Source organism: Burkholderia sp. AU32262 (assembly GCF_020419985.1).
Classification (GTDB): Bacteria; Pseudomonadota; Gammaproteobacteria; order Burkholderiales; family Burkholderiaceae; genus Burkholderia; species Burkholderia semiarida.
In genome coordinates this window covers 1-57,128 of sequence record NZ_JAIZRS010000013.1, presented here as the reverse complement: position 1 = coordinate 57,128, position 57,128 = coordinate 1, and the positions used below count along the sequence as shown (strand labels likewise).

The following is a 57,128-nucleotide window of genomic DNA, read 5'->3' as shown; positions in this document are numbered from 1 at the left end:
ACGCGAGTTGCGTTATACGAACCGCGCGGCCGATCAGCTGATCGCCGCGGAACCGGCGCTGCGGATCGTGAACGGGCGCTTTGCGCCGGAAGGCTGCGTCGACGATGCGCAATGGCGACATGCGTTCGCGCGCGGCGGGCTGTTGCTGCGGCGCGCGACGGGCGAGCCGCTGCCCCTCGCGCTGATTCCCGTTCCCGAACAGTCGCGCCTCGCGCGTGAACGGCCCGGGGTCGCGGCGCTGATGACGGCCGCCGACCTGCGCTCGCCGGCGGCGCGCGCGCAGCGCTTGCGGGTGTTCTACGGGCTGTCGTCGGCCGAGGCCGATCTCGCCGTGCTGCTGTGCTGCGACGGGCGCTCGCCGCAGGAATGCGCGACGCTGCGCGGCGTATCGATCGGCACGGTCCGCGCGCAGATCAAGTCGATCTACACGAAAACCGACGTGGCCCGCGCCGCGCAACTGACGTCACTGGTCATGCAGACCTGAGCGACCGATGCGCGCCGGCGCGGCCGCGTCGTGCTCTATCCGCCGCCGATTCCCTGCAGTATCTTGCCGGTCCCGCCGCAGACGGTGCACGGCTGGCCCTCCACCCGGCCGGTGCCGCGGCACACGCGGCACATGTCCTCGCCGACGCCCGGCGCGTCCGCCGGGCCTTCGTCGCCGGCGTTCGGCGGGGTAGCCGGGTCGGGTGTCGCTGATGGCTTCGCGGTCGACATCACAGGCTCCTTTCGCGTGGCACGCTGTCCGGGCGAGCATCGCGCGTACCTGCCGGCCGGGTGGCGCGCGACGGCGACGGCTCGCTCGCGTGTCATAGCGCCGCTCCCGCGTGGACCGCGTACGGATTCGGCCGATCCATTCCAGGGAGCCCGACGAGCGCCTCGCTGCCGTAGGCGCGCCGGCCGGATCGATCGAATGCGTCGCGTGATCAGTCATCCTATAACGTGGAGATGCGAAGCGAAAGAAGGCCGTCGGACGCGGGGAGGCTGCGGCGCCAGCGTCCGACCGCCTGCTGATTCGCCCCCGGAAAACGTTTCTCGAAACAATTGAGATACTGGGAATACAGTTCCCCGATTTCTGCAAAAGACCCATGATGGTAAAGGTTATAGGGGTATGCACCGAGTGAGTTAAACGATTAACCGACGTACATTCGCTCAACACATCATACGACGTATGACTCCGCGGTCCGACGAAGCGTCCCGGCGACGCAGGCGCGTGCCGACGGATCGCCGCACAACAACGATCGACCATCAAGGAGACTCACCATGAAGCACCGATTCACCGGCTCCCGTACCGCCCTGGCCGTTGCGCTGATGACCGGCTTCGCGATGTCCGCGCACGCGCGCGTGTTCCGCTCGGCGGACGTGCACGGCGACAACTTCCCGACCAACATGGCCGTGAAGTTCATGGGCGAGGCATTGTCGAAGCAGACGGGCGGCAAGGATTCGATCAAGGTGTTCGGCAACAGCGCGCTCGGTTCGGAGAAGGACACGGTCGACCAGGTGCGGATCGGCGCGATCGACATGGCGCGCGTGAACGGCGCGTCGTTCAACGAGATCGTGCCGGAATCGCTGATCCCGTCGTTTCCGTTCCTGTTCCGCGACGTCGACCATTTCCGCAAGGCGATGTACGGCCCGGCCGGCCAGAAGATCCTCGACGCGTTCACCGCGAAGGGGATGATCGCGCTGACGTTCTACGAGAGCGGCGCGCGCTCGATCTACGCGAAGCGCCCGGTGCGCACGCCGGCCGACATGAAGGGGCTGAAGGTGCGCGTGCAACCGTCCGACCTGATGGTGGACGAGATCAAGGCGATGGGCGGCACGCCGACGCCGATGCCGTTCGCCGAGGTGTACACGGGGCTGAAGACGGGCCTCGTCGACGCGGCGGAAAACAACCTGCCGTCGTACGAGGAAACCAAGCACTACGAAGTGGCGCCCGATTACTCGGAGACTCAGCACGCGATGACGCCCGAAGTGCTCGTGTTCTCGAAGAAAGTCTGGGACACGCTGTCGCCGCAGGAGCAGGCGGCGATCAGGAAGGCGGCGGCCGATTCGGTTCCGTACTACCAGAAGCTTTGGACCGCGCGCGAGGCGTCCGCGCAGCAACTGGTGACGAAAGGCGGCGCGAAGATCGTGCCGGCCGCGCAGGTCGACCGCGCGGCGTTCGTGAAGGCGATGCAGCCGTTGTGGACCAAGTATGAGAAGACGCCGCAGATGAAGCAGATCGTCGACGAGATCGAGGCCACCAAGTGACGCGTCGCACTTCCCTGAACGGCGCGGCGGCCGCGGGCGCGCCGGCTGCCGCCCCGGACGGCGCGGGGCCCGCGCGGCCGCACGCCGCGCCGCTGTTGCGCTGCGTGAACGACGTGCTGTTCCGCGTGCTGGCGGGAATCGCGTCGGCGTGCCTCGCGGTGCTTACGGTGCTGGTGTTCTACGCGGTCGTGATGCGCTACGTGTTCGACAACGCGCCGGATTTCGTCGAACCGATCGCGCTGTTGCTCGTGATCGTGATCGCGATGTTCGGCGCGGCGATGAAGGTGCGCGACGGCGGGCATATCGGCCTCGATTCGCTGGTGCGCCGGCTGTCGGTGAAGGCGCGCACGGTCGTCATCGCGATCCAGCACCTGAGCCTGATCGCGTTCGCGATCATGATCGTGATCGGCTGCGGCAGCATGGCCGCCGAGACGATGGGCGACCGCATCCCGATCATCGGGCTGCCCGAAGGCGTGCGCTATTTGATCACGATGCCCGCGGCGGTTGCGATCATCCTCTTCTCGCTCGAGCACCTGCTCGCGCTTCGTCGTTCTTCGTCGGGACAATAACGCCATGGAACTCGCGATCCTGTCCGTCAGTTTTCTGATTTTTCTCGTCCTCGGCGTGCCCGTGTCGTTCGCGCTCGGCATTGCGTGCGTACTGACCTACATGGTCGAAGGCCTGCCGATCGCGACCGCGATGCAGGCGATGATCTCGGGGATGAACGCGTTCTCGTTCCTCGCGGTGCCGTTCTTCATCTTCTCCGGCGAACTGATGCTGCACGGCGGCATCGCGGACCGGATCCTGCGCTTCGCGCAGGCGACCGTCGGCCACTTCCGCGGCGGCCTCGGGATGGCGAACGTCGTCGCGTGCACGCTGTTCGGCGGCGTGTCGGGCTCGCCGACCGCCGATACGTCGGCGATGGGCGGCGTGGTGATTCCGCTGATGAAGCGCGAAGGCTACAGCGCCGCGTACGCGGTCAACGTGACGACGCATGCGTCGCTCGCCGGCGCGCTGATGCCAACGTCGACCAACATGATCATCTACGCGTTCGCCGCGCAGGGCATCACCGGGATGCTGCACGGCCAGCCGGTGAGCGGCGTGTCGATCGGCGACCTGCTGTTCTCGGGCCTGTTGCCGGTGTTGTGGGTGATGGGCTTCGTGCTCGCCGCCGCATACTGGCAGGCCGTGCGTCACGGCTATCCGCGCCGCGAGGACGGCTCGTCAGCGCTGCCGCGGTTTCCCGGCTGGTATGCGGTGCTGCGCAGCTTCGTCGGCGCGGTGCCCGGGCTGATGGTGATCGCGATCATCCTCGTATGTGTCGCGAAGGGCATCGCCACCGCGACCGAGGCGGCCGCGATCGCCGTCGTGTATTCGCTCGTGCTGACCGCGGTGGTCTACCGCACGCTGACGGCCGAGAAGCTGCGCCGCGCGCTGTCGCATGCGGCGCGCACGACGGGCGTCGTGCTGCTGCTGATCGCGGTGTCCAACATGCTGCGCTTCCAGATGTCGTACCTGGAGATTCCGGATGCGATCGAAGGGCTGCTGAAGCAGTCGACCGCCGCGCCCTGGCTGATGCTGCTGTACATCAACATCATCCAGGTGTTCCTCGGCACGTTCGTCGACATGGCCGCGCACATCCTGATCACGACGCCGCTGTTCCTGCCGATCGCGATGGCGTGCGGGGTCGGGCCGGTGCAGTTCGGCATCATGCTGCTGCTGAACTGCTCGCTCGGCCTCGTGCACCCGCCGATCGGCTCGGTGCAGTTCGTCGGCTGCGCGATCGGCAACGTGTCGATCGGCGAGACGACGAAGATGGCGTGGCCGTACTACCTCGCGATCTTCAGTGCGATCAATATCGTCACGTACATGCCGTTCTTCTCGACGTGGCTGCCGAGCGTGATCAGCGGGCACGCGGTGTTCTGATCGCACGCTTCGCCCGTCGCGGCGCCGGACGACCGAGGGTGTCCGGCGCCGCGGTCGCATCCGCGGTTCACTTTCTTCACTTCACGTCACTTCCATGAAAACGACTCTCCTGCGGCGCGCCGTGGCGGCGGCCGCGTTGACGATGGTGGCTTCGTTGGCACACGCGGCGACGTATGCGTACGTGTCGAACAGCGACAGCCGCGACATCTCGGTGTTCGGCGTCGATACGGCGACCGGTGCGCTGACCGCGATCGAAACCGTGCCGGTCGGCGGCGCCGTGATGCCGATGGCGCTGTCGCCCGATCATCGGCGCCTGTACGCGGCATTGCGTTCGACACCGTATCGCGTCGTCAGCTTCGCGATCAATCCGCTCGACGGGCAGCTGAGCGAGCTGGGCCGCGCGCCGCTCGCGGACAGCATGGCGTACGTGTCGACCGATGCGTCGGGCCGTTACCTATTCTCGGCGTCGTATGGCGGCAACCTGCTCGCGGTGAACCGGATCGGCGCGGACGGCGTGGCCGGCGACGTGCAGCAGACGGTGAAGACCGGCCCGATGGCGCATGCGATCCGCCCGTCGCCGGACGGCCGCTATGCGTTCGCGTCGGTGCTCGGCGCCGACGCGTGGCTGCGCTTGCCGTTCGATGCGTCGACCGGCACGCTGACCGACACGGGCGAGCCTGCGTATCGGCTGCCGGAGAAATCCGGTCCACGCCATTTCGTGTTCTCGTCGAACGGGCGGTTCGCCTACCTGATCGACGAACTCGACGGCAAGCTGCACGTGCTCGCGCTGTCGCACGGCGGCGCCGATGCGCGGGCGATCCAGACCGTGTCGATCCTGCCGCCCGATTTTCACGGCGACAAGCCGTGGGGCGCCGACCTGCATCTGACGCCGGACGGGCGCTTCCTGTACGCATCGGAGCGCACGTCGAGCACGCTCGCCGCGTATCGCGTCGATGCGAAGTCGGGCACGCTCGCGCGGATCGGCACGTTCGCGACCGAACCGCAGCCGCGCGGCTTTGCGATCGATCCGTCGGGCAGGTATCTGCTCGCGGCCGGGCAACTGTCGCCGACGTTGGCCGTGTACCGAATCGATCGCGTTACCGGGCATCTCGACGCAATCGGCAAGTATCCGGTCGGCAAGGGCGCAAACTGGGTCGAGATCGTCACGTACGACGGGACGAACTGATTCGGTGTGCGGCGCAACGGGCGGCATCGATCGCGTGCCGCCCGTTTCGCGAACGGAATGCAACCGCACTCGCGCACTCGCCCGCGCCGCGAACTACCGGTCGATCGACTCAAGTTGGAGCAGCCGCCGTCGTTAACCGATAAGGGATGACTTCGGGAGTCGATTCGCCATGCGTGATCTGAAAGTGAAAAGCAGTCTGCTTGCCGTGCTCGCCGCGTTCGCCGCGATGATCGTCGTCGGCGGCATCGTCGGGATCGTCGCGCTCGGCAGCGCGAACACGAACGCGAAGCGCCTGCACGAAATCGCGACGCAGACGTCGCTCGTCAACGACGCTTACAAGGACAGCACGCGTACCCGCTCGGCGCTCGTCCGTGCGTATTCGGCGCTGAAGGAGCACGACGATCCGGCGCAGCGCGACTCGGCGCTGCAAAGCGCGCAACGCACGTTCGATCTTTCCGCGAAGGAAACGCAGGCGTTCAAGGATGCCGCACCGGTCGGCAACCTCGGCGCGGACCTGAAGCAGGCGCTCGTCGAGTCGTCGACGCATCTCGCGAGCGTGCTCGCGCGTGCGGCCGACGCGCTACGCAACGGCGACACCGCCGCGTATGCGGCGATCAACGACAAGGAGATCACGCTCGCCGGTCAGGTGTATTCGGCGAACGTCGAGAAATTCCAGCGCATGGCCAACCAGCTCGCGCAAGACTCGATCGACGCCGACAACGCCGCCTATACGCGCATCATCGCGATGGTCGGGATCGGCGTCGCGCTGGCGCTCGCGCTGATCGTCACGACGCACTTCGCGCTGCGCGCGATCGTGTCGCGGCCGCTCGCGAACGCGGCCGCGCTGCTCGACCGCATCGCGTCGAACGACCTGACCGTGACGGTGCCCGATGCCGGCCGAAACGAAATCGGCCAGCTGTTCGCGGCGATGAAGCGGATGCAGGCGGGGCTCGCGGCGACCGTCACCGGCATGCGCGACAGCAGCGATGCGATCCATACGGCCGCACGCGAGATCGCGGCCGGCAACCTCGACCTGTCGAGCCGTACCGAGCAGCAGTCGGCGTCGCTCGAGGAAACGGCCGCGAGCATGGAGCAGTTGACGTCGACGGTGCGCCAGAACGCGGACAATGCGCAGCAGGCGAGCACGCTCGCGGCAAGCGCGGCGGACCTCGCGCAGCACGGCGGCGAACTGGTCGGCCGCGCGGTCGACATGATGGGCGTGATCAACGCGAGCTCGCAGAAGATCGCGGAGATCACCGGGATGATCGACGGGATCGCCTTCCAGACCAATATCCTCGCGCTCAACGCGGCGGTCGAATCGGCACGCGCGGGCGAACACGGGCGCGGCTTCGCGGTCGTCGCGGGCGAGGTGCGCACGCTGGCGCAACGCAGCGCGAGCGCCGCGCGGGAGATCCGGCAGTTGATCGGCGCGTCGATCGACGACGTGCGCGACGGCAACGCGCTCGTGACGCAGGCAGGGCGCGCGATGGACGAGATCGTGTCGTCGGTGCGACGCGTGGCGACGATCATGACCGAGATCACGACGGCCACCGTCGAGCAGAGCGCGGGCATCGACCAGGTCGGCCAGGCCGTCACGCAGATGGATCAGATGACGCAGCAGAACGCGGCGCTGGTCGAACAGGCCAGTGCCGCCGCGACGGCGCTTGAGCAGCAGGCCGGGTCGATGCAGGTCGCGATGTCGGTCTTCCGGGTGGCGCGGGCGGGGTGAGCCGCCTGCCGACGCGGCCGTGTTCGGCGCGCTGCGTGAAGCGGTGTGGGTCATCGGCATCGGCGCCGGTAGCAGCAGTTCCGCTTGTATCGACATCGACGACGACCGTGTGCGGCCGCTCGTCACGACCGCACGGAGCGACGCGAACGCTCACCTAACCAGGTGGTGCATCGCGCTCGGCATCGCCGTCCGATGCGTCATCGCCCGACCGATCGTTGCGCCAGTGCGCAAGCTCGCGCCACAGCGCCGGCCGCGCATGGTCACGCGGCGGCAATTCAATGACATACGCGACGCCACGTACGTTGACCACCGCACCCGAGTCGGGCAGCGCGGGAATGCCCGCGGACGACGGATCGTCGTCCGGCTCGGCGGCGACGGTTGGGCAGGGCGGGCATGGCGACATCATGCGAATTCTCCGTGGGGTGTCGAAGCGGTGCATCAGTAACGGACCCGCCCGACCAGGCCGAGCGGATCGATCGCGTGCTGGACGGCGCCGGCGAGTTGCCGTTGCGCGGCCGGCACGTGCTTGCGGTAGTACGCGATATTGACCGGCCCGACGCCATGCTCGGCGCTGAAGCAGCCGCCTGCCTGCATGACGCGGTCGTACAGCGCGCCGCGCAGCGCCACCTGCTGCAGCGGCCCGTAGCGATGCGCGTCCGCATGCGGGATCGACACGACGAGATGGCAGCCGCCGTCGCCGAAATGGCCGAATGCATGACAGCGCAGCGACGGATGCGCGGCGGCGAGCCACCGCTCGGCGTCGGCGACGAATCCGGCCAGCGCGCCGCGCGGAAACGACACGTCGAACGACAGCGGCACGCCGTCCTGCGCGACCGCGGCCGGCAGCGCGTCGCGAATCCGCCAGAACCGTTCCGCCGGCGCGCACGCCGCGTCGAGCACCGCGCGATCGCTTGCGAGCGCGTCGAGCGTCGCGACGGCGCGCTCCTCCAGCAGCGCATCGAGGCCCGGCATGCCGGTCGCGATCTCGACGAGCGCGTAGCAGGCGGCCGTGCCGGCCTCGAACGGCGCGCGCAATGCGGGAAACGCGGCGGCGACGCAACCGACCGCCGTCGCCGACATGAATTCGAACGCCGACAGCATCTCGCCGAATGCGCGTTCGAATGCGAGCAGGCCGGCGAGCGCGGCGTCGTACGACGCGAACGCGACGAACACCGCGCACGACGACCGTTCGAGCGGCGCGAGCGCGAACGACACAGCGGTGACGAGCCCGTTCGCGCCATTCGCGCCGATGAAGCATTGCGCGACGTCGAAGCCCGCGTTGCGCTTGCGCAGCGGCGCGAGCGCGTCGATCACGGTGCCGGCTTCATCCGCCAGCACGACTTCGACGCCGAGCACGTGACGGCGCACGTCGCCGTACTTGATCAGGCGGCTGCCGCCCGCGTTCGCGCCGACGAGGCCGCCGGCCGCCGGATCGCTGCCGAGATCGATCGGCACGCAGAGCCCGGCGTCGCCCGCGACGCGATTGATGTCGGACAGCCGCACGCCGGCCTCGACCGTGATGCTGCGGTTGGCCGGATCGAACGCGCGAACGGCGCGCATCCGCTCGAACGACACCACGCATTGCGTGCCGCTGCGATCGGGCACGGCCGCGCCGACGAGACTCGTGCGCGCACCTTGGGCGACGAGCGCGATCCGGTGCGCGACGGCGGCGCGAACGAGCGCGCACACGTCGGCGGTCGATGCCGGCCGCGCGACGCCGAGCGGCACGCCGCCGTGATGCAGGACGTCGGTCGCATACGGCTCGCATGCGGCGCCTTCGAGCCAGCCGTCGCCGAGCGCCGCGGCGAGCGCGTGCCGCGGCGCGGCGTGTGCCGCGTGTGCGGGCAGCGCGTTCATCGTCAGCCTGCCCGCGCGAGCTGCCTGCGCAGCCGGCCGCGTACGACGACCAGCGCGATCAGCGGCACGACGCCGCCCCACAGCGGGCTGTGGCGCATCGCGATCGACACCGCGAGCGCGACGACGGTGACGGCGAGCAGCACGAGCGACAGCGAACGCGCCCGCGCGCGATCGACGAGCGTGCCGTCGACGAAGCCGCCGTCCGACCACGCGGTATGCACGATGCCGACCACCAGCACGCAGACGAGCATCGCGGCCGGCCCGAGTTCCTCGCCCCACAGACGGCTACCTGTCGGCGAAACCAGCGCGAGCACTGCGCCGATCACGAGGAACAGGTCGACGCCGAGCGCGATGCTGTTGCGCTCCGCGCGGCGCATCAGCCACGCGCCGTGCACGAGCGCGAGCACGCCGCCGATCAGGAACGCGTGGGTCCAGCGCAGGTCCGGCTGTTCGGGGCCGAGCCGGCCGTAGAACAGGAACACGATCGCCGGCAGGAAGTTGCTCGCGTGCAGCAGGTAGCCGGTTATGGGATGGGTCGATTTCATCTGTGTCTCTCCTTCGTCGAAACAGCGGGGCGACGCGTCACGCGTCGTGCCAGCGGAACAGCCGCGCGGCGGCGAACAGGAACAGCGCGGTGCACGCGGTCATGCCGAGCAGTTGCGGCGCGAGCTGCGCGTACGGCGCGCCGTCGACCAGCGCGCCGCGCAGCGCGACCGCGAACTGGTTGGTCGGCAGGAACGCGAGCCCGGCCTTCAGCCACGCGGGCGCGGCGTGCATCGGGATCGTCAGGTCGCTGAAGAACAGCAGCGGGTAGTAGGTGACGTTGCACGCGAGCTCGGCGGCCGCGAGCGAGCGCGTGCGGCTGGCGAGCAGCACGCCGATGCTCAGCACCATCGCCGCGCCGAGCAGCACGATCGGCAACGCGCGCAGCCCGTCCGGCGTCGCGATCGGCAGCGCGATGCCGAACGCGACGCGCGCGACCGTCAGCAGCACGAGCGCCGACAGCGCCATCATCGCCATCCGCGCGACGATCAGCGCGGCGAGGAACACGCCGCGCGACACCGGGAAGCACACGTACAGCTTGAACGTATTGCGCTCGCGCAGCGCGGCGATCGCGGTGGTCGTCGAGTTCAGGCCGATCGCCATGAACGCCATCACCAGGATGCCGGTCGCGAAGAACGCGCCGTAGTCGAACGGGCGGCGCGTGGGCGCCGCGTTCTCGAAGCGCGCCTGCGCGGCCGGCAGCCCAAGCCGCTGCGCGGCGCAGCGCGCGAGCGCGATCTCGACGACTCTCGATGCCGCCTTGACCGCGAGCGAGCCGTTGAAGTCGTAGCGGATCGTCGCCGGCGCGCGCTCGTCGGCGCCGAGCACGACGGTCACGCGCTCGGCCGGCGCGCCGTGGCCGCCGAAGGTTGCCTTCACCGTGTCGCTGTGCGACAGGCTGGCGACGATCTGCGCCTGGCACGCCTGGTTGTACGGCGTCGCGCCGCCGGGCAACTCGAACGCGATGTCGGCCGTGCCGAGCGAACCGGAGCCGCCGAACGCGAACAGCATCACGCTCAGCAGGAACACGGGGAACACGAGCGTCCAGAACAGCGACGAGCGGCTGCGCAGATAGCCGAGCAGCTCGTTGCGCACGAGGATCAGGAACACCTTAGTCATGGCTCGGGCCCTCGGTGCACAGGCGCAGCAGGTCGCCCGGCGTGCTCGGCGCGAGCGCGAGATGCTGGATGCCCCGTTCGCCGACGATCCGGTGCACGTTCGGATGCAGCGTCGCATCGCCGAATGCCTCGACCACGTGCGCGGCCGACACGCGCACGCCGGTCACGCCGGGCAGCGCCGCGAGCCGCTTGCGCAGCGCGCGCGCATCGGCTTCGTCGCGGCAATGCAGGACCGCGCGCGCATCGCCGACGAGCTCGGCGCGCAGCGTGTCCTGGTCGCCCTGGTAGCGCACGCCGCCGTCGCGCACCCACACGAGATCGTCGACCACGCTCAGTTCTTCCTCGGAATGGCAGATCATCGCGATGCTCGTACCGCTTGCGCGGTGGCGCAGCAGATCGATCACGACGCCCGCGTAGCGGCGGTCGAGGCCCGTGAACGGTTCGTCGAGCACGGCCAGCTCGGGCCGATGCGCGAGCGCGACGTAGAGGTCCACGCGCTGGCGCTGCCCCTTCGACAGCGCGCGGCACGGCTTGTCGAGCAGTTCGGCGATGCCGAGCGCGTCGGCGATCGCCGCATCGGTGTGCGCGTACATCGCGCGGTGCAGCGCGACGATCTCCGACACGCGCAGGTGATCGGGATACTCGACCTTCTGCAATTGCGCGCCGATCCGCTGCAGCGAGCGCGAATCGCGCATGAAGCGTTCGGCCGGCACGTCGAGCACGCGCACGTCGCTGCCGCCGCGCCGGAAGCCGAGCAGCGTTTCGAGCAGCGTGGTCTTGCCGGAGCCGTTCGGCCCGACGATCGCGGTGATCGCGCCGAGCCGGAACCGCACGTGGCGCGCGGAGAAGCGGAAATCGCCGGCTGCGACGTCGATCGCGCGCGCGCCGAGCGCCGCGCCCGGCGCATGCGCGTCGGGCAGCGGCGGCGTGCCCGCGCGCCGCGGCCGGTCGAACGCGGCGGGCGGGCCGAACATCGCGCGCACGGACGCAAGAAACGAAACGCTCATCGTCGGCATCCTCAGTCGAACAGCATGACCTGCGTGTCGCGCACGCCGCGGTACGGGTTGCGGCCGTGCGCGACCAGCATGTTGTCGACGACGAGCACGTCGCCGGCCTGCCACGGGAACGCCCGTTCCTCTTCGTCGAGCGCGTCGTAGATCGCCACCAGATCGTCGAACGGCATCGGCGAGCCGTCGCCGTAGCGGATCTCGTACGGAAACGCGGCGCGCGTGCCGTACATGCGCTGCAGGTAGCGATAGCTGAGCGCGCCCATCGAGCGCGGGTTCGGGTGCTGCGCGCTCGCCTGGTTGAACCACACCGTCTCGCCGGTGCGCGGATGCGTGCGCAGCGCGCTGCCGACGTGCGATACGGTCACGCTGCCGTCGTCGAGCCAGCGGCAGCCGACGCCGCGTTCCGCGCACAGCCGTTCGACTTCGTCGCGCGCCGTCGTGCCGAATGCGTCGTCCCACGGCCGGTGGTACGCGGCGAACGGCAGGTTCGGGTTCGCGGCGAGGCCGTCCGCGCGGTCGCCCGGCGCCGCGAAATTGCGCAGGTACATCACGCCGCGTTCCGCAAACCGCGCGCGCAGCGCGGCCGGCACGCGCGCGGTCACGCGGCGCATGTCGCAGATCGGCGTTTCGCCGCCCGCGTCGGCCGGCTGCCGGCAGTAGAACGCGACGAGGCGCGGGAATGCGGGCATGTAGGCCATCTCCTGGTGCAGCCCGATCTTGAACGGCGGCGGCATGCGGGTCGACTCGTAGACCTGGCCGTCGATCTGCCGGCGCGGCGCGGCGCCGGCCGTGTAGCCGTTCGCGTGTGCGGGGTAGAGCGCGCCGAGGCGGCCGAACGCGGCGGTGTCGGGCACCGCGAAGCCGCGCCACAGCAGCGCGCCGCACGCATCGAGCAGCGTGTCGATCGTGTCGAGCCGCGAGCGGTACCACGCGACGAACGTCTCCGGCGACGTCGCGAGTTCGGCGCTGCGCGGGCTCACGCACAGCGGCAGCGTCGCGCCGGGCGCGACCGGCGCGCAGTGCACGTCGTCGGCGCCGAGCCGCACGGCGGCATGTGCGGCGAGGAAGGCGAGATCGGTCATCGCTCAGGCCAGCGCCGGTTTCTTCAGCAGGATTTCGAAGCCGAGCGCGCCGAGCCCCGCGCTCGGGCTGTAGATCGACGCAACCTGCGTCAGACCGGCTTCTGCCACCAGCGCATGCGCCTCGTCGAGCGTGATCTTTTCCTCGACGTGGGTCGGCGGATAGTCGGCGGCCGCGCGCATCTCGGTGAAGCGGTCGAGCAGGTGCTGCGGCGCGTCGCGGCGCATGTCGTGCACGAGCGCGATGCCGCCCGGCTCCAGCACGCGGTACATCTCGGTGAGGCTCAACGCCTTGTCGGGCAGATGGTGCAGCGTCGCGCGGCCGACCGCCATCGTCAGCGTGCCGGCGTCGAACGGCAGCGCGAGCGCGTCGCCGACGCGCATCTCGATCGTGTCGTCGAGCCCGAGTTCGCGAATGCGCGGGCGGCCTTCGTCGAGCATTGCCGGATCGAGGTCGATGCCGACGTAGCGCCAGCCGCGCATCGCCGGATCGGTCGCGAGCCGCACCGGCACGACGCCGGTGGCCGTGCCGATGTCGGCGATCGTGCCGGGCGTCATCCCGCGCGCGAGCTGGCGGATGCGGCTGATGAACAGCAGGTCCCACGGTTCGAGCGTTTCGGTGGCGAAGCGATCGTAGTCGTTCGCCGGGCGCAGGTTCTTGAGCAGCATGACGTTCCTTGTGCGAAAGGGTGAGGGTTCACAGCCAGCCGACCGGCACGGCGGCCAGCAGCCGTCGCGCGGTCGCGCTGTTGACGCCGAACGCCGGGCGGCGGCGCCGTTCCACCGCATGCGCGGCCATCGCCGCGATGCGCGCGCCGAGCCCGACGCCGACGCCCCACGACGGCGCGGCGACGCCGAGTTCGAGCAGCGTCGCGGCGGTCAGGAAATCGATGTTCGGCCGCAGCGCGCGGCGCGCGTCGGCCTGCGCGCAGCACGCGTCGAACAGCGTCACGTAGCCGCCGCCGAAGCCGCAGGCCGCGAACCGGCCGCGCATGTGCGGCGGACGCGGATCGGCGACGAACAGCGGATGGCCGAAGCCGTACAGCGTGCGTTTCGCGTCGAGCGCCGCGTCGATCGCCGCGCGCCCGGCTGCGTCGAGCGCGGCCGACGGTGCGCCGGCGCCGCCGGGCACCGATCGCGCGAGCGCCGCGAGCCACTGCATCGCTTCGAGCGCGGCGCCGACGTGCGACGGCCCGCTCGCGAGGAAGCCGGACGCGATCGCCTGCGTCAGCGTGACGCCGGTGCCGATCGCGACGCGCGGCGCGAGCACGGTCGGCGTGATGTAGCCGAAGCCGGCGTGCCACGCGACGAGCAGCATGTCCATCGCGGCTTGCGCCGGCGCGTCGTGGCGCGTCGCGCCGGTCAGCGCGAGCATGCGTTGCGCTTGCGTCCGCGCGGCATCGAGCGCCGTGGCGCCGCCGGCGCGCGGGCCGGCGGCGAACGGCCGGCCCTCGATCGCCGCGTGCAGCAGGAACGGCGCGGCGGCCGCGCACAGCAGCATCGTGTCGAGATCGGCATCGTCCGGCGCCGGGCCGCGCATGCGTTCGAGCACGTCGTCGAGGCCGCGCAGCAGGCCGGACGCGGCCGCGAACACCGGCGCGACGCCCGCCGCACCGAGGTCGGCCGCGACCGACTGGGCGACCGAGCCCGGCGCCAGCGCGTCGGCGAACGCCGCGAGCCGCGCGGCGATCGCGGCCTCGTGCGCGCGATGGTCGGCGCGGCCGGGCGCGACGTCGAACCACAGATGCGCGAGCGCGCCTTCGAACGTCGTCGCGCCGATCAGCGCGTTCAGGTCGAGATCGCGCACGCGCAGCGCTTCGGGGTCGAGCGTCGCGCCGTCGATGTCGGTGCCGCGATGGCGCGTCGTCGGGCGGCCGAGCAGGTTGCGCGGCGCATCGGCGGTCGGGGCGGCGGGGATGCTGGAATCGAGAGTCGTGTCCATGTCATTCCGCCGCGGCGAGTTCGTCGCTGCTGACGCTGATCGCCGCGTGCGCCATCGCGGCGATCACGGCCGCGTGCTGGTCGACGACGGGCAGCACGTTCGCGAAGTAGTAGCGCGCGCTTTTCAGCTTGCCGCGATAGAACGCGAGCTCGGCCGGCATGTCGGCCGTTTCCGGCGCATCGAGCCGGCGTGCGGCGATCGTCGCCGATTCGAGCAGCACCCACGCCGACGTGACCACGCCGAACATCTCCAGAAAGCGCGTGTAGAACTGGCTGCTGCGATGCGTGTGGCCGTCCTGCACGTCGCGCGCGATGTCGTCGAGCGCGGCGGCGATCCGGTCGGCGCCCGCGCGCAGCGCGTCGAACAGCGGCCGAAGCTCCGCTTGCGTGCCGGCGTGATGCTGCTGGGCGAGGAATGCGTCGAGTTCGTCGCGGTAGTACTGGATCAGCCGCGAATGGCGGCCGAAGCCGAGCTTGTCGCGCACGAGGTCCTGCGCCTGGATGTAGTTCGTGCCTTCCCAGATCGACAGGATCTTCACGTCGCGCGCATTCTGCTCGACGGGGCTCGCGTCGGTATAGCCGAGCCCGCCATGCACCTGGATCGCGGTCTCGCAGATGCGCCATGCCTGGTCTGAGATGAACGCCTTGCAGATCGGCGTCAGCAGCAGTTGCAGCTTGCGGTGGCGCTCGATCTCGGCCGGGTCGGCGTCGGGCGTCGCTTCGAGCATCGCCGCGCGCGTCGCGGTCGCGGCGAGCTTGCCGAGCAGGCCGCGGCAACCGTCGACGCGGCTTTTCATGTCGACCAGCATGCGCTGCACGTCCGCATGCTCGACGATCGCGACGCGCGCGGCGTTCGTGTTCGACGCGCGCTCGATCGGCCGCCCCTGCAGCCGGCGGCCCGCATACTCGACCGCGTGCAGGTACGCGCTCGACGCGACGCCGACGCCGAACATCCCGGTGCTCATCCGCGCCTGGTTCATCAGCGGCATCAACTGCAGCAGGCCGACGTTGCGGCGGCCGCCGAGCAGCCAGCCTTTCGTCGTGCCGTTCGCGCCGAACACGAGATGCGTGTTCGCGCAGCCCTTGAGCCCCATCTTGCGCGGCAGGCCGATGCAGTCGACATGGTTCGGCCGCAGCTCGCCGGTCTCTTCGTCGGGCCAGAAGCGCGGCACGACGAGGCACGACAGCGAAAATGAATCCGGCGATGCGGTATCGATGCGCCCGAGCACGAAATACAGCGTGTTTTCCGTCAGCTCGTGCATGCCGGCCGAGATGTAGACCTTTTCGCCGTCGATCGCGTAGATATCGCGTTCGAGCGGCGTCGCGCGCAGCGCGACCGCGGTGAGGTCGGTGCCGGCCTGCGGTTCGGTCGCGCAGAAGCACGCGTCCCAGCGGTACGCTTCGAGCGGCGCGATCAGCGCCTTCTGATGCGGCGTGCCGTGCATCTGCAGCAGCTTGACCGCGGGGCGCGTGAAGCCGCCGTACGTCATGAACGACGGATTCGCGCCCATGAACATCTCGTAGATCATCTGCGTGACGATCGGCGGTAGCCCGTGCGCGGTGCCGAACAGCGTGTTCGACCACTCGTCGCGAAAACGCGCCCACAGCGCATGGAAATGCGAAGGAATCCGTACCTGGCCGTCGTCGAGCAGCGTGCAGCCCTCGACGTCCGCCTGCTGGTAGCTGCGCCCGAGGTCGAGCGCGAAGTCGCGCGCGCGTTCGAGCAGCGCGTCGACGGACGCACGATCGTGCGCGCTGTACGGTCCGTGTTCGAGAAAGTGCCGATCGGCCTCGAACAGTTCCCACAGAAAGAAGCGCAACTCGCGCAGGCTGACTTTGTATGCGCTCATCATGCGTCTCCTTCGATATCGAGCGCGGCGTCGAGGCCGCCGGCCAGATCGACGACGGCCGCCGCCGCCGCGCCATGCAGCGCCGCGTCCCATACGAGCACCGTGCGGCGTTCGCCTTCGTCGAGCGCGCCCGCGAGCCGGATCAGCGCGGCGGCCGATTCGGCCGACGACAGATGGCCGGCCCCGTCGTGCTGGATGCGCGCGCCCACCGGGATCGATGCGGCGTCGGCCACGCGCGCCGCGAAGCCGGGATCGAAGCCGGGCGGCACGCACCAGTCGATCTGGTTCGCGCGCAGGTTGGCCTGGTCGAGCGCGCGGCGAATCGCGCGGGCGGCGACCGGCGCGAGCGTGTCGCGCAGCGCGGCCGGCGCATCGGCCCACGGATCGGCGACCGATGGCCCGAACTCCATCGCGACGGCGCGCACGCCGCCCCACGCGGCCGGTTCCGGCGCCGGCCCCGCGCGCGATACGAGCAGCGCGGCGGCCGCGTCGCCGTAACCGACCAGATCGCCGAACTGGCGGAAGAACGGGTAGAGCCACTTGTCGCTGAGGATTACGAGCGCCTGGTCGCCTTCGTCGAGCAGCAGCCCGTCGAGCAGCATCAGCGCCGAATACCAGCCGAGCGTGCCGTTCTGGCCGAGCGCGAACGGCGTCACGCGCTGCAGCCCGAGTTCGTACTGCATGCGGCCGACGACCGAGTCGCCGATGCCTTCGTTGAGCGCGCAACTGGCGACGATCAGATGCGTCGTGCGCGCGAGCGCGCCGGAGCCGAGCTGGTCGCGCAGGTCGAGCGCCGCATCGGCGGCGAGATCGGCGAGGCTGCGCCCCGGCGGCGCGACGCGCAGCGCGGGCCGGCCGCCCGGCGCGAGGCGCGTGCCTTCGTCGGGCGTCAGCGCGCCCATGCCGCGCGGCCGCGCAAAGCGCGCCTGCGGCAGCGGCAGGTGCCGGTAGCCGGGATGGCGCTCCTGCGCCTGGATCGCGCTGAACACGACGGCGGGCGGCAGCACCACGACGCCGCCGGACAACGCGAGCGTGCCGGGCGCGGCGACGCGCGGCGCGCCGACACAGGGTTCATCGAGCGTCGACGGGGTCATGCGGCGGTCTCCTCGAGGTTCGGGCGCGCGAACGCGTCGCGATACTGCGCTTTTAGCGCCGGTCGGTCGATCTTGCCGTTCGGGTTGCGCGGCAACGCCGGCAGCGGCTCGACGACGAGCGGGTTCATGTAGGTGGGCAACGCGTCGCGGCACGCGCGGGCGATGTCGATGCGGCACGCGTCGGCATCGAGCGTCGACACGACGCACGCGGCGATCGCCTCGCCGAGCGCCGGATGCGGAACGCTGAATACCGCGGCCTCGCGGATGTGCGGCAGCGCGAACAGCACGTCCTCGACCTCGGTCGGGCTCACGCGATAGCCGGACGTCTTGATCATGTCGTCGCCGCGCGCGACGAAGTACAGGTAGCCGTCCGCGTCGCGCCGCACGATGTCGCCGGACCATACGGCGACGTCCGGGCGCGGAATCTCGCCGTGCCGGCGCGGCAGCGGGCGAAAGCGCTGCGCGGTCAGCTCGGGCCGGTTCCAGTAGCCGAGCGTGACGAATGCGCCGCGATGCACGAGTTCGCCGGGCTCGTCGGCCGCGCATTCGCTGCCGTCCGCGCGCAGCACGAGGATTTCCGCGTTCGGCACGGCCTTGCCGATCGACGTCGGGCGCAGCGCCGCATCCGCGGGCGGCAGGTAGGTCGAGCGGAATGCTTCGGTCAACCCGTACATCAGGTACGGCGACGCGTGCGTGAACAGCGCCTGCAGACGGTGCAGCAGCGGCGTCGCGAGATGGCCGCCGGTGTTCGCGAAGCGGCGGATCCGCGTGCGCGCGGCGTCGCTCCAGCCGGCCGACGCGAGCTGCATCCACAGCGGCGGCACGCCGGTGATCGACGTGACGCCGAACGCGTCGCAATGGCGCGGTACTTCGGCCGGCTGCAGGAAGTCGAGCGGCGTGTAGCACGCGCCGGACGCCAGCGCGGTCGTCAGCTGGCTCAGGCCCGCATCGAAGCTGAGCGGCAGCACGCCGAGCACGACGTCGTCGTCGGCGAGCTGCTGGTACGCGGCGACGCTGAACGCGCCCGACACCAGGTTGCGGTGCGATACGACGACGCCTTTCGGCTTGCCGGTCGAGCCGGACGTGTAGAGCAGCGCGGCCGGATCGTCGTCGACCGGGCGGCCGGCGGGGGCCGCCGCCGACGTCGGCGTGTCGGTGCCGGGCGAATCGATCGCATCGGCCAGTTCCTCGATCAGCAGCGTGCGCGTGCCGACGAGCGCGGCGAGCGCCGGCAGGCGCTTGAGCCGCTGCGCACCGGTCACGAACAGCGCGGCGCCGCTGTCGGCGACGATGTGTTCGATCTGCGCTTCCTTCAATTGCGGGTTGACCGGCACGAAGATCGCGCCCAGCGCGTTGGCCGCGAGCATCGCGACCACGGTTTCGATGCGCTTCGGCGCATAGATCGCGACGCGCTCGCCCGGCTGCACGCCGCGCGCCGCGAGTACGGCGGCGGCGCGCCGGACCGCGTGGGCAAGCTGGTCGTAAGTCAGCGTGCCGCCGCCGTCGGCATAAGCCGGACGATGCGGCCAGCGCGCGGCGCCATGTTCGAGCAGGTCGGCGATGCTGATCAATGCGTTCATGATCGGCTCCTCTGGTTCAGGCAGGCCGCACGTACACGTGCGCGGCTTCGTGGGACAGGAAATGCGCCATCGAGTACGTGCGGTGATACGCGCCGCAGCGGGCGAACACCGCGATGTCGCCGACTTGCGGCGGCGCGCCCGTGTCGTCGCGGCCGATTACGTCCGCGCGGCTGCAGGTGCTGCCGACGTAGAGCGTCGGCACGCCGCGCGACGGCGGCGCGGGCGCGCGGCGCACGAGCGACGGCGCGGCCAGGCGGCGCATCACCGATTCGGTCTGCGCGAGCAGGAACGCATGGGACAGGCCGCCGTCGCAGACGGCGATCGTGCGGTCCTGCCACGCCTTCACCGCGACGACGCGCGTCGCGAACACGCCCGCATCGGCGAAGATCGCGCGGCCGGATTCATGGGCGAGCGAATACTGGCCGGCCAGCGGCGCGAGCGCGGCGGCATAGCGCTCGAACGCGGCATCGCCCGGATGATCGTCGGCGAAGCCGCCGCCGAGACTCAACGAGCCGAGCGGCGCGCCGTTGGCCGGCGCGAGATCGCGGGCGAGCGCCGCGAGCAGTTCGGGCAGCGCGAGCGTGTCGGGCTGCGCCGGGTCCTGGCGGATGAACGAATGCGGGCCGGAGAACACGTGCAGCCCGGCGACGGGCAAGCCGACGGCCGCGAGCGTGCGCACCGCGTCGTGCGCCTCGTTCGGCGTCATCCCGAAGTGGTCGTGCCACTGCGCCCGCGCATGAACGCCGGCCAGCGCGCCGGCGTTCACGCGCAGCAGCACGGCGCCCGGCGTGCTGCCGCCGGCCGCCGCTTCGCGCGCGAGCGGCACGAAACGCGCGACCGCGTCCGGGTTGTCGAGCACGAAATGGCAGCGCGACGCGAGCCCCGCACGCATGAACATCTCGTCCATCGACGGATTGTTCAGGTAGCGCGGCGTCCTGATCCGGCCGATTACCGCATCGAGTTCGCCGCGGCTCGCGAGTTCGACGCCGTCCTCGTACGCATGCGCGCAGCGCGCGAGCATGTCCTGGTTCGGGTTCGCCTTCAGCGACACGATCAGCCGCGTGCCGAGCCGTGCCTTCAGCGACCGGTAGCGGGCGATCGCGACCTCCGGCTCGTACACGTAGCACGGCGTACGCAGGTCGGCGATCCACGCGTGATCGGCGGCGGGCGGAAGCGGGCGCTCAGGCGTCATGGCGGCCCACCGGATGAAGCGTGGCGGCCGCATACGCGCCGCAGTTCGACTGCATCACGCCGAGCACGCGCTTGCCGTGCGCGAGCGCATCGAGCCCGACGTCGGCCAGGTTGATCGGGAAATCCGAACAGCACGCGTGGCCGCGCGCATGGATGTTGTCCGCATAGAGCCGCTCGGCCGGCACGCGCATCGCGCGGCACAGCGCGTTCCAGCCGGGCAGGTCGGCGTTGTGCGGCAGCACGAGGTCGTACGCGTCGAGCGCATGCGGCTCGAGCGCGACGGCCGCGTCGATCGCCCGGCGCGTGTACGGCCACTCCATCATGATCAGGTCGGCCTCGTTCGCGGCGACCGTGTCCGACCCGCGATGCCATTTCGCGTGCGTTTCGATCGCGATGCCGCCGAGCCGGTTCTTCGTGCTGTTGCGCGCGATCAGCATCGCGGCCGCGCCGTCGCACTGCACACCCGTCATCTGCCGCATCCGGTAGTCCTCGCCGTACACGCGATCGGACGACACGACGAGCGCCGCGTCGAGCCGCGGATGGCGGCGCATCAGCGCGCGCACGGTTTCGATGCCGGCCGCGACCGACACGCAGTTCAGTTGCGCGACGGAGCCGAGCCACAGCGGCTCGATGCCGAACTGCGCGGCCACTTCGTGCGGCAGGCTGCGCGGCGCCGGCGGCACGCTGAATTGCTGCGTATGCACGTGCACGATCGCACCGACGTCGGACGGATGCACGCGCGCGGTGTCGAGCAGCCGGCCGACCGCCGCGATCGCGAGATCGGTCTCGCTCGTGTCGAGCGCCATGTGGAAATAGCGGCTGCCCGACTGCGCGATCGCGGCCGCCCGCTGGGCCGGATAGTCGCGCTCGGCGGCCCAGGCCTCGATGTCGACGGGCGGGCCCGGCAGCTCGTAGGCCACCGCGTCGATGCCGATCCAGAAGCCGGCGTCGCGGGATGCGTGGGAAGAGGGCATCGTCATGTCAGTTGAGCGGCATCGCCGCGTAGTCGAGGACGTCGAGCTTTTCGAAGGTCGCCTGCACGGTCGGCGTGAGCAGGCCCATTTCGCGGATCGTCGGCACGAGGCGCCGGAAGATCGAGCGGCGGATCGAGCTCGACACCGGCGATTCGCGCACCATCGCGCTGCATTCGCGCTTGGACAGCCCCATCGGTTCCCAGATGTCGTCCGCGCACAGGTGCTCGTACAGCACGGCCGCGCCTTCGCAGATGAACTCCTCGCGCTCGCGCAGTTCGTGCGAACTCATTTCCGCGTACACGCGGCACAGCGTGATCCGGCCGACCGCGAAGTGGCGCGCTTCGTCGCGCTGGATCCGCAGGAACAAGTCCTTGATGAACGGGTCGGTGCTGTACGCGACGACGCTCTGGAAGATCGACAGCGCGATGCCTTCGACGAGCACCTGCATCCCGAGGTTCGTCATGTCGAGCGCGCTGCTCGTGATCGTGTCGTGCAGCAGCCCCTTCAGCGAGCGGCTCATCTGGTAGCTGACGTCGAGCTTCTCGTTGACGAGCTTCGCGTACGCCTCGACGTGGCGTGCTTCGTCCATCATCTGCGCGGCCGCGCACAGCCGCGCGCTCAGGCCGCTCTCGGCCGACGCGAGCTTCGACGCGCAGATCAGCGCGGCCTGCTCGCCGTGCAGGATCTGCGACAGCAGCCAGCCCTGCGCGTGATGGCGCACCTCGCGCTTGTCGGCGTCGGCGAGCTTGCCCCACAGCTCGGTGCCGTAGATCAGGAGCGTCGGGTCGGGCATGCCGAGCGGGTTGGCCGGATCGAGGTTGTGGCGCCAGTCGACGTCGGTCGCGACGTCCCACTGCGCGGCCTTCGCCTTCTCGTACAGCCGGTTCAGCGCCTCTTCGCGCAGCGCGTAGTCGTTCGACATCAGCGCGTCGACGGGCATCGACCAGCGGATATCGGCCGTGTCCTGCATCACGGTAAGCGTGTCATTCATGTCAGGGTCTCCCCGGCCGCGCGGCGGCGCCGGAATGATGGGCGGAATCGGTGAGCGGGGCGGCGGCGCGCGACGCGCCCGGATGCGGTTCGAGCCGGATCGCGAACGACGGCCACGCGCCGCGCAGTTGCGCGTCGAACGCGTCGGCGAGCCGCGCGGGCCAGATCGCGCAGCACACGCGGTTGTCGCCGGCGAATTCCGCATCGCGCAGAATGCGGTCGCCGATCCATACGACCGGTGCGCCGCGCGCGGCGTCGCGCAACGCTTCGTCGTACAGGTGCACGCCGAGCAGCACGTGCGGCGCGAGCAGTTCGGCCGGCAGCGCGCCGAAATACGGCGCGCACACTTCGATGAACACGCGGGCATCCGGATGCACGGCGTCGCGGATCCGCGCGGTGATTTCCGCGAGGAATCCGAAATACTGCACGTGGTCGAGCAGCACGCGGCGCTCGCCGCCGGCCGCGTCGTACGCATTGCCCGCGTCGTACGCGTCGCCGGCCGCTTCCGCGAGCGCGGCGCGCGCATAGTCGGCCGGCGTGCCGAGCGGCATCCGGTACGCGCTGGCCGCGACCGCGACCGGCTGCCGCGCGTCGCGCTCGATCCGGTAGGTGAAATGAACGGGACGCACCATGTCATGCCTCGCCGTCGAGAGAGAACGTCGCGTCCGGCGCGAACGCGACGTCCGCGATCGCGTAATAGCCGTTCAGCGCGAGCGAGCAGACGGCCGCGCGGCGCGGCGTGTCGCCGTCGCGGTGCGCGAGCAGCACCGACAGCCACGGGTCGCTGCCGAACGCATGCCCGAACACGCCGTGGCCGTCCGGCAGCAGCGGTGTCTTGCCGACCGACGCGAGCAGCGCGCGACGCGACGTGGCCGGGAAGAACGGCAGCGCCGCGTGCAGCCCGGGGCGCGCCGCGCAGAACGTGCGGATGTCGCGGCCGAGCCGCACGACCGCGCTGGCCGGCGGCGCGGCGTCGGCGGTCACCGACTGCGCCGGTTCGCGGCCGACGTCGACGAGCAGCGTGCAGATGCCGAAGCCCGAGCGTCCCCATGCGGGATTGCCGTGCCAGTACGTATAGCCGTGCACGTCGACGTCGACGATCTGCAGCAGCAACGTGCGCGGCCCCGTCTCGGCCGCGGTCGCGAGCGTGCGGCGCAGCACGTAGCCCCAGCCCGCGCATTCGTACGAGCAGGTCATCCAGTCGGGCGTGTAGTCGTTCGCGCCGGCCAGCGCCTGCGCGAACACGCGATGCTGCGGCGAATCGTTCATCAGCAGCATCGACAGGATCGTCGAGCTGACCACGTAGTCGTCCGCGCCGACCGCGCCGCACAGCCGCTCGCGTTCGGCGCACGCGAGCGTGCCGATCGCGCGGGCCGTGTCGTCGAGCGGCGCGGCCACGCCGTCGCGCGACGGCGCGACGCGCCGGTACGCGAGCGCCTGCACGGTCAGCGCAGTGGCCGGGGCCGGCTGGACGGCGGCGGCCGCCATGGGGGCGAGGGGCGCGAGCATCGCCGTGTCAGGCCGCGTGCTGCTGGCTGCGCAATTGCGCGTCGAGCTGCTGCAGCGTCGTGTACTGCGTGATGTTCAGCGCTTCCGGATCGATCGAACCGTAAAGCTGTTCGCAGAACACGATCAGCTCGACGATGTTCAGCGAATCGATGCCGAGTTCGCCGATGCCGGCGTCCGTGTCGACGGTTTCGACGTTGAGGATCTTCGCGACTTCGCGGGACAGGATGTCGAGCGCGTCGGCCGGAACGTTCTGGGTCGTCATGAGAGGAGCTCCTGGAGTTGAGTGGGTTTGATCGGGATCGATCGGCCTGTCGCGTGGGTCAACTGCCGGCTTCGCAGCGCAGGCTCTTGCGAAGCTCGTGATAACAACGGTACGAACTGCCTTCCATCTTCGAAAACGCCAGCAGGTCGCGCTGGTCGTCGAACAGCTGCACCTTGCCGTCGCGCACGAGCGCGGACAGGAACTCGTTCGACAGCAGCTTGATCGCGAGCACGCGCTGCACCTTGCCGAAGCTGTAATGCGCGTCGTCGGTCTGGGCGCGCGCGGCGTCCGCGATGAAGCGGTGCACGGCGCGCGCGTCGGCGTCGAGCTCGATGCGGCCCGTCCGTTCGAGCCAGCCGACGTGCGCCATCAGCGCGCGAACGAAGTACGGCCGCACGACGGTCAGGTATTTGTTGAACACGGTCGGGCCGCCGATGCGCAGGCGATCCTCGGCGGCGACGCGCACCTGGCCGCCAACGTTCGCAAGCTGCAGGTTGCCCGCGAGGAACGGCGCGCCGCAGGTCGTGCGTTTCAGTTTTCGATACTCGTCGGGCCACACGAGATAGGCGGCCGGGAACATCACGCCCGGCACGCGTGCCGCGACGACGGCCATGCAGTCGCGATGCGCCTCGATGCCCCATACCTTGTCGACGGTCAGCGCGAGCCCGTTGTCGTCGCTGCGCACGACCGTGCGCCAGGCAGCCAGGGTCGGGCCGCCGCCATCGCTCATCAGGAACGCGAAGTGGTGGCCGGCGTCGATGCATTCGCATGCGCGGCGATTCTGGTCGTCGGAGAAGAACAGCCCGAACATGATGCGGATGAACGCGCGCATGAACGGCTTGAACAGGTGATGAAATCCTTCGCGGCCGATCTGTTCGAGCAGCGCTTCGGTGAGCGGCGCCTCGTCGTGCCGCAGCGGTGTCGACGCGGACGCATCCGGCAGTACGTCCGGTACGGCGGTGCGCAGCGCGATCACCATCTCGCTGTCGAGCAGCCGCACGGCGGCGGCTTCGACGAGCCGGGCCGCCGCGTGCGGCGGCGTGCCGATCGCGTCGAGGTGGCGCAGCACCGGATACGCGGCCTGGTCGGCCACGCGCAGGCGCAGCGGCGGTGCGATCGGGGTGGGGGCGGAAAGCGTGGACATGGCAGGGTTCCAGTCAGAAACGCACGCGCACGGCGGCGTCGATGCGGGTGCCGAGACCGACCATCCGGTACTCGGAACTGCTGTCGGAAAACGCGTGCGACACGGCGACATCGACACTCGCGCGTTTGTTCACGTCGGCGACGACCTGCGCGATCGCCAGCAGGCCCTTGTCCTGCGGCGAATAGACGCCGCGCAGCGAATACTCGACGCGGCCGATCTTCTTGCCGAGCCGCGCGAACAGGTAGTCGCGCAGGTTGCCGTCGACGCTCACGAAGTTGGCCGTGCCGCCGAGGCCGGCCAGCGCGGCGCCGGGCGCGACGGGCAGCAGCGCGTTGTTCGCCTGCGCCGCGCCGACCATCCGGCGCCACTGGCTTGCGTCGTAACGCGCTTCGTCGTGCGACCACTCGACGATCAGCGACAGGTTGCCGGGCAGCGCGCTCTGCATGCCGAGCGCGCTGCGCCACATGTACTGGCGATCGTTGCGGCGATCGACGGCGTCGTACGCGGCCGCCGAATCGAGCGGCGTACCGTTCGCGATGAAGGCCGGCAGCGGCCGCGTCGTGCCGCGTTCGAGCCACGCGCTCGCATAGACGGTGTTCGAGCGCGCGACGTCGAACGACAGCGTCGCGCCCGCGCCGCCACGGCCCGCGTGATGGCCCGCGAGCAGCGCGGCCGAGCCGCCCGACCAGTTGTAGGCGCCGCGTAGGAGCTGCGTCGCGCCTTCGACGTCGCGGTTGTCGACGTCGTTGCGCAGCGTGCGGTTCTCGCCGGCGATGAACTGCAGCGTGGTTTGCTCGCCCGCCCATTTCGCTTCGACGAGCGGCGTGCCTTCGACGTCGCCGTAGCGATCGTAGATGTCGGCCGTCGCGGCCCGTTTCTGGAAGAAGCCGAGCGGGAAGAACGCCTGCGACGTGTCGAGCGCGTCGATCCGCTTGCCGGCCGTGAGCGTGATGCCGTTGTCGAACGCGTAGCGCACGCCGGCTTCGTTGAAGCGGCTCGCCTGCGCGCCGAGCGAGTGATTGCTGGCGACCACGCGCGCGTTCACGAACAGGTTCTCGCCATCGATGCGCGCGAGCAGCCCGGCTTCCTGCTGGTTGCGCGGCGAGTCGCCGATCAGGCGGCCGAGCAATGCGCGGCCGTCCATGCTGTCGACGGAGCGCGCGTAGCCGATGCCGTTGAGCGTGCCGAGCTGGTCCATCAGCGATTCTCCATGCGCGAGCGTGCAGCCGAGCGCGAGCGGGATCGCGAGCGCGACACCGGGCCAGCCGCGGCGGGCGCGATCGGGTGATGAGCGGAGGCGGTCACGATGAGCATCGGCATCGGCGTCGTACTCACTGGCCATCGGCGAGCGTGTCGGGGTTGAACCAGCCCGACGGGATCTTGCGCGGCTGACCGTCGAGGATGTCGACGACGCTCGCGCGCTGCTTCTCGATCTCGTTGCGATAGGTGATCTTGCGGATCACCTTGCGGCCGTTCGCGTCGACCGGCGCGGAGAAATCGGCGCTGCGAAACAGCAGGCCGCTCGCGAGGAAGAACTGCGCGCGCACCGGCACGTCGGTGTCGGGCGTGACCCACAGCTTGATCGTCGGATAGACGTTGTCGGGATCGGTCGCGCTCAGGTCGAGTTCGGTGGCCGGCTTGCCGGCGATCGTGGTCGTGCCGGGGGCGGCCGTCGCGCGATAGCTGTCCGCCCAGTGCGTGCGCGTGATGTCGCTGATCACGACTTCGCCCTGCAGCCGCTGCATCCCGTTGATGCGCACCGCGCTGCGCGTGTTCGGCACGTAGAACCAGTGCCCGCGCGTCGTCGCGAGGTACTTCTGGCCGTCGTTCTCGCCGCTGCGCGTCAGCGCGAGCGTGTCGCCGTTGCCGCGCGTGTAGACGAGATAGCGCGTCGCGTCGCCGGACTGTCCGCCGACCTCGTTGGTGATCTCGATGTTGGTCTGCGTATCGGCGGCCGTGCTGCGGTACGCGTCGGCACGGGCGAGCATGGTCTGGGCCGTCGGCGTGTCGGCCGCCTGCGCGGCGAGCGGCGCGCACGCGACGAGCGCGGCGAACGTCAGGCGAATGCGATTCATGGGGCGAGTCCTTCGAGGATGTTGCGTTTCGCGAGACCGAGCGTCGCGAGCAGCGTCGCGGCCACGCCGAGCACGACGAACGCGGCTTCGACGGCGGCCACGGCGGCGGGCGACACCGTGAATTCGAGCAGGATCGGCTTCACGCGGCCGGGCGGCGCGGGCAGGTGGATCTGCGCGTGATTGAGCGCGACCATCGTCAGCAGCGCGAGCGCGATGCCGGCGGCCGCGCCGAGCAGGCCGAGCAGCGCGGTTTCCTGGATCAGCACGCCGCGCACCGTCGCGGCCGGCACGCCGAGCGCGCGCAGCGTCGAGATCTCGCGGCGGCGTTCGACGATGCTCATCAAGATCCAGTTGCTCATCGACAGCAGGATCGTCACGCACAGGATCGCGCCGAACACCGAGAACTGGTTCTTGTACAGCGCGACGACCTGGTGATAGAGCGACACGAGCTGGTCCCAGGTCTTCACGTCGAGCGTCGGCAGCGCGGCGCGCAGCGTCGCGGCGGCGGCCGGCGTGCCGGCGGTGTCGTCGAGGAACACCGCGATGCGCGACGCGCGGTCGGTGCGCAGCAGCGCCTGCGCGGCCGTGAACGTCACGTCGACGATCCGTTCGTCGACGTCCTTGTTGCCGGTGCTCATCACGCCGACGATCTGCGCGTCGGTCGCGTTGATGCCGCCGTGCGCGGTCGACGCCATCAACTGCACGACCGAGCCGACGCGCACGCCGAGCTTGCGCGCGAGTTCCGCGCCGACGACGACTTCGGTGCCGGCATTCGTCGGCGACAGATAGCGGCCCGACAGCACCGTGTGATAGTCGAAGAAGCCGGGCGGCTCGCGGTTCGGCTCGATCCCTTCGCCGACGAAGCCGTAGCTGAGGTCGCCGTTCGACACGAGGCCGTCGAAGTCGATGCCGCGCGCGGTCGTCGCGACGCCGCGCAGCTTTGCAATCGCCTGCGTGGCGGCCGCCTGCTCGTCGGCGGTCAGCCCGTACTGCAGCGGCCGCTCGCCGATCAGGTCGAGATAGCCGTGGTGCAGCACCTGCACATGGCCGACGCCGCTGTCGATCGACCCTTCGCGCACCGCGTCGAAGGTCGCGATCACGTAGCCGAGCGCGAGGCTCGACGCGAACGCGGCGACGCCGATCATCGCCATCGTCAGCACGGTGCGGCGCTTGTTGCGCCAGAGGTTACGCCACGCAAACGTCGACCAGTTCACGATTCACTCCCGGTACGCCGTCGCGCATCTCGATGCGGCGCGGCAGGTGCGCACACAGACGATCGTCGTGCGACGCAATCAGAAAGGCGGTGCCCAGCGTGCGGTTGGTGTCGAGGATCAACTCGGCGACCGCCCGCGCGTTGGCGCTGTCGAGGCTCGCGGTCGGCTCGTCCGCGATCACGATCGCCGGCTCCTTGGCGAGCGCGCGGGCCAGCGCGACGCGCTGCTGCTCGCCGCCGGACAGCTCGCCGGGGCGATGCCGTTCGCGCGCGGCGAGCCCCACCGCGTCGAGCATCGCGCGCGCGTTCGCGCCGCGTGCGCGGCGTGCCCCACGCGAAGCAGCCGAGCTCGACGTTCTCGAGCGCCGACATCACCGGAATCAGGTTGAATTGCTGGAACACGAAGCCGATGCGTTCGCGGCGAATCCGTTCGAGCGTGTCCGGCGCGTCGTCGATCCGGCGGCCTTCGAGCCAGCGTTCGCCGCTGCTCGGCACGTCGAGAAAGCCTGCGAGGTTCAGCAGCGTGCTCTTGCCGCTGCCCGACGGGCCGACGAGCGCGACGACGTCGCGCGGAGCGATCGAGATCGTTGCGCCGCGCACCGCGACGACGCGGCCCGCACCTTCGTACACGCGCGTGACGTCGCGTAGTTCGAGCACCGGCGAAAGCGACGCGGGCGTCATGCGAACGCTCCCTGGCCGGCTTCGGCGACGGCGGCCGATGCGGCGATCACGGGCAACGCGCCGTTCGCATAGAGATCGCGGCATTTCAGGCGCTGCAGCTTGCCGCTCGTCGTGCGCGGCAGCGAGCCGGGTTCGACGAAGCACAGATCCTGCGCGGCGAAGCCGATGCGCGACGCGAGCAACTGCTGGCACTCGGTGCGCGTTTGCGGCGTCGCGTCGACGGGCCGTGCCTCGATCGCGACGACCAGCCGCTCGGTGCCGGTTTCGGGGTCGGGCAGGCCGAACGCGATGCACGTGCTCTTGCGCAGCGCGCTGTGCGACGCGAGCGCTTCCTCGATCTCGTGCGGGAAATAGTTGCTGCCGCGGATGATGATGACTTCCTTCTTGCGGCCGAGGATATGCAGCTGGCCGTCCGCGACGTAGCCGATGTCGCCGGTGCGGAACCAGCCGTCGGCCGTCAGCGGCGCGGCGATCGTGCCGTCGTCGGGATTCAGGTAGCCGAGCATCACCGACGTGCCGCGGATCGCGACTTCGCCGACCGCGCGGTTGCCCAGCGCATGGTCGCCGTCGTCGAGGATGCAGAACGCCATCCCGTCGATCGGCGTGCCCATCGCGAGCACCGTTTCGGTCTCCGTCTCGCGCCCGTCGTTCGCGGCGGCCGGCTGCGCGTCGCGGCGCTCGATCAGCGCGCGCCGGTCGAGCGTATCGGTGATCACGTACGGTGCGCCTTCAACCGCGCCTTCGTGCCATGCACGATGCATCGATACCGCGAGCGTCGATTCGGCCATCCCGTAGCACGGCTGCAGCGCCGACGCCGCCAGCCCGTACGGCGCGAACGTCGCGGCGAAATCACGCAGCGTCGCGTCGTCCACGCGTTCGCCGCCGATGAAGATGTTGCGGCACGCGGACAGATCGACGCCGTCCATCGCGGCGGCATTGAAGCGGCGCACGCAGTAGCGCAGCGCGAAGGTCGGCACGGACGTCGTCGTCGCGCGTGCCGATGCGATGCGCTTCAGCCAGCCGAGCGGATTCCGGATGAAGCTGTTCGGCTGCATCATCAGCAGCGGCGCACGGTAATGCAGATTGGACAGCAGCGTGAGCAGCCCCATGTCGTGATAGAGCGGCAGCCACGACGCGGTGCCGTCGCCGGCCGCGATATCGAAGCGCACCGACCCGCCGATGCCGAGCACGTTCGCGATCACGTTCTCGTGGCTCAGCACCGCGGCTTTCGGATGCGACGTCGAACCCGACGTGAGCTGGACATGATGCGGATCGTGGCCGCTCTTCGCGCTGATTGGCGCGCGCGCGCCGGCATTCGCGGCGCTCGACAGCGTCGCGAGATCGACGACGCGCGTGGCGGCCGCCGGAAACGCGTCGTCGCGCCAGGCCGCGGCCTGCGCATCCGAGGCGATGACGAGGCGCGGCCGGTACAGCTCGCACGCGACGTCCGCCACCTGCCGCGCGGCCGTCGGGCGCCGCACGGGAACCGGCACGGTGCAGGGCAGTGCACCCGTCATCACGCAGGCCATCATCGCGGCCGCATGCTCGACCGACGCGGGCAGCGCGAGCATCACCAGATCGTTCTCGCGCACGCCGAGCTCGTGCAGCGCGCCGGCCTGGCGAAACACCTCTTGCGCGAAGTGCCGGTACGTGATGCCCGCTTCGCGACCCGCATCATCGACGAACGTCATGCGATGCGTGGCGCCCGCGACGTCCTCGAGCGATTCGATCAGGCGATGAATGGTGGATGCGTACTTCGTCACGAGGGTTCTCCCCTTGAGGAACACGGCCGCTCGCGCCACGGTGCCGGCGGCGCCGTTCGTCGAGTGAAGAGGATTCTTGCCGGATCGATCGGCGGCGACAAACGGAATCTATGCAGGCTATGCATGAGCGGCACGCATCCACGAGGTGACTGGTCGGTCTCATTCGACCGGTCGTCTAGTTCACGATGTGGTGCGCTCATGCGCGGACGTCATGCAATGCGTTCGGAAAATTCGTTTGTCCGAAACATCGACTCACAGAAGAATGGCAACCCGGCAGCGCGCCAGCGTCGCCGCGTCATCGTGCCGGGCAACCCGGCCCAAGGAGAGCGTCTTGTCCGTCACCTCATCGCTTGTCGCCCGGCCGAAACCGGTTACAGACATGAAGAGCCGCCCGAGCGGCGTGGTCTTCTCGCTGAAGCTGGTTGTATACGTTGCGCTCGTCGCGCACGGGATGATGTTCGCGCTGTCGGCGCTCGTGATCCTGAAGGCGGTCGGCATCCTGCTGATCGGTGCGATGTATGCGCACGGCGTCGAGCTGCAGCACCAGGCGCTGCATTACCAGGGATTCCGCAGCAAGCGCCTGAACATGGTGTTCGGCGTGCTGCTCGGCATGCCGATGCTCGTGTCGTTCCACGCATACCAGGACAGCCACCTGCGCCACCACCGGCTGCTCGGCACGCCGGAGAACAAGGAGTTCTTCGACTACGGCGACCAGTACGGCGCGAGCCCCGTCGTCAATGTCGGGCTGTGGATGTGGCGGCTGTCGATGGCCGCGCACTATATCCAGTTCGCGAGGAACGTCGTGAAGCTCGTCGTGCCGGGTGCGCGCTTCGGCGACAATGCGCTCGTGTCGCGCTCGATCCGCCGCGACTACCTGCTGATGGCGGCCGCGATCGCGCTGCTCGCGGCGCTGTCGTTCGTGCTGCACACGTGGTTCGTCGTCTGGGTGTGGGTCGTCCCGCTCGTGTTCGTCGCGGCGCCCGTGCACGCGCTGGTCGAGATGCCCGAGCACTACCGCTGCGACCTGACGAGCACCGACCCGTTCCGCAACACGCGGACGATCGAGAGCAACGCGTTCATGACGTGGTTCACGAACGGCAACAACTATCACGTCGAGCATCACATGATGCCGAACCTGCCGATCGAGCGGTTGCACGACCTGCATGGCGCGATCGCGCCGCGCATCCGCTATTACCATCGCTCGTATCGGCAGTTCTACCATGCGCTGCTGCGCGGCCGGCTCGCGCCGCGTTCGGTGGACGACGATCGGGACGATCGCGAGCCCGATGCGGAAGCCGCCGCGCCGGCGTCGACGCAGTCGGCATGAGCGCCGGTGCGGATTGCATGGCGACGACGGTGACGACGATGCTCTACCCGGAACTTTTCAGGTCGCTCGAAGCTGTCCGCTGGGACATGGAGAAGGACATTCCGTGGGACAGGTTCGACGCTTCGCTGCTCACCGACGAGCAGGCGAAGACGATCAAGATGAACGCGATCACCGAATGGTCGGCGCTGCCCGCGACGGAAATGTTCCTGCGCGACAACCAGCACGACAGCGACTTTTCCGCGTTCATGAGCGTGTGGTTCTTCGAGGAGCAGAAGCATTCGCTCGTGCTGATGGAATACCTGCGCCGCTTCAAGCCGGAGCTGGTGCCGATGGAGGAGGAACTGCACGCGGTGCGCTTCCAGTTCGATCCTGCGCCGCCGCTCGAGACGCTGATGCTGCACTTCTGCGGCGAGATCCGTTTGAACCACTGGTACCGCTGCGCGGCCGACTGGCACACCGAGCCCGTCATCAAGCAGATCTACGAAACGATTTCGCGCGACGAGGCGCGTCATGGCGGCGCGTATCTGCGCTACATGAAGAAGGCGCTGAACAACAGCGGCGACGTCGCACGTGCGGCCTTCGCGAAGATCGGCGTGCTGATGGCGTCGGCGCGCCGCACCGAGAAGCCGCTGCACCCGACCAACCTGCACGTGAACCAGGCGCTGTTCCCGCGCGACACCGTGCAATCGCGCCTGCCGGATCCGGAATGGCTCGAGCGCTGGCTCGACGAGCAGATCCGCTTCGACGGCGAGTGGGAGAAGAAGGTGGTCGAGCGGATCCTGCACAACCTGTCGATCCTGTTCGAGCGCACGTTCGCGACCGCGCAGGAGCTGAACCGCTATCGCCGCGAAGTGACGGCGCGGGCGAATGGGGTGCCGGGCAACGCGTAGTGAATCGGCCCTCGCGCGGCGCGGCGACCCGCGGCCCCCGGATTCCGGCCGACAGGCGAACCCGATGCACGCTGACCGGCGTTGCCGGCCGGCAGGTTATTCATTTCCGGAAATAATCGGCTCATCAGTTTCTTGAACCCGTATGGCAAGCTTGAATGTCGTGTGTTTAGTATTGTTAAATAAACGTTGAATTCCGGATTTAAAAGGCATTTTGCTTGCCTGTTGCGGGTGGTTTGTTTTTTCGCAATCCGGAAAACATAATGAATAGTCGGCTGATTGAAATTGAATTGTATGCGTCGGATGCCGGCTTTCCCGGTACGAAGCAATCGCCGAGACAGCGGCTGATTTAGCAGATAAATACCTGTTTTGGCGAGAATTTTTCCACTGTTTCCGAGCCCTCAATTCACTTGCATATCGATTTACAAAATCACTACCCGATAATATTTGTGTAAGAAAATACCGATGCAACGAAATTCGATAGATAAATACAAGTGTCACGATTGAAAATAAGAATGGAATGCATCCGTGCTTTCACTATAAAATCGTTTCAGAATCCAAATAGGAGAGACGATTCAGGGAGACGAACGGCAACTTGCCTGTCGGTGGGTGTAACTTTGAGGCGGCGGTATGGCTAATGTGAGATTGGCAAAGAGATTGAGAAGTTTGCCTTCGCTGGATTTCCTGAGAGGCTTCGAATGCGCGGCGCGCCATTTGAGCTTCACGCGTGCGGGGCAGGAACTGAACGTCACGCAGTCGGCCGTGAGCCGCCAGGTCAAGGCGCTCGAGGAGCAGCTCCGGATCGAGCTCTTTCATCGGCACATTCGTTCGCTGACGTTGACCGACAAGGGGCGCGAGTTGTACGACGCGATCTCGTTCGCGTTGTCCGATCTCGAATCCGTGGTCGGCAAGCTGTCGTCGAGTGTCGGCCAGCGCGCCATCTCGTTGTCGACCACCGTCTCGTTTGCCGCGCTGTGGCTGATTCCGCGCCTCGGTTCGTTCCGCGCAAGCTATCCGGACATCGACGTGCGCGTGTCGGCCACGAGCGAAATCGAAGATCTCAAGCGCAAACGTTTGCATCTGGCCGTGCGCTATGCCGGCCCGTATACGTCGACCGACGATACGGACGTGCTGTTTCGCGAGCGTGTCGTGGCCGTATGCAGCCCGAGCCTGATGACGGCGGCGGGCGACGCCGCGTCGATGAAGCCGGCCGACCTCGACAAGCACGTGCTGCTGCATCTCGACGACCCGCGCGGCGAATGGCCGTGGCACGGGTGGAGCCAATTGCTGAAGGAACTCGGCGTGCCGCGGCTGCGGCCGGCCGGCGCGCTGCACTTCAGCCAGTACGATCAACTGATCCAGGCGGCGGTCGACGGACACGGCATCGCGATCGGAAGGCGGCCGCTGGTCGACGGGCTGTTGAAGCAGGGGCGGCTCGTCGAGCTGTTCCCGCATTGCACCGTTGCATCGGGCAGCTATGTGCTCGTGCAGAACCCCGATGCTTGCAACGAATTCGATATCGCGGTGCTGACCAACTGGCTGCTCGAACAAGCGTGCCATCCGCTCGTGTCGGAGCACGACACGGCCGGCAGCAACGTGCTGCCGATGTATCGCGTCGGATAGCGCGGCACGGCGAATGCGCGGTGCGCGGCGTCATGCGCAGCGGCTGCAAATTGTGCGATGATGCGCCGCTTCGCGTTCGTCACAGAACGCCGCCATCGCGGCGCCCGTTTCCGGGCTGCCGCCGAGCCCTGACACTCCGGAGGCAGCATGCCCGCACAGCGCATTCAAGGCAGTACCCTGCATTACCACGATCATGGCACCGGGTTTCCGGTGCTGCTCGGGCACAGCTATCTGTGGGACGCCACGATGTGGGCGCCGCAGATCGATGCGCTGTCGAGCCGGTATCGCGTGATCGTGCCGGACCTGTGGGGGCATGGCGAATCGGGCGCGCTGCCGCAAGGCACGCACACGCTCGACGACCTCGCCGCGCACGCGAGCGCGCTGCTGGACGCGCTGGACATCGAACAGTGCGCGATCGTCGGGCTCAGCGTCGGCGGCATGTGGGGCGCGCGGCTCGCATTGCGCGAGCCGCGACGCGTGCGCTCGCTCGTGATCATGGACGCGTCGCTCGAAGCCGAGCCCGATGCGACGCGCACCCGCTATTTCGCGATGCTCGATGCGATCGAGGCCGCGGGCTGCATCGCGCCGCCGTTGCTCGACGCGATCGTGCCGCTGTTCTTCCGGCCGGACGTCAATCTGGAGGGCCCGGTGCCGGCCGCGTTTCGCCAAGCGCTCGCGAACCTGCCCGCCGACCGGCTGCGGCAATCGATCGCGCCGCTCGGCCGGCTGATTTTCGGCCGGCCCGACACGCTCGCGGCACTCGCCGAACTCGATGCCACGCGCACGCTGCTGATGTGCGGCGCGGGCGACATGGCGCGCCCGCCGTCGGAAACCGTGAAGATGGCGAACGTGATCGGCTGTGCGCACACGCTGGTGCCCGACGCCGGCCATATCTCGAACCTGGAAAATCCCGCGTTCGTCACGCGCGCGCTGCTCGACTGGTTCGACGCGCAGCAACTGCAGGCGAACTGACGATCGCGCGAACGGCGACGCCCGCGCAGGCCGCGCGGCGTCGCATCGATCCGCGTCACGCGCGCTCGCTGACCGGCGTGAACTTGCGATCGCGCACACGCGCTTCGTCGGCCCCGCCGCGCACGAGGCTCAACGCCTCCGCGCGGCTCGCGACGCACGGCCCGGAACCGGGCAGCGGCTGGCGCGCGGTCTCGCGCAGCGCGAGCACCGACACGATGCCGATGAACGACGCGCCCATCAGGTAGTACGCGGGCATCATCAGGTCGCCGGTGCGATCGACGAGCCATGCGGTGACGAGCGGCGTCGTGCCGCCGAACAGCGACACCGACACGTTGAAGCCGATCGCGAGCGCGCCGTAGCGGATCCGCGTCGGGAACAGCGCGGGCAGCGCCGACGGCATCACGCCGGTGAACGTCGACAGCAGGATGCCGTAGATCAGCATCCCGCCAAAGATCGGCAGCAAGCCGCCGGTGCGGATCAGCATCAGCGCCGGCACCGACAGCGCGAGCAGGCCCACGCAGCCGGCCATCATCACCGGCTTGCGGCCGATCTTGTCCGACAGATGCCCGGCGTACAGCGTCATCGGCATCATCAGCACCATCACGAGCAGCACCATGAAGAGCCCGAGCGATTCGCGCACGTGCAGCGTCGCCGACAGGTAGCTCGGCAGATACGACAGCGCCATGTAGTCGGTCACGTTGAAGATCAGCACGAGGCCGACGCATTGCAGCAGCGGCTTCCACTGTTCGACCAGCAGCGTCGCGAAGCGCTGCTTCGGCCGCGCGCGCTCGTCCGCTTCGCGTGCTTCGGCTTCCTTTTTGAATGCCGGCGTTTCCTCGAGCTTGAGCCGCACGTAGAGGCCGACGAGGCCGAGCGGGCCGGCGATGAAGAACGGCACGCGCCAGCCCCACGACAGCAGCGCTTCCTGCGACAGCGTGGCCGTCAACAGCGCGACCGTGGCCGCGCCGAGCGTATAGCCGATCAGCGTGCCGAACTCGAGGAAGCTGCCCATGAAGCCGCGGCGCCTGTCGGTCGAGAACTCGGCGATGAAGGTGGCGGCGCCGCCGTATTCGCCGCCGGTCGAGAAGCCCTGCACGAGGCGGGCGACGAGCAGCAGGATCGGGGCCATGATGCCGATCGACGCATAGCTCGGGATCAGGCCGATCGCGAAGGTACCGACGGCCATCATGATCATCGTGGCGGCGAGCACGCGCTGGCGGCCGATGCGGTCGCCGAGCGGGCCGAACACCATGCCGCCGAGCGGGCGCACGAGGAACGCGGCGGCGAACGTGCCGAAGGTGGCGAGCAACTGCGCGGACGGGCTGCTGGACGGGAAGAACACCTTGCCGAGCGTGACGGCGATATAGCTGTAGACGCCGAAGTCGAACCATTCCATCGCATTGCCGAACGCCATCGCGCCAACCGCGCGCTTGAGGACGGCCGGGTCGACGATCGTGACGTCATCCAGCTTGAGGGCCTTGCGCGAAGACCGGGCTTTCGCGGGGTGCGCTTGCGATGAACTCAATGAACGCTCCTGGAATTGCCTTGGCAACCGGCAGGCGCGCAGCGGGGCCGTGCGGGCCGACGGACAGCGAAGGCGGATATCTCGGGGATGCCTCGATGCCGGTGGCGTGACGCGCGCAGCGGACGACACCGGGCAGGCGTGTTGTGCGAACCAGTTTAGAGAAACGCGCGCGAGCGGCTATCGGTCATGCGCCCGGAACCCGGTGGTAAACGACACGCGGGCAGCCGCGCCGGTCGCGCGTGGTCGGGCCTCGGCCCGAAGTGCACGCTCATCTCGCCGCGCGCCTGCTGGCGGAAACCAGCAACGCGACGAACGCCGCTTCGTCCGCGCGCAGGCCGCGCGGCGTACGCCGGACCGCGAGCGTGGCGAGCGCGCCGGACTCGAACGCGTCGAGCACGGCCGGATGAATGTAGCAGCGCCGGCAGACGGCCGGCGTGTTGCGCAGCAGGTCGGCCACCGCTCGCACGGTTTCGACGATCTGCTTGCGCGCATGCGTGACGCCGCGATGCGGCGTGCGCCGCAACAATCCCAGCGCGTGCACGCTGCCGGCCCACGTCCGGTAATCCTTCGCGGTGAAATCGGCGCCGCCGGCCTCGCGCAGGTAGTCGTTCACGTCGGACGACCCGACCGGATGGCGTACGCCGTCGTCGTCCACATACTGGAACAGCTCGTGACCGGGCAGCTCCGCGCAGCGCCGCACGATCCGCGCGACCCGCGCGTCGTCGACCGTCACGTCGTGTTCGATCCCGCTCTTGCCGGCGAAGCGCAGGCGCACCCGGCCGGGCTGGATCTTCAAATGGCGCTTGCGCAGCGTCGTCAGCCCGTACGAGCCGTTTTCGCGCGCGTATTCCGCGTTGCCGATCCGCGCGAGCGTCGTGTCGAGCAAGCGGACGATCGTCGCGACGACCTTGTCGCGCGGCATGCCCGGCAACGCCAGATCGCGCGTGACGCGCGCGCGGATACGCGGCGGCGCCCGCGCGAACGCGGCCATCCGCGCGTACTTGTTCGCATCGCGGGTCGCGCGCCACTGCGGGTGATAGCGATACTGCTTGCGCCCGCGCGCGTCGCGGCCCGTCGCCTGCAGATGGCCGAGCGGATCCGCGCAGATCCACACGTCGGTATAGGCGGGCGGGATCGCGAGCGCGTCGATGCGGGCGATTTCCGCGGCATCGCGAATGCGTGTGCCGTCCTGCGCGTAGTACGCGAAGCCGTTGCGCAGCCGGCGGCGCGTGTAGCCGGGGTGGCGGTCGTCGACATGGCGCAGTGCGGCGACCGTGCCGGAAGCGTGCTGCTTCATGCCGCGGGGCGCCGGCCGGCGACGGCGACGGCGGCGGTGCGCGGCGACCCGCGTTCACGTGCAGCGATCATGCTTGTCTCCTTGGGTTCGCGTGAAGGGCGGGCGTCCGGCATGGGGTGCGAACAGCCATGGCGAGGGAGCAAGAACCGTGCGCCGCCCCGCGCGGGGCGGCCAGCGCGGTTAGGTGTTTATACGTATGCCGATTCGGATATCAGCCCAATCCAACATTTCATTGGAAGGTTATCGGACTTGTTCCTAGACTGATGCGGGGCATGTATACCGCGCCGGCCGGACACGCCGGCCGACGCAGCCCGATCCGCGCCAGCGCCAAGCAGAAACACAACAGCGCCGCGGCACACAACGACATCATCGGAGACGGACCATGACATTCATCAGGAAGCTGGCGGCAGGCGCGATCGTCGCCGCGGCGACGGTGCTGGCAGGCGGCGCGCACGCGCAGCAAAAGCCGATCACGCTCGGGTTCTCGCAAGTCGGCGCTGAAAGCGCATGGCGCACCGCGAACACCGTGTCGGTGAAGAGTGCAGCGAAGGACGCCGGCATCAACCTGAAGTTTTCCGACGCACAGCAGAAGCAGGAGAACCAGATTCGCGCGATCCGCTCGTTCATCGCGCAGAAGGTCGACGTGATCGCGTTCTCGCCGGTCGTCGAATCGGGCTGGGAGCCCGTGCTGACCGAGGCGAAGGCCGCGCATATCCCCGTGATCCTGACCGACCGCGGCGTCGACGTGAAGGACCCGTCGCTGTACGTGACGATGATCGGCTCCGACTTCCTCGAGGAAGGACGGCGCGCGGGGCACTGGCTGGAAGAGCGCTACAAGAACGACGCAGGCCCGATCAATATCGTCGAGCTGCAGGGCACGGTCGGCTCCGCGCCGGCCAACGATCGCCGCGCGGGCCTGCTCGAAGTGATCAAGAACAATCCGAAATTCAAGGTGATCGCCTCGCAGAGCGGCGACTTCACGCTCGCCGGCGGCAAGCAGGTGATGGAAGCGTTCGCGAAGACCTACGGCAAGCAGATCAACGTCGTCTACGCGCACAACGACGACATGGCGCTCGGCGCGATCCAGGCGATGGAAGAGGCCGGCATCAAGCCCGGCAAGGACGTGAGCGTCGTGTCGTTCGATGCGACGAAGGGCGGCTTCCAGGCGATGGTCGCGGGCAAGATCAACGTCGACGTCGAATGCAGCCCGCTGCTCGGCCCGCAACTGATGAGCGCGGTGAAGGACGTCGTCGCAGGCAAGCAGTTGCCCAAGCGCATCGTGACCAACGAGACGGTGTTCCCGATGAACGTCGCGGCGCAGGTGCTGCCGACCCGCAAGTACTGACCTGTCCGCCCCGGGCGGCGGCCTGGCGGCCGCCGTCCGGCGACGCTTCGAGGGAGGCTGCATGCAGAGTCCGCCGGTGGTCGAGATGATCGGCATCGACAAGTCGTTTCCGGGTGTCAGCGCGCTGCAGCGCGTCGATTTCCGGCTGTTTCCGGGCGAGATCCACGCGTTGATGGGCCAGAACGGCGCGGGCAAGTCGACGCTGATCAACGTGCTCACCGGTGTGCATGCGCACGATGCGGGCGAGATTCGCGTCGGCGGCGCGCCGGTGAACTTCGCCGCGCCGCGCGAGGCGGAGGCGGCCGGGATCCAGACGCTGTACCAGGAAGTGAACCTGTGCGCGAACCTGTCGGTCGCGGAGAACATCTTCGCGGGCCGGCAGCCGATGCGGCGCGGCGCGATCGACTGGAACACGATTCATGCACGGGCGCGCGACGCGCTCGCCGAACTCGACCTGTCGCTCGACGTCACGCGCTCGCTCGACGCGTATCCGATCGCCGTGCAGCAGATGGTCGCGATCGCGCGCGCGGTGTCGGTCGACGCACGCGTGCTGATTCTCGACGAGCCGACCTCGAGCCTCGACGACGGCGAGGTCGCGCGGCTGTTCGACGTGCTGCGCCGGCTGAAGGCGTCCGGCATCGCGATCCTGTTCGTCACGCATTTTCTCGAGCAGACCTATGCGGTGTCCGACCGGATCACCGTGATGCGCAACGGCGAGCGCGAAGGCGAATACCTCGCGCGCGACCTGCCGGTCGACGTGCTGGTCGCGAAGATGACCGGCCGCGAACGCATGTCCGACACGCTGCAGGCGGGCGCGGCGGCGGTCGAGCGTGACGCCGCGGCCGCCGCGCCGTTCCTGTCGATGCGGCAGGTCGGCCGGCGCGGGATGATGAGCGCGCTCGATCTCGACGTGCGCCCCGGCGAGATCGTCGGGCTGGCCGGGCTGCTCGGCTCGGGCCGCACCGAAACCGCGCAACTGGCGTTCGCCGCGGCGCGCCCGGATACCGGCGCGATCGAGATCGACGGCGCGCGCAAGCGGCTCGCGTCGCCGCACGACGCGGTGCGTAACGGCATCGCGTACTGCCCGGAAGACCGCAAGAAGGAGGGCATCGTCGCCGCGCTGTCGATCCGCGAGAACATCGTGCTCGCGCTGCAGGCGCGGCGCGGCTGGTGGCGGCTGATCGGGCGGGCGCGCCAGCGCGAGATCGCCGACACGTATATCGCGCGGCTCGGCATCAAGGCGCGCGACGCGGAGCAGCCGATCGGGCTGCTGTCGGGCGGCAACCAGCAGAAGGTGCTGCTCGCGCGCTGGCTCGCGACGGACCCGAAGCTGCTGATTCTCGACGAGCCGACGCGCGGCATCGACGTCGCCGCGAAGTTCGACATCATGGAGCGCGTGCTGGCGTTGTGCGCGCAGGGGCTGGCGATCCTGTTCATCTCGTCGGAGATCGGCGAGGTCGTGCGCGTGAGCCACCGGATCGCGGTGCTGCGCGACCGGCGCAAGGTCGCGGAATTGACGGGCGCCGATGCGTCCGAGGAGCAGGTTTACCGGTTGATCGCGGGAGGTCAGTCATGACGCGCTTGCGCACGCTGTTTCGTCATCCGCTCGCGTGGCCGGTGCTGACGCTCGCGCTGCTGTTCGCGCTGGACGTCGCGCATCGTCCGGGTTTCCTGTCGATCGTGCTGCTCGACGGCCACCTGTTCGGCGCGCCGATCGACATCCTGAATCGCGCGGCGCCGCTCGTGATCGTGTCGCTCGGGATGACGCTCGTGATCGCGACGCGCGGCATCGACATCTCGGTCGGCGCGATCGTCGCGATCGCAGGCGCCGCGGCCGCGACCGTGCTCGAGGCGGACCCGTCGCGGGTCGGCGCGGCGCTGGCCGCGGCGCTCGGCGTCGGGCTGCTGGCCGGCGCGTGGAACGGGCTGCTCGTCGCGTTCGTCGGGATGCAGCCGATCATCGCGACGCTGATCCTGATGGTGGCCGGGCGCGGCGTCGCGCAACTGCTGACGGGCGGCCAGATCATCCCGATCGGCGCGCCCGGCTATCTCGCGCTCGGCGGCGGCTATCTCGCGACCGTGCCGTGCGCGGTGTGGATCGCCGTCGCGACGATCGGCGCGATCGCGTTGCTCGTGAACCGCACGGCGCTCGGGCTGTTCATTCGCGCGATCGGCGTGAACCCGGTCGCGACGCGGCTCGTCGGGCTACGCTCGGGCGCGATCGTGTTCGGCGTGTATCTGTGCTCCGGCGTGATGTCGGCGCTCGCGGGCATTCTCGCGAGCTCGAACGTGCGCAGCGCCGACGGCAACAACGCCGGGCTGCTGCTCGAGCTCGACGCGATCCTCGCGGTCACGCTCGGCGGCACGTCGCTGCTCGGCGGCCGCTTCAGCCTCGCGGGCTCGGTGCTCGGCGCGCTGATCATCCAGACGCTGACCTACACGACCTATTCGATCGGCGTGCCGCCGGAGGCGACGCTCGTCGTCAAGGCGGTCGTCGTGATCGTCGTGACGCTGATCCAGTCGGACGCGGCGCGCGCGCTGCTGGTGCGGCACGCGTCGCGGCTGCTGCCTTTCGCGCGATCGCGCGCCACCACCACCGGAGCGACGCCGCGATGAACCGTTTCCTTGGCCGCCTCGCCGATCCGCGCACGCTGCCGATCGTCGTGACGATCGTGCTGTTCGTCGCGCTGTTCGGCTTCGGGTCCGTGATGTACACGGGCTTTTTCTCGATGCAGGTGCTGACCGGGCTGCTCGTCGACAACGCGTTCCTGCTGATCGTCGCGATCGGCATGACGTTCGTGATCGTGTCGGGCGGCATCGACCTGTCGGTCGGCTCCGTCGTTGCGCTGACAACGATCTTCTGCGCGGTCGGCGCCGAACGGCTGCACTGGCCCGTGTGGGCGATCGTGCCGCTGGTGCTCGCGTTCGGCGCGCTGTATGGCGCGGCGATGGGCGCGCTGATCCACTATTTCCGGTTGCAGCCGTTCATCGTCACGCTCGCCGGGATGTTCCTCGCGCGCGGCGCGTGCTTCCTGATCACGACGCAGTCGATCACGATCAACGCGCCGGCGTTCCATGCGATCGCGGGCATCAGCGTGCCGGTCGGCGGCGGCACGCTGAGCGCCGGCGCGCTGATCGCGCTCGCGACGCTGGCCGTCGCGATCTACGTCGCGCATTTCACGCGCTTCGGCCGCAACGTGTATGCGGTCGGCGGCAACGAACGCTCGGCGCTGCTGATGGGCTTGCCGGTCGCGCGCACGAAGATCGGCGTCTATGCGCTGAGCGGCTTCTGTTCGGCGCTCGGCGGCGTGGTGTTCACGCTGTACGTGCTGTCGGGCTACGGGCTACAGGCGCAGGGAATGGAGCTCGACGCGATCGCCGCGACCGTGATCGGCGGCACGCTGCTGACGGGCGGCGTGGGCTACGTGATCGGTTCGGTGTTCGGGGTCGGCATCCTCGGCACGATCCAGGTGCTGATCACGTTCGACGGCACGCTGAGTTCGTGGTGGACGCGGATCGTGATCGGTGCGCTGCTGTGCGTGTTCTGCGTGCTGCAGCGGGTCATCGAGCGGCACGCGACGCGGCGGCGCACCGGCGGCACCGGCCTCGGCGCGCGGCGGCCGGCGCGCGATGCCGCGCCCGCGCGGCCGGCGCCGCCCGAAGAGGACGTCGCGCTGGTCTCGACGATGCGGCGGTCGTAGCGCGCCCGGCCACCCTTGCGCGGAGAGTGCGAAATGAAGCGCGATGGTCCGGTGACGGGCGTGGCCGATGCGCGGCCGGCGAGCATGGCCGCCCGCGCCGTCAGGCCGGCCCGGTCGCGTCCGCCTCGGTGTCGAACGACGTATCCGCGACGCGCGTGCGCTTCAGCGAGCCGGCCAGTTTTTCGATTGCGTGCAGATCCAGCGCATCGAGGTGCTCGCGCATTTCCTGCACGAACGGCGCATGATCCGGTTCGGCCACATACCGGCCGAGCCATTCCTCGATATCGGTCAGCCGGCCTTCGCCGGCGAGCACGATCAGTTCGGCGAGCGCATCGGCGGGCGGGCTGCGCATCGCGGGCGCGGCGCTGGCCGGCGCCGCTTCGTCGGCGGGATCGAACCGCCTGACGAGCCCCGACACCGGCGCGAGCGCGTGGCCGAGGGCCGGCGCGACGACCGCGAACGAGAACGTCGTGCCGACGCCCGGCTGGCTCGCGACGGCCAGCTCGCCGCCCATCGCGGCGACGATGCGCTGCGCGATGAACAGGCCCAGCCCGGTGCCGCCGTTCACGGCCTGCACCTGCTGGTACGCGCGGAAGATGTCGGCGGTCGCGCCGATGTCGATGCCGATGCCCGTGTCGGCCACCTCGAACAGCAGGCGCCATGCATCGCCTTCGCGCGCCGCGTGAACCGACAGCGTGACCGTGCCGTTGCGCGTGAATTTCGATGCGTTCGACAACAGGTTCAGCAGCACCTGTTGCAGCCGGATACCGTCGATCAGCACCGTGCGCGGCAGCGGCGTGACGGGTTGGTAGACGAACCGGTTGTCCTGCTGCGCGCATAGCGCGACCGCGTAGTGGCCGATGTCGTCCAGCAGCCCGGGCAGGTCGGTGCGGTCGGGCGCGACGCCGAGCGGCTGGAGTTCGGCCTTCGTGAACGCGAGCAATTCGTCGATCAGCGTGAGCTGGTAGCGGATGCTGCGGTCGATCGACCGGATCAGCCGCGCCTGGCCGTGCGTCGCGCCTTCCAGCAGCAGCTTCGCATAGCCGTTGATCGTCGACAGCGGCGCGCGCAGGTCGTGGCTGACATAGCCGAGCGTCTCGATCTTCTGCTGCATGTGCGTCCTCGACTCCTGCAATGCATCGTTGAGCGCCACCGTGCGGCGCGCGACTTCGTCGCGCAGCCGGTCCTGCTCGGTGAGCTGCCAGTGCTCGAGCCGCTTGCGCGCCTCGGTGCGCTGCCGGCCCACGTGGTGGATCCACGCGGCCAGCACCAGCAGGTGCGTCGCGAGCCCGATGATCGCGATGACGGGGTTCGGAAAGACGTCGGACCGGATCCACGAGAGCAGCGGCGGCAGCGCATCGCGGCCGTCGAGCAAGCGGATCAGCATGTTGAACGTCGCGAACGCCACCGCGATCAACATCACGCGGGCCGTCGGCGTGCGCCGGATCACGAGCGTCAGCGCCAGGCTGATGTTCACGACCGCGAGCACGGTGTTCAGCCACAGGCAGAACCGGGCGAAGGTCGCCAGATCGCCGAACGCCGCGCCGGCGATCCCCGCGCATTCGAGCGCGAGAAACACCACGTACACCGCGCGCATCGGCATCCTCGCCTTCTCGCGATGCGCGACCATCAGGATGAACACGATGAAGCACGCGACCGACAGGTACACGAAGATCGTTTCGCCGCGCGTCGACCACTCGCGCGCGCCGGGCGACAAGGCCATCGCGAGATAGCCGCGATACGCGGCCTCGAACAGCGCGGTGTTCAGGGTCAGCACGGCCAGCACGAGGAACACGCCGCTGCGCGAGAAAAAGCCGATCAGCAGCGCACACCAGACGAGGGCGAGCAACCCGCCGAAGAAGCCGAAGTTCCACATCGACGCGTGCAATTCCTGCGCGGTCCACGCGTCGCGGGTGAACGCGACCGGCGCGAGCCGCATTTCCTTGCGCGACGTGATGCGGATCAGCACGGGGAGCCGTTCGCCCGCGGGCAGCGTGACGTCGAGGGTCGGGTAGCGCGACGGCGCGTCGCGCGCATCGCCGCGATCGGCCGGGAAGCTGCGCTCGAGCATCCATTGGCCGTGCAGCGCGACATAGAAGTCGGCCCGGTCGACGCGCGCATCGCGAATCGCGAGCACCAGCGGGCGCGTCTCGCTGTCGCGGTTGACCAGCGTCGCGCGCACCCACCATGCCGAGCGCGAAAACATCACGTTGAACGAGGGCGCGGTTGCCGTGGCTGCGTGGCGGGCCGGGTCGGCGAGCCGGGCGGCGACCGCGTCGACGGACAGCGCCCCGCCGGCGTCCTCGAAAACCGATACGGCTTCGAGTCCCGCGGCGTTCGGCGTCGTCGCGGCGCGGGCCGTCGCACATGTGACGGCCAGCGCCGCGAGCAGCAGGAGCACCGCGCGACATCCGGCCGTCCATGCCGCGTATTGCCTACGCATCGCCGTGGCGCCCCGCCGGTGCGGCCGGCGCGTCGACCGCGTGGCGCTGGCGCCGCCAGTCGGACGGCGTGATGCCGAAGCGCTCGCGGAACGCCGTCGCGAAATTGCCGGGCGTGGAAAAGCCGATTTCCTCGGCGATGTCGCCGATCCCCATCGACGTTTCCGCCAGGAAGTGCATCGCGGCGCGCAGGCGCGTGTCGCGCAGGTACTCGAATACGGTCTGGCCGAGATGGTCGCGGAATACGCGGGACAGCCGCTTCTCGTGCGTACCGACCTGCTTCGCGAGATCCTCGAGCGCCGGCGGATGGCGCAGGTTGCGCAGCAGCACGTCGCTCGCCGCGCGCACGAGCGCCGCATCGGGGTTGTCGGGCAATTCGGGCAGGTGCGCGAACGGCTGGCTGCGTCGCACGCGCTTCAGGTGATTGCGAACCCGCGCGATGACTTCCGCCGGCTCGAACGGCTTGACGATGTAGTCGATCGCACCCGTTTCGAGCCCCGCGATCCGATCCTCGAGGTCGCCCGCGGCCGTCAGGATGATGACCGGAATGGATTGCGTGGACGGTGTGGACGCCAGCAGCCGGCTCGCGGCGAAACCGTCCATGCGCGGCATGCGCACGTCCATCAGGATCAGATCGGGCGCGATCGCTTGCGCGCGGTGATAGGCCTGCAGTCCGTCGAACGCGACGCTGATCCGGCACTGCGCGGTGCGCAGGATTTCGGTCAGGAGCCGCAGGTCGTTCGGCCGATCGTCGACGATGAGAATATGCGCGCCAGCGAGATCCGGCGTGATGCGAGGCGATGCCGGACTGGGCAGGCGGGATGGCATGGTTGCGAACGCGTGGGAAGGAGTGGCCTGTCAGGTCGGGGGCAGTGCTATCTGCACGATTGTTGCAAAAAATTATATGCCGACGGCAACCTCGATTGTGAGGATTCCGTGCGGCGCGTGTGGGCTTGTCGCACGGGCGTAGTGGCGGCAGCGCGGTGGTGTTGTCCGCCCTAGACAAAACGGAGCGGAAAAATGTGCCGAACCGATTTCGCCGGTTTCGGACTTTATTTCCGATTTAATGATTTGAAGAGCTGGAGTGGCCCGGACGATGAATTCGTGCGTGAGATATCGAAATTCGCTGTATCGGTGTAAATCGAATCCGCTCGTTTCTCGTCATCCCGGTTAAGTTTTCGTTGATATCGGGTCGATATTCTTGTTGGCGGAAAATCGCGTTTGCCGAAAAATATGTATGAATGTAAATGCCGTCCGCTCCGGAAAAGGGTTTTTCCGCTGCGGAAAAGGTTTGTTTGGACGAATGCCTGCACACTAGCCCCGGTGCGGCTGGAATCGGTTCTTTCGCTGCTTCGGATTGCCGGGAGGATTGCTGTCGTCGCCGCCGCTTTCATGGCAGCCGACATTCGATGGCGCATTGAATGATGGTATTCCCGGATGTTGGGAATGCCGGTAACAAAAGAATAACGGGCACGAGGGTAATGAAAACGTCATGATTCGCGAGATTTTTCGACATACAGGACGAATCGAGAAATGACGGGTTGGGCTGGGTGCAAGGCATCGAGCGAGAAGAAAATCGTCAAGTAAATTCGATCGATTAATTCGATGCCGGGGCCGTGCGGTGAGTAGCCGGCTTTTCCGGGAAATCCGGAAAAGCCGGTCGCCCGCCGGACGGAAAAGGGGTGAGCGACTTCGTGTGAGCCGTCGGGCGCTGTATCGATCCCGCAGGCCGCGCGCGGCGCTCTTCGAATCAGGCGGATACGAAAAACATGAATACGACAAGCATGGCAGGTCAGCGCGCCGGGTCGATCGATCCGGTGCGGGCTGTCAGCGTCGGCGATCCGGCGGCGCGTGCGTCAGATCCGGGGACTGCATGGCGCCTTTCACCGCCTGAATGACATATGACGGGCCGCCCGCGATGCGGGCCGGCATCCGTTCGTCCAGCGTCCGAGCGACGCTTTTCCAATGAGATTCGAAGTTGCCCTTCGGCGGGTGCGGCGGTGTGCGCGCGCGGATTCGCGGTGCGTCGTGCGCCGTGTCGCCGCCGGGCGGGCGATGTCGACTTCCGTGAATCGATAACCGGTGATCGCCATCGCGCATCGTGCCGAACGGGCATGCGCGGCGGTCGGTCGCGCACTCGCGATATGGGGCGAGCGTGTCAGGCAACGCTGTTCGTAGTTTTGATTAGTGATACGAAGTGAGAAGCGAGGCGTCGCGAGACAGGCGCAAGCGGAGCAGGTCCGCGCCGCGCCTGGCGCCGCGTTCGCTGTTGTGTCATCCAGCACATGAGAACCGAGGGAACACAAGATGAACAAGTCGTTCAAGTCGATCTGGAACGAAGCACTGGGCGCCTGGGTTGCGGCGTCGGAGCTCGATCGTGCGCGCGGCAAGCGGGTCGCGTCGTCGAGAAGCGCGTCCGTGCATGCGGCAGACGCGGGCATCGCGACGAAGCCGGCGCTCTCGCCCAGACGGCTCGTCGTGATGATGACGGCCGCGTATCTCGGGCTGTTCCAGGCCGGTGCGCATGCGCAATATTCGGCGGGTGGCGGCTCCGCGACCGGGGGCGCCAGTTCGACGGCGATCGGCAACGGTTCCGTGGCGTCGCAGGTGAATGCGACCTCTTACGGCAATCTGTCGACGGCGGCTGGCCTGTCGTCCACGGCGATCGGCCCCGGCGCGCATGCAATGGCCGATGGCGGGACGGCCATCGGCATCAATTCGCAGGTGACCGGCTTCAACGGCGTGGCGCTGGGCGTGCAGTCGATTGGCAGCGGCACTTTTTCAGTTGCCGTCGGCAATCTCTCGAGCGCGACCCAAAACGGCGCGGTGGCGATGGGCAGCGGCGCGGCTGCGACCGGCGCTTCGGCCATCGGGCTCGGCAACAACGCGCTGGCGTCCGGCCAGTATGCGGCCGCGCTCGGTCTCGGCGCGAGTGCGGTGGGCGCTCAAAGCGTCTCGCTCGGCTATGCGTCGAACGCAACCGATACGGGCTCGGTCGCGCTCGGCAATCAGTCGACGAGTTCGGGAGCGGCCGGCGTCGCGGTGGGCAGCGGCGCGCTGGCTTCCGGTAATTCCGGCGTCGCGATGGGCGTCAACAGCGGCGCGAAGGGCACGTCGTCGATCGCGATCGGCTGGGGCGGCACCGCGGGCGTGCCCGGCTCGGGCACGCAGTCGCTCGGCGCCAATTCGATCGCGATGGGCTCGAATACGACGGCCAGCGCCAACAATGCGCTTGCGTTCGGCGTGAACACAGTCGGATCGGGCGTCAGTTCGGTCGCGATCGGCATTCAATCGAGCGCGACGCAGCAGTTCGGCCTGGCGTTGGGCAATCTCGCGCTCGCCGCCGGCGCAGGGGGCACGGCCCTGGGCTCCAGCGCGACGGCATCGCAGACCAACGCGTTCGCGGCGGGCACCTCTAGCAAGGCGACCGCCACCAATGCGATCGCGCTGGGCACGCAGGCCACGTCCGCCGCCACGAACACGGTCGCCCTGGGGGCCGCGTCTTCGGCGATCGACGACGGCAGTGTTGCCATCGGCGCATCGTCGATCGCCGGCAACAGCACCGGCACGCCGACCTATCGTGCTACGGCGGTCGGTACCGGCAGCCAGGCGACAGGTCAGTTCTCGTCCGCATTCGGCGCGACCGCGGTCGCGACGGGTACTGCCGCCGTGGCGATCGGCGATGCCGCCAATGCGTCGGCCACCAACGCGATTGCCATGGGCAGCAGCGCCGCCGCCGATTCCGGCAACGCCGTCGCGATCGGCACGGGCGCCACCGCGACGGGCGGCACCGCGGTTTCCATCGGCGCGGGCAACACTGCGGTCGGCAACGGTGCGGTAGCGATCGGCGATCCGAGTTACGCCAGCGGCACCGGTGCTTTCACGGGTGGGGCGAACAACATCGCCAATAGCGACGGCACCGCATCTGCGACGGTCACCAATCAAGCCAATGGCGCGGTGGCGATCGGCAACAACAACAAGGCGATCGGTCAGGGCAGCGTCGCATTGGGCAACGGTTCGACGGCGGGTGCGGCGGGGATGGCCGGCAATATCGCGTTGGGTGACGGCGCGACGGCGGCGACCCGCGCCGGCGACGTCGCGCTCGGCTCCGGGTCGGTGACGGCCGCGCCGAATCCGACGTCGACCGGCACCATCGGCGGCGTCACGTACACGTTCAACGGCGTCAATCCGACCAGCGTCGTCAGCGTCGGCGCGGCGGGCAGCGAGCGCCAGATCACCAACGTCGCGGCCGGGCGAATCAGTTCGTCGAGCACGGACGCGATCAACGGATCGCAACTCGCCGCGACGAACACCGCGCTCGATTCGCTGTCGACGTCGACGGCGTCGAGCATCACGTCGCTGTCCACGTCTACGTCCACCGGCATCGGTTCGTTGTCCACCGGGTTGAGCTCGACCATTAGCTCGGTGGCGTCGCTGTCCACGTCGACGTCGACGGGCATCAGTTCGCTGTCCACCGGCCTGAGCTCGACCAACAGCACGATCACGTCGCTGTCGACTTCGACCTCGACCGTCGTCGGCTCGCTGTCCACGGGCCTGAGCTCGACGAACAGCAACCTGACGTCGCTGTCGACTTCGACGTCGACCGTCGCCGGCTCGCTGTCCACCGGCTTGAGCTCGACCAACAGCACGATCACGTCGCTGTCGACTTCGACGTCGACGGTCGTCGGTTCGCTGTCCACCGGCCTGAGCTCGACGAACAGCAGCCTGACCTCGCTGTCCACGGCCACGTCGACCGGCATCGGCTCGCTGTCCACCAGCCTGAGCTCGATCACGAACAACAACACGAACCTCGGCAACAGCACGGCCGGTGCGATCGGCGGCGGCGCCACCTACGATCCGACCACCGGCACGATCTCGGCGCCGTCGTACGTGACGTACAACAGCGACGGTTCCACGACGATCAACAACAACGTCGGCTCGGCGATCGACAACATCAACGCGAACGGCATCAAGTACTTCCACGCGAATTCGACCGCGCCGGACAGCCAGGCGCTCGGCCTCGACAGCGTCGCGATCGGCCCGAACGCGATCTCGCGCGTGGACGGCAGCATCGCGCTCGGATTGGGCTCGGTCGCCGACCGCGCGACGGCGCCGTCGTCCGGCATCATCCGCAACGGCAGCGCGTCGATCCCGTTCGACACGACCGACCAGACGCTGCTCGGCGCGGTATCGGTCGGCGACGCGACGAACAGGACCTACCGCCAGATCACCAACGTCGCCGACGGCACCGGCCAGCAGGATGCGGTAACGGTGCGGCAGTTGACCGGCGCGCTGCAATCGTTCGCGGTGACGGGCCAGAAGTACTTCCACGCGAATTCGACGGCGGGGGATTCGCTGGCCGTCGGCGCGGAATCGATCGCGGTCGGGCCGACGACGGTCGTCAACGGCGACAACGGCGTGGGTATCGGCAACGGTGCGATCGTCGACCAGACCGCGCCGGGCGGGGTCGCGATCGGCCAGGCGGCGAGTTCCGCGCAGGCCGACGCGATCGCGCTGGGCAGCGGCGCGACTGCGACCGGCGCGCAGTCGGTCGCGCAGGGCGCGAATGCGGTGGCGGTCAGCGTGGGCAGCGTCGCGCTCGGCTCGGGTGCACGCGGCAGCGCGACCGATGCGCTCGCGCTCGGCGCCGGCGCATCGGCGACGTTCGCGAACAGCGTCGCGCTCGGCGCCGGTTCGCTGACCACGGTCGGCGCGCTGACGAACTACGTCGCGTACGGGCTGAGCAGCCCGCAGTCGTCGGCCGGCGAAGTGAACATCGGCAATCGCCAGATCACTGGGCTCGCGGCCGGCAAGAACGGCACCGACGCGGTGAACGTGTCGCAGCTCGATTCGGTCGCGAACCAGTTGACGACGCTGATCGACCAGCGTACGACCAACCTCGGCGGGCAGTACACGACGAACCCGACCGGCGGCAACGTGCCGCCGGGGGCGAGCGGCTCGAACTCGTCGGCGGGCGGCTCGGGCGCGGTCGCGTCGGGCTCCAACAGCACGGCGGTCGGCAACGGTTCGACGGCGTCGGGCAACGGCTCGACGGCGATCGGCGTCGGCTCGACCGCGTCGGGCAACAACTCGACGGCGATCGGCACGGGCAGCAACGACGGCGGGCGCTCGAACGTGGTCGCGGTCGGCTCGGCGGATTCGGCGCGGCAGGTCGTGAACGTCGCGGCGGGCACGCAGGGCACCGACGCGGTGAACGTGAACCAGTTGAACGCGGTATCGAACCAGTTCACGCAGTCGCTGAACACGGTCAACAACCAGCTCACGCAGATGCAGCAGCAGATCCAGCAGACCGATTCGATGGCCCGCGAGGGGATCGCCGCGACCGCCGCGATGGCGTCGATCCCGCACATGGACCGCGATTCGAACTTCGCGATGGGGGTCGGCACGGCGACGTTCCAGGGCCAGAAGGCCATGGCGGTCGGTGTGCAGGCGCGCGTCACGGAGAACCTGAAGGCGACGCTGAACGGCGGCTTCGCCGGCAGCCAGCGCGTGGTCGGCGCGGGCATGCTGTACCAGTGGAAGTGATCGCGCGCAGCGGTTCGTTCCGGCACGCGTTGCCGGAGCGGGCCGCGCCGAACGCAAACACGCGCGGATGCGTCGCGACATCGCGCCGCACGCGCCGTGCTCATCGCATTCTCGGAGTCATCAAGTGAAAAACATCCATCTTGCCCTGCTGGCGTCCGTCGTTTCCCTCGCGGCCTGTTCGAGTGCGTCGGGGCCGACGTACAACGCGTACGAACTGCAGCCGCGAAACGGCATCCGGACGTTCCAGGTCGACTGCCACGGCATCCTGTCGAGCGCGAAGACCTGCATGAAGGTCGCGACGCGCATGTGCGGCAACGAGGCCGTGCGCCTCGTCGACACCACCACGCCGTACCGCGACGGCGCCGATGCGCATTCGATCGTGTTCCAGTGCGGCGCGGCGCCCGCGCCGGCCGCCGAGGCCGTTACGCCGGCGCCCGTGCCGGCCGAAAAAGTGAGCCTGACCGGCGATGCATACTTCGCGACCGACTCGGCCGTGCTGACGCCGGCCGCGACCGCCGCGCTCGACACGCTGCTGAGCCGGCAGAGCGACAAGCATTTCGCGCGCGTGGAAGTGGACGGCTATACCGACGCGACCGGCTCGGATGCGCACAATCAGGCGCTGTCGAAGCGCCGGGCGGATGCCGTCGCCGGCTATCTGCGCGAGCACGGGCTGAAGGCCGATGCGTTTGCCGCGGTCGGCCACGGGGAGGCGAACCCGGCGGCATCGAACGATACCGCCGAAGGACGCGCGCGCAATCGTCGCGTGGAAATCTCGCTGCAGAAGTAGGACGCTGCAAGCCGGTTGCCGCAAGCGTGGCCGTCGAAGCCGGACGGCTCGCTTGCGGCAATGATGCTCGGCGTGGACGACGAGTGGCGCGAACCGCCCGTCCGCGGCGTGCGAACGCAGGGTTCGTCGCATCGACGCCGCCGACGCGGGGCGACTGGCGTCCGGCACGCGGATCGCCCTGCGCACCGGGCCGCGGATCGGCGCTCAGTGCCTGATCATGCAGACGGCCACGATCTCGTACCCCGGGTCGGCATGCGCGCTCGCGGCTTTCTCCGCTTCGTCGTACGAATCGAAGGAGGCCGCGTCTTCGATGGCCGGCGCCATGCCGATATCGCCGTCCTCGGCGGTGCAGAGGAACTGCTCGCCGGTCTTCACGACGTAGATGGACATCATGATTCCCTCCATGGTTTGCAGGGGGAAGTTCCAGTCTAGCAGGCGCGAAGCAAGCCGGCGGCCGACGTGAATCCCGATTGTCAATCGGGGCCGGTTGGTTGATTCATCCCGCCGCGAAGGGTCGGATTCGCGGCCTTGGGCCGCAGCCGGGCCGTGACGCGCGCGGCTGCGCAAAGCCGTGCACAATACGCGCATGCGCACCCCAGATCTTGAATCCCTCGTCGCCGTCACCATGCCCTTCGGAAAATACAAAGGGCGACTCCTTGCCGACCTGCCCGGGCCTTACCTCAACTGGCTGGCGCGTGAAGGCTTCCCGCGCGGCGAAATCGGCCGGCAGCTCGCGCTGATGCACGAGATCGACCATAACGGCCTGAGGCGCCTGCTCGAGCCGCTGCGCAAACCCGCGTAGCGCGACCGCGGGTCGCACGCCCGACAACGCCGGCAGTCGCGCTTCGGGCGGCCGTCAAACCGCCTGATCCTGCACGGTCGCCGCTGCTTTCCGGCGCGCCGCTGCATTCGTGGGCATCACCACCGCCGTGCCCTCCACGACGACGAGGCCGTCGACTTCGCAGCGCGTTTCCAGCACGACCCGACGCCGGCTCGCGAGAATCTCCTTGACCGTCACCGTCGCGCAGACCGTTTCGCCCAGCTTGACCGGGCGGCGGAATTGCAGATCCTGCGACAGATAGATCGAGCCGGGCCCTGGCAGATGCGTCGCGATCGCCGCCGATATCACGGAGGCGGACAACATGCCGTGCGCGATGCGGCCGCCGAAAAAAGTTCGCTGCGCATAGGCCTCGTCGAGATGCACGGGGTTCCGGTCGCCGGTCGCGTTCGCGAACAGCAGCACGTCGTGCTCGGAAAGAGTTTTCGAAAAGCACGCGTTCATGCCGGGCATGAGATCCTCGAGATCGTATCCGCCTTCGTCGTTCATCGTCGTTTCCTGTGTCGTTCGTGCCGCATGGTGTGGGAGAGAGGTGGAACGCGGTCGTCTTCATGCCTGCACGTCGTCGTGCTCGCGCGCCGCATGCGGAGCCGCCGAGGCGAACGAACGGCTCGCCTCGGCGAGCGCCCATTGCACGGCCAGCACGCCGGCATGAGGCAACGCGGCGACGATGGCCTCGACGATCTCGGGTCGCGATGCGCCCGACCGCCGTGCGTCGCGGATGTGCGCGGCGAGCGCGTCGGCGTCGGCATTGCGCGCGAGGCAGGTCAGGCACGCGATTGCCGTCAGGTGGCGCGCCTTCGCCTGCTCGACCGGCTCATCGCCCGATGCCGCGCTGGCCAGCCGATCGATGCCACGCTCGATCGCGGACGACATGTCCACAAAGCCGCCTACCGCGTCCGACGGATACAGGTCGCGTTGCAGCGCATGCCGCTCGGCCGGTGCATCGGCCTGGATTCCCGCCGAGTCGTCCGGCGCCCCATTGAGCGCACTGAACGCATCGAACGCGTCGAGCACGATGCGCGACACGGGCAGTACGAGCGGCCAGCCGATGTAGCCGGTCAGTTGAATCAATACCTCCGTCAGTTCGCCGCGCGTCCAGCCCGCGTGCAGGCAGTCGTTCACGTGTACGCGAACCGCATCGTGCCGGTTTTCGCGCGCGATGACGATGGCAAGCGCGGCGAGCCGGCGCTCTTTCGGCGTCAGCGCATCGAACGGCCGTTGCCGGCGCTCAAGCAACGTGGCGATCGTCGCTTCGGGATCCTCTAAAAAATCGACGTCGACGTCGATATCGATGGCACGTTCGCGCAACAACCCGGCGATGTGGCGTATCGCGGCCGCGGCCACCGGCACGCCTGCGTAATGGAGCGTCTCGAACGCCGTGTCGAGCACCGCGTGCGGCGTCCAGCCGGTATTCAACATGCCGCCCGCATGGTATTTCAGTGCGCCATCCGCATTGCCCATCGTCGCGAGTACCGCGACCGTCACGAGTTCCCGGTGCTTCAGCGAGAGGTTGGGGCGGGCGATGATGTCGGCATATGCGCCCTCGACGAGCAATCGCTTGAAATCGGGGTCGAGACGGTCGAGTGCCGCGCTCAGCCCGACGAAGCCTTCGTCGCCGATCGCGTGTATGACGGACATGCCGAGTTCATGCCGGGTGATCGTATTCGTACGCATGGAAGGCCGATGGTTGAACGCGGAGTGTCGTGACGTCAGCGATGATATTCGTCCGTTCGACAATCAAATTTGAACTTTTTTCACTTTTCATCGGCGCACGCTTTTCGCCGTCTAGAATCCATCCGGTCAAGAACCGACGATTCATTTTCGATCTGAAAAATCGGGATGGTGATGACGGGGCCTGCATATCAATGCGACTGGAGAATACGATGCTGAAGCTTCATGAAAAAGTCGCCCTCGTGACCGGGGGAAGTTCGGGTATCGGCCGGACCACGGCGTTGTTGTTTGCCAGGGAAGGCGCGCGGGTCGCGATCGCGTCGCGCCGCATCGACGAAGGTCTGGCCGTCGTCGAGGAGATCCGCCGCGCGGGCGGCGAAGCGCTGTTCGTGAAGACCGATGTATCGAGCGCGGAGGATTGCGCGCGGATGGTCGCGCAGACCGTGCACGAATTCGGCAGGCTCGATATTGCGTTCAACAACGCCGGCGTGGAGGCATTCGGCAAAGCCGTGGCCGATACCGACGAGGCGAGCTGGGATTACGTGATGAATATCAATCTGAAAGGGATGTTCCTTTCGATGAAATACGAAATTCCCGAAATGCTGAAAGCGGGCAGCGGTGCGATCGTCAATATGTCGTCCACTTATGGCCTCGTGGCGTCTGCATTCGGCGGCTGCAGTTATCACGCGTCGAAGGCCGGGATTCTCGGGCTGACGAAAGCGGCCGCGCTCGAATACGCGAAGCAGAATATCCGTGTCAATGCGATCTGCCCGGCGTTCGTGGCGACGGCGATGGTGGAGAAGTTTCTCGATGAAACCGGCATGACCGACCAGATCAAGGCGTTTCATCCGGTCGGCCGGCTGGGCACCGAACAGGAAATCGCCGAGGCGGTCGCGTTCCTCGCGAGCGACGCGTCTTCGTTCATGACCGGTACCGCACTGTCGGTGGACGGCGGGATGGCCGCGGCCTAGTGTCCTGTTCCGCTGATTCGCGAGCAAAGTCGATGCAGCTTTTCGAGGATGGAATCGGCTGACGCGGTCCAGACGAACGGTTTGCAGTTTTCGTTGTAGTGGGAAACGAATTGATCGATTCGCTTGACCAGTTGTTTGACCGAGCCGAACGAGCCTCTACGAATCGCCTTGTCGGTGATCAACGCAAAGAAGCGTTCGACCTGGTTGAGCCACGAACTGTAGGTGGGAATGA

General features: G+C 68.7%; 49 protein-coding genes and 2 pseudogenes (1 of these 51 running past the window's edge). 18 read left to right on the top strand and 33 right to left on the bottom strand.

The window, feature by feature from the left end:
• Window positions 1-484, top strand: partial view of a helix-turn-helix transcriptional regulator gene (locus LGN10_RS17135; protein ID WP_226224378.1) — the 3' end only. The gene continues 551 nt to the left of window position 1, outside the view; 484 of the gene's 1,035 nt are visible here — the last part of the coding sequence; its start codon lies beyond the left edge, outside the window; it ends in the stop codon at window positions 482-484.
• 35 nt (window positions 485-519) lie between these two features.
• Here LGN10_RS17135 and LGN10_RS17130 read toward each other — a convergent pair whose 3' ends face one another.
• Complete coding sequence (locus tag LGN10_RS17130; RefSeq protein ID WP_226224376.1) at window positions 520-714, bottom strand: hypothetical protein; 195 nt, start codon at window positions 712-714, stop codon at window positions 520-522.
• A gap of 546 nt (window positions 715-1,260) precedes the next feature.
• On the opposite strand from LGN10_RS17130, the gene LGN10_RS17125 reads away from it, so the two are divergent.
• From LGN10_RS17125 to LGN10_RS17105, 5 genes are all read left to right on the top strand, one after another.
• Complete coding sequence (locus tag LGN10_RS17125) at window positions 1,261-2,247, top strand: TRAP transporter substrate-binding protein (protein ID WP_089465933.1); 987 nt, start codon at window positions 1,261-1,263, stop codon at window positions 2,245-2,247.
• Window positions 2,244-2,816, top strand: coding sequence for a TRAP transporter small permease (locus LGN10_RS17120; RefSeq protein WP_226224374.1), 573 nt, complete (start codon window positions 2,244-2,246; stop codon window positions 2,814-2,816). Before LGN10_RS17125 ends, LGN10_RS17120 begins: the two co-directional genes overlap by 4 nt.
• Window positions 2,817-2,820: 4 nt before the next feature.
• Window positions 2,821-4,173, top strand: a complete 1,353-nt coding sequence (locus LGN10_RS17115) for a TRAP transporter large permease (RefSeq protein ID WP_059579193.1) — start codon at window positions 2,821-2,823, stop codon at window positions 4,171-4,173.
• Between the two features lie 94 nt (window positions 4,174-4,267).
• A complete protein-coding gene (locus LGN10_RS17110) occupies window positions 4,268-5,359 on the top strand; it encodes a lactonase family protein (RefSeq protein WP_059639015.1) in 1,092 nt (363 codons plus the stop codon).
• Window positions 5,360-5,528: 169 nt separating this feature from the next.
• Window positions 5,529-7,088 (top strand): methyl-accepting chemotaxis protein, encoded by a 1,560-nt coding sequence (locus tag LGN10_RS17105; protein ID WP_060009082.1) that lies wholly within the window; start codon window positions 5,529-5,531, stop codon window positions 7,086-7,088.
• A gap of 154 nt (window positions 7,089-7,242) precedes the next feature.
• Here the strand turns inward: LGN10_RS17105 and LGN10_RS17100 are convergent, their stop codons facing one another.
• From LGN10_RS17100 to LGN10_RS16990, 23 genes and pseudogenes are all read right to left on the bottom strand, one after another.
• Window positions 7,243-7,494 carry a hypothetical protein gene (locus LGN10_RS17100; RefSeq protein WP_059579186.1) on the bottom strand — a complete coding sequence of 84 codons (252 nt, stop codon included), beginning with the start codon at window positions 7,492-7,494 and terminating at the stop codon, window positions 7,243-7,245.
• 32 nt (window positions 7,495-7,526) lie between these two features.
• Window positions 7,527-8,945, bottom strand: a complete 1,419-nt coding sequence (locus LGN10_RS17095; RefSeq protein WP_226224372.1) for an FAD-binding oxidoreductase — start codon at window positions 8,943-8,945, stop codon at window positions 7,527-7,529.
• 2 nt (window positions 8,946-8,947) lie between these two features.
• Window positions 8,948-9,490 carry a permease gene (locus tag LGN10_RS17090; protein ID WP_226224370.1) on the bottom strand — a complete coding sequence of 181 codons (543 nt, stop codon included), beginning with the start codon at window positions 9,488-9,490 and terminating at the stop codon, window positions 8,948-8,950.
• Between the two features lie 37 nt (window positions 9,491-9,527).
• Entirely contained in the window at window positions 9,528-10,607 is a 1,080-nt protein-coding gene (locus LGN10_RS17085) for an ABC transporter permease (protein ID WP_060309941.1), read from the bottom strand.
• The gene (locus LGN10_RS17080) at window positions 10,600-11,613 is read right to left on the bottom strand and encodes an ATP-binding cassette domain-containing protein (protein WP_059579610.1); all 1,014 of its coding nucleotides are present in this window, start codon (window positions 11,611-11,613) and stop codon (window positions 10,600-10,602) included. Before LGN10_RS17080 ends, LGN10_RS17085 begins: the two co-directional genes overlap by 8 nt.
• 11 nt (window positions 11,614-11,624) lie before the next feature.
• Entirely contained in the window at window positions 11,625-12,698 is a 1,074-nt protein-coding gene (locus tag LGN10_RS17075) for a TauD/TfdA family dioxygenase (RefSeq protein ID WP_060009071.1), read from the bottom strand.
• Between the two features lie 3 nt (window positions 12,699-12,701).
• On the bottom strand, window positions 12,702-13,364 hold the full coding sequence (locus LGN10_RS17070; RefSeq protein WP_059579171.1) for a class I SAM-dependent methyltransferase: 663 nt from the start codon (window positions 13,362-13,364) through the stop codon (window positions 12,702-12,704).
• Window positions 13,365-13,392: 28 nt separating this feature from the next.
• The gene (locus LGN10_RS17065) at window positions 13,393-14,637 is read right to left on the bottom strand and encodes a citrate/2-methylcitrate synthase (RefSeq protein ID WP_226224369.1); all 1,245 of its coding nucleotides are present in this window, start codon (window positions 14,635-14,637) and stop codon (window positions 13,393-13,395) included.
• A 1-nt stretch (window position 14,638) separates the two neighbouring features.
• Window positions 14,639-16,486: an acyl-CoA dehydrogenase gene (locus tag LGN10_RS17060; RefSeq protein WP_059579165.1), complete on the bottom strand. Its 1,848-nt coding sequence runs from the start codon at window positions 16,484-16,486 to the stop codon at window positions 14,639-14,641.
• On the bottom strand, window positions 16,486-17,580 hold the full coding sequence (locus LGN10_RS17055; RefSeq protein ID WP_226224368.1) for a hypothetical protein: 1,095 nt from the start codon (window positions 17,578-17,580) through the stop codon (window positions 16,486-16,488). Before LGN10_RS17055 ends, LGN10_RS17060 begins: the two co-directional genes overlap by 1 nt.
• Complete coding sequence (locus LGN10_RS17050; RefSeq protein ID WP_124861368.1) at window positions 17,577-19,160, bottom strand: acyl-CoA ligase (AMP-forming), exosortase A system-associated; 1,584 nt, start codon at window positions 19,158-19,160, stop codon at window positions 17,577-17,579. Before LGN10_RS17050 ends, LGN10_RS17055 begins: the two co-directional genes overlap by 4 nt.
• 16 nt (window positions 19,161-19,176) lie before the next feature.
• Entirely contained in the window at window positions 19,177-20,352 is a 1,176-nt protein-coding gene (locus LGN10_RS17045; RefSeq protein WP_226224367.1) for a PLP-dependent decarboxylase, read from the bottom strand.
• Window positions 20,342-21,331: a 3-oxoacyl-ACP synthase gene (locus LGN10_RS17040; RefSeq protein WP_059579154.1), complete on the bottom strand. Its 990-nt coding sequence runs from the start codon at window positions 21,329-21,331 to the stop codon at window positions 20,342-20,344. Before LGN10_RS17040 ends, LGN10_RS17045 begins: the two co-directional genes overlap by 11 nt.
• A gap of 1 nt (window position 21,332) precedes the next feature.
• The gene (locus LGN10_RS17035; RefSeq protein WP_226224366.1) at window positions 21,333-22,316 is read right to left on the bottom strand and encodes a ferritin-like domain-containing protein; all 984 of its coding nucleotides are present in this window, start codon (window positions 22,314-22,316) and stop codon (window positions 21,333-21,335) included.
• A 1-nt stretch (window position 22,317) separates the two neighbouring features.
• On the bottom strand, window positions 22,318-22,947 hold the full coding sequence (locus tag LGN10_RS17030) for a hypothetical protein (protein ID WP_060009051.1): 630 nt from the start codon (window positions 22,945-22,947) through the stop codon (window positions 22,318-22,320).
• A 1-nt stretch (window position 22,948) separates the two neighbouring features.
• Window positions 22,949-23,824, bottom strand: a complete 876-nt coding sequence (locus LGN10_RS17025; protein WP_060009048.1) for a hypothetical protein — start codon at window positions 23,822-23,824, stop codon at window positions 22,949-22,951.
• A gap of 7 nt (window positions 23,825-23,831) precedes the next feature.
• Window positions 23,832-24,086, bottom strand: coding sequence for an acyl carrier protein (locus tag LGN10_RS17020; protein WP_006481176.1), 255 nt, complete (start codon window positions 24,084-24,086; stop codon window positions 23,832-23,834).
• A gap of 58 nt (window positions 24,087-24,144) precedes the next feature.
• Window positions 24,145-25,230, bottom strand: coding sequence for a hypothetical protein (locus LGN10_RS17015; protein WP_060009045.1), 1,086 nt, complete (start codon window positions 25,228-25,230; stop codon window positions 24,145-24,147).
• A 13-nt stretch (window positions 25,231-25,243) separates the two neighbouring features.
• Window positions 25,244-26,572, bottom strand: coding sequence for a hypothetical protein (locus LGN10_RS17010; protein WP_226224365.1), 1,329 nt, complete (start codon window positions 26,570-26,572; stop codon window positions 25,244-25,246).
• On the bottom strand, window positions 26,562-27,305 hold the full coding sequence (locus LGN10_RS17005; protein WP_226224364.1) for an outer membrane lipoprotein-sorting protein: 744 nt from the start codon (window positions 27,303-27,305) through the stop codon (window positions 26,562-26,564). The genes LGN10_RS17010 and LGN10_RS17005 overlap by 11 nt, the downstream gene beginning before the upstream one ends.
• Window positions 27,302-28,519, bottom strand: coding sequence for an ABC transporter permease (locus tag LGN10_RS17000; RefSeq protein WP_226224363.1), 1,218 nt, complete (start codon window positions 28,517-28,519; stop codon window positions 27,302-27,304). Before LGN10_RS17000 ends, LGN10_RS17005 begins: the two co-directional genes overlap by 4 nt.
• Window positions 28,491-29,199: pseudogene (locus LGN10_RS16995) on the bottom strand (ABC transporter ATP-binding protein). The gene LGN10_RS17000 and the pseudogene LGN10_RS16995 overlap by 29 nt, the downstream one beginning before the upstream one ends.
• Window positions 29,196-30,962 (bottom strand): fatty acyl-AMP ligase, encoded by a 1,767-nt coding sequence (locus LGN10_RS16990; RefSeq protein WP_226224361.1) that lies wholly within the window; start codon window positions 30,960-30,962, stop codon window positions 29,196-29,198. The pseudogene LGN10_RS16995 and the gene LGN10_RS16990 overlap by 4 nt, the downstream one beginning before the upstream one ends.
• Before the next feature lie 379 nt (window positions 30,963-31,341).
• Between LGN10_RS16990 and LGN10_RS16985 the strand changes: the two genes are divergently transcribed.
• The 4 genes from LGN10_RS16985 to LGN10_RS16970 all read left to right on the top strand — a co-directional run bounded on the left by LGN10_RS16985 (window position 31,342) and on the right by LGN10_RS16970 (window position 35,771).
• Window positions 31,342-32,289, top strand: a complete 948-nt coding sequence (locus LGN10_RS16985) for a fatty acid desaturase family protein (RefSeq protein WP_060009028.1) — start codon at window positions 31,342-31,344, stop codon at window positions 32,287-32,289.
• 29 nt (window positions 32,290-32,318) lie between these two features.
• On the top strand, window positions 32,319-33,179 hold the full coding sequence (locus LGN10_RS16980; protein WP_226224481.1) for a ferritin-like domain-containing protein: 861 nt from the start codon (window positions 32,319-32,321) through the stop codon (window positions 33,177-33,179).
• A gap of 627 nt (window positions 33,180-33,806) precedes the next feature.
• Window positions 33,807-34,799 carry a LysR substrate-binding domain-containing protein gene (locus tag LGN10_RS16975; RefSeq protein WP_059583808.1) on the top strand — a complete coding sequence of 331 codons (993 nt, stop codon included), beginning with the start codon at window positions 33,807-33,809 and terminating at the stop codon, window positions 34,797-34,799.
• Window positions 34,800-34,946: 147 nt separating this feature from the next.
• Window positions 34,947-35,771, top strand: coding sequence for an alpha/beta fold hydrolase (locus LGN10_RS16970; protein ID WP_124862519.1), 825 nt, complete (start codon window positions 34,947-34,949; stop codon window positions 35,769-35,771).
• A gap of 55 nt (window positions 35,772-35,826) precedes the next feature.
• Here LGN10_RS16970 and proP read toward each other — a convergent pair whose 3' ends face one another.
• Window positions 35,827-37,296 carry a glycine betaine/L-proline transporter ProP gene (gene proP, locus LGN10_RS16965; RefSeq protein ID WP_124657562.1) on the bottom strand — a complete coding sequence of 490 codons (1,470 nt, stop codon included), beginning with the start codon at window positions 37,294-37,296 and terminating at the stop codon, window positions 35,827-35,829.
• A 268-nt stretch (window positions 37,297-37,564) separates the two neighbouring features.
• On the bottom strand, window positions 37,565-38,593 hold the full coding sequence (locus LGN10_RS16960) for a DNA topoisomerase IB (protein ID WP_226224360.1): 1,029 nt from the start codon (window positions 38,591-38,593) through the stop codon (window positions 37,565-37,567).
• A gap of 382 nt (window positions 38,594-38,975) precedes the next feature.
• Here LGN10_RS16960 and LGN10_RS16955 point away from each other — a divergent pair, with 382 nt between their 5' ends.
• The 4 genes from LGN10_RS16955 to yjfF all read left to right on the top strand — a co-directional run bounded on the left by LGN10_RS16955 (window position 38,976) and on the right by yjfF (window position 43,639).
• Window positions 38,976-39,938, top strand: a complete 963-nt coding sequence (locus tag LGN10_RS16955; protein WP_059583802.1) for an ABC transporter substrate-binding protein — start codon at window positions 38,976-38,978, stop codon at window positions 39,936-39,938.
• Between the two features lie 61 nt (window positions 39,939-39,999).
• A complete protein-coding gene (locus tag LGN10_RS16950; protein WP_059583800.1) occupies window positions 40,000-41,514 on the top strand; it encodes a sugar ABC transporter ATP-binding protein in 1,515 nt (504 codons plus the stop codon).
• Window positions 41,511-42,554, top strand: coding sequence for an ABC transporter permease (locus tag LGN10_RS16945; RefSeq protein WP_059583798.1), 1,044 nt, complete (start codon window positions 41,511-41,513; stop codon window positions 42,552-42,554). The genes LGN10_RS16950 and LGN10_RS16945 overlap by 4 nt, the downstream gene beginning before the upstream one ends.
• Window positions 42,551-43,639, top strand: coding sequence for a galactofuranose ABC transporter, permease protein YjfF (yjfF, locus tag LGN10_RS16940; RefSeq protein ID WP_226224358.1), 1,089 nt, complete (start codon window positions 42,551-42,553; stop codon window positions 43,637-43,639). The genes LGN10_RS16945 and yjfF overlap by 4 nt, the downstream gene beginning before the upstream one ends.
• A 100-nt stretch (window positions 43,640-43,739) precedes the next feature.
• Here yjfF and LGN10_RS16935 read toward each other — a convergent pair whose 3' ends face one another.
• From LGN10_RS16935 to LGN10_RS16925, 3 genes are all read right to left on the bottom strand, one after another.
• Window positions 43,740-46,082, bottom strand: coding sequence for a sensor histidine kinase (locus LGN10_RS16935; RefSeq protein ID WP_226224357.1), 2,343 nt, complete (start codon window positions 46,080-46,082; stop codon window positions 43,740-43,742).
• Window positions 46,075-46,908 carry a response regulator gene (locus LGN10_RS16930; protein ID WP_059583794.1) on the bottom strand — a complete coding sequence of 278 codons (834 nt, stop codon included), beginning with the start codon at window positions 46,906-46,908 and terminating at the stop codon, window positions 46,075-46,077. The genes LGN10_RS16935 and LGN10_RS16930 overlap by 8 nt, the downstream gene beginning before the upstream one ends.
• Before the next feature lie 999 nt (window positions 46,909-47,907).
• Window positions 47,908-48,246 carry a hypothetical protein gene (locus tag LGN10_RS16925; RefSeq protein ID WP_226224356.1) on the bottom strand — a complete coding sequence of 113 codons (339 nt, stop codon included), beginning with the start codon at window positions 48,244-48,246 and terminating at the stop codon, window positions 47,908-47,910.
• Between the two features lie 141 nt (window positions 48,247-48,387).
• Here LGN10_RS16925 and LGN10_RS16920 point away from each other — a divergent pair, with 141 nt between their 5' ends.
• Window positions 48,388-52,626, top strand: coding sequence for a YadA-like family protein (locus tag LGN10_RS16920; RefSeq protein ID WP_226224355.1), 4,239 nt, complete (start codon window positions 48,388-48,390; stop codon window positions 52,624-52,626).
• Window positions 52,627-52,750: 124 nt separating this feature from the next.
• A complete protein-coding gene (locus LGN10_RS16915) occupies window positions 52,751-53,413 on the top strand; it encodes an OmpA family protein (protein ID WP_059583790.1) in 663 nt (220 codons plus the stop codon).
• A gap of 204 nt (window positions 53,414-53,617) precedes the next feature.
• Here LGN10_RS16915 and LGN10_RS16910 read toward each other — a convergent pair whose 3' ends face one another.
• Window positions 53,618-53,806, bottom strand: coding sequence for a hypothetical protein (locus tag LGN10_RS16910; RefSeq protein WP_226224354.1), 189 nt, complete (start codon window positions 53,804-53,806; stop codon window positions 53,618-53,620).
• Between the two features lie 193 nt (window positions 53,807-53,999).
• Here LGN10_RS16910 and LGN10_RS16905 point away from each other — a divergent pair, with 193 nt between their 5' ends.
• Window positions 54,000-54,215: a DUF3820 family protein gene (locus tag LGN10_RS16905; RefSeq protein ID WP_089466228.1), complete on the top strand. Its 216-nt coding sequence runs from the start codon at window positions 54,000-54,002 to the stop codon at window positions 54,213-54,215.
• Window positions 54,216-54,269: 54 nt separating this feature from the next.
• Here LGN10_RS16905 and LGN10_RS16900 read toward each other — a convergent pair whose 3' ends face one another.
• Entirely contained in the window at window positions 54,270-54,740 is a 471-nt protein-coding gene (locus tag LGN10_RS16900) for a MaoC family dehydratase (protein WP_089466227.1), read from the bottom strand.
• Window positions 54,741-54,800: 60 nt separating this feature from the next.
• Entirely contained in the window at window positions 54,801-55,892 is a 1,092-nt protein-coding gene (locus tag LGN10_RS16895; RefSeq protein ID WP_226224353.1) for a carboxymuconolactone decarboxylase family protein, read from the bottom strand.
• 245 nt (window positions 55,893-56,137) lie between these two features.
• Between LGN10_RS16895 and LGN10_RS16890 the strand changes: the two genes are divergently transcribed.
• Complete coding sequence (locus LGN10_RS16890; RefSeq protein WP_059583783.1) at window positions 56,138-56,896, top strand: SDR family NAD(P)-dependent oxidoreductase; 759 nt, start codon at window positions 56,138-56,140, stop codon at window positions 56,894-56,896.
• Here the strand turns inward: LGN10_RS16890 and LGN10_RS16885 are convergent.
• Window positions 56,893-57,128 (bottom strand): annotated as a pseudogene (locus LGN10_RS16885) (IS630 family transposase); the annotation flags it as partial. The gene LGN10_RS16890 and the pseudogene LGN10_RS16885 overlap by 4 nt on opposite strands.

What these genes read in the sequence shown, in the direction of transcription:
- LGN10_RS17070 (WP_059579171.1), bottom strand. Translation starts at nt 13,364, where the DNA reads ATGCTGCTCAAGAACCTGCGCCCGGCGAACGACTACGATCGCTTCGCC.
- LGN10_RS17080 (WP_059579610.1), bottom strand. Translation starts at nt 11,613, where the DNA reads ATGAGCGTTTCGTTTCTTGCGTCCGTGCGCGCGATGTTCGGCCCGCCC.
- LGN10_RS16975 (WP_059583808.1), top strand. Translation starts at nt 33,807, where the DNA reads ATGGCTAATGTGAGATTGGCAAAGAGATTGAGAAGTTTGCCTTCGCTG.
- LGN10_RS17130 (WP_226224376.1), bottom strand. Translation starts at nt 714, where the DNA reads ATGTCGACCGCGAAGCCATCAGCGACACCCGACCCGGCTACCCCGCCG.
- LGN10_RS17075 (WP_060009071.1), bottom strand. Translation starts at nt 12,698, where the DNA reads ATGACCGATCTCGCCTTCCTCGCCGCACATGCCGCCGTGCGGCTCGGC.
- LGN10_RS17090 (WP_226224370.1), bottom strand. Translation starts at nt 9,490, where the DNA reads ATGAAATCGACCCATCCCATAACCGGCTACCTGCTGCACGCGAGCAAC.
- LGN10_RS17110 (WP_059639015.1), top strand. Translation starts at nt 4,268, where the DNA reads ATGAAAACGACTCTCCTGCGGCGCGCCGTGGCGGCGGCCGCGTTGACG.
- LGN10_RS17025 (WP_060009048.1), bottom strand. Translation starts at nt 23,824, where the DNA reads ATGCTCGCGCCCCTCGCCCCCATGGCGGCCGCCGCCGTCCAGCCGGCC.
- LGN10_RS16985 (WP_060009028.1), top strand. Translation starts at nt 31,342, where the DNA reads ATGAAGAGCCGCCCGAGCGGCGTGGTCTTCTCGCTGAAGCTGGTTGTA.
- LGN10_RS17105 (WP_060009082.1), top strand. Translation starts at nt 5,529, where the DNA reads ATGCGTGATCTGAAAGTGAAAAGCAGTCTGCTTGCCGTGCTCGCCGCG.
- LGN10_RS16930 (WP_059583794.1), bottom strand. Translation starts at nt 46,908, where the DNA reads ATGCCATCCCGCCTGCCCAGTCCGGCATCGCCTCGCATCACGCCGGAT.
- LGN10_RS17050 (WP_124861368.1), bottom strand. Translation starts at nt 19,160, where the DNA reads ATGAACGCATTGATCAGCATCGCCGACCTGCTCGAACATGGCGCCGCG.
- LGN10_RS17055 (WP_226224368.1), bottom strand. Translation starts at nt 17,580, where the DNA reads ATGACCCCGTCGACGCTCGATGAACCCTGTGTCGGCGCGCCGCGCGTC.
- LGN10_RS16900 (WP_089466227.1), bottom strand. Translation starts at nt 54,740, where the DNA reads ATGAACGACGAAGGCGGATACGATCTCGAGGATCTCATGCCCGGCATG.
- LGN10_RS16910 (WP_226224354.1), bottom strand. Translation starts at nt 53,806, where the DNA reads ATGATGTCCATCTACGTCGTGAAGACCGGCGAGCAGTTCCTCTGCACC.
- LGN10_RS17045 (WP_226224367.1), bottom strand. Translation starts at nt 20,352, where the DNA reads ATGACGCCTGAGCGCCCGCTTCCGCCCGCCGCCGATCACGCGTGGATC.
- LGN10_RS17125 (WP_089465933.1), top strand. Translation starts at nt 1,261, where the DNA reads ATGAAGCACCGATTCACCGGCTCCCGTACCGCCCTGGCCGTTGCGCTG.
- LGN10_RS17100 (WP_059579186.1), bottom strand. Translation starts at nt 7,494, where the DNA reads ATGATGTCGCCATGCCCGCCCTGCCCAACCGTCGCCGCCGAGCCGGAC.
- LGN10_RS16950 (WP_059583800.1), top strand. Translation starts at nt 40,000, where the DNA reads ATGCAGAGTCCGCCGGTGGTCGAGATGATCGGCATCGACAAGTCGTTT.
- LGN10_RS16955 (WP_059583802.1), top strand. Translation starts at nt 38,976, where the DNA reads ATGACATTCATCAGGAAGCTGGCGGCAGGCGCGATCGTCGCCGCGGCG.
- LGN10_RS17040 (WP_059579154.1), bottom strand. Translation starts at nt 21,331, where the DNA reads ATGACGATGCCCTCTTCCCACGCATCCCGCGACGCCGGCTTCTGGATC.
- LGN10_RS16960 (WP_226224360.1), bottom strand. Translation starts at nt 38,593, where the DNA reads ATGAAGCAGCACGCTTCCGGCACGGTCGCCGCACTGCGCCATGTCGAC.
- LGN10_RS17030 (WP_060009051.1), bottom strand. Translation starts at nt 22,947, where the DNA reads ATGGTGCGTCCCGTTCATTTCACCTACCGGATCGAGCGCGACGCGCGG.
- LGN10_RS17010 (WP_226224365.1), bottom strand. Translation starts at nt 26,572, where the DNA reads ATGGCCAGTGAGTACGACGCCGATGCCGATGCTCATCGTGACCGCCTC.
- LGN10_RS16970 (WP_124862519.1), top strand. Translation starts at nt 34,947, where the DNA reads ATGCCCGCACAGCGCATTCAAGGCAGTACCCTGCATTACCACGATCAT.
- LGN10_RS17095 (WP_226224372.1), bottom strand. Translation starts at nt 8,945, where the DNA reads ATGAACGCGCTGCCCGCACACGCGGCACACGCCGCGCCGCGGCACGCG.
- LGN10_RS16905 (WP_089466228.1), top strand. Translation starts at nt 54,000, where the DNA reads ATGCGCACCCCAGATCTTGAATCCCTCGTCGCCGTCACCATGCCCTTC.
- LGN10_RS16935 (WP_226224357.1), bottom strand. Translation starts at nt 46,082, where the DNA reads ATGCGTAGGCAATACGCGGCATGGACGGCCGGATGTCGCGCGGTGCTC.
- LGN10_RS17060 (WP_059579165.1), bottom strand. Translation starts at nt 16,486, where the DNA reads ATGAGCGCATACAAAGTCAGCCTGCGCGAGTTGCGCTTCTTTCTGTGG.
- LGN10_RS17065 (WP_226224369.1), bottom strand. Translation starts at nt 14,637, where the DNA reads ATGGACACGACTCTCGATTCCAGCATCCCCGCCGCCCCGACCGCCGAT.
- yjfF (WP_226224358.1), top strand. Translation starts at nt 42,551, where the DNA reads ATGAACCGTTTCCTTGGCCGCCTCGCCGATCCGCGCACGCTGCCGATC.
- LGN10_RS17015 (WP_060009045.1), bottom strand. Translation starts at nt 25,230, where the DNA reads ATGTCCACGCTTTCCGCCCCCACCCCGATCGCACCGCCGCTGCGCCTG.
- LGN10_RS17115 (WP_059579193.1), top strand. Translation starts at nt 2,821, where the DNA reads ATGGAACTCGCGATCCTGTCCGTCAGTTTTCTGATTTTTCTCGTCCTC.
- LGN10_RS16920 (WP_226224355.1), top strand. Translation starts at nt 48,388, where the DNA reads ATGAACAAGTCGTTCAAGTCGATCTGGAACGAAGCACTGGGCGCCTGG.
- LGN10_RS16945 (WP_059583798.1), top strand. Translation starts at nt 41,511, where the DNA reads ATGACGCGCTTGCGCACGCTGTTTCGTCATCCGCTCGCGTGGCCGGTG.
- LGN10_RS17035 (WP_226224366.1), bottom strand. Translation starts at nt 22,316, where the DNA reads ATGAATGACACGCTTACCGTGATGCAGGACACGGCCGATATCCGCTGG.
- LGN10_RS17005 (WP_226224364.1), bottom strand. Translation starts at nt 27,305, where the DNA reads ATGAATCGCATTCGCCTGACGTTCGCCGCGCTCGTCGCGTGCGCGCCG.
- LGN10_RS16895 (WP_226224353.1), bottom strand. Translation starts at nt 55,892, where the DNA reads ATGTCCGTCATACACGCGATCGGCGACGAAGGCTTCGTCGGGCTGAGC.
- LGN10_RS16890 (WP_059583783.1), top strand. Translation starts at nt 56,138, where the DNA reads ATGCTGAAGCTTCATGAAAAAGTCGCCCTCGTGACCGGGGGAAGTTCG.
- LGN10_RS17020 (WP_006481176.1), bottom strand. Translation starts at nt 24,086, where the DNA reads ATGACGACCCAGAACGTTCCGGCCGACGCGCTCGACATCCTGTCCCGC.
- LGN10_RS17085 (WP_060309941.1), bottom strand. Translation starts at nt 10,607, where the DNA reads ATGACTAAGGTGTTCCTGATCCTCGTGCGCAACGAGCTGCTCGGCTAT.